Origin of the sequence: Paenibacillus sp. J14 (assembly GCF_000518465.1) — a bacterium.
Classification (GTDB): Bacteria; Bacillota; Bacilli; order Paenibacillales; family Paenibacillaceae; genus Fontibacillus; species Fontibacillus barengoltzii.
In genome coordinates, this window is the sequence record NZ_JADQ01000013.1 from 57,672 (window position 1) to 104,861 (window position 47,190).

44 protein-coding genes (1 of these 44 cut by a window edge) are annotated in these 47,190 nt (G+C 53.8%); 6 read left to right on the forward strand and 38 right to left on the reverse strand.

Annotated features, from left to right (window positions below; all coding sequences use genetic code 11):
- The 4 genes from M891_RS23440 to M891_RS0106815 all read right to left on the reverse strand — a co-directional run.
- On the reverse strand, positions 1-307 hold the start of the coding sequence (locus M891_RS23440) for a hypothetical protein (RefSeq protein ID WP_016311645.1). The gene continues 449 nt to the left of window position 1, outside the view; only the first 307 of its 756 coding nucleotides appear in the window; the start codon lies at positions 305-307; its stop codon lies off the left edge, out of view.
- A gap of 26 nt (positions 308-333) precedes the next feature.
- On the reverse strand, positions 334-2,565 hold the full coding sequence (locus M891_RS0106805; RefSeq protein WP_028538298.1) for a hypothetical protein: 2,232 nt from the start codon (positions 2,563-2,565) through the stop codon (positions 334-336).
- Between the two features lie 923 nt (positions 2,566-3,488).
- Positions 3,489-4,286 carry an arsenite methyltransferase gene (locus M891_RS0106810; protein WP_016311643.1) on the reverse strand — a complete coding sequence of 266 codons (798 nt, stop codon included), beginning with the start codon at positions 4,284-4,286 and terminating at the stop codon, positions 3,489-3,491.
- Between the two features lie 72 nt (positions 4,287-4,358).
- Complete coding sequence (locus M891_RS0106815; RefSeq protein ID WP_028538299.1) at positions 4,359-4,805, reverse strand: MarR family winged helix-turn-helix transcriptional regulator; 447 nt, start codon at positions 4,803-4,805, stop codon at positions 4,359-4,361.
- Between the two features lie 185 nt (positions 4,806-4,990).
- Between M891_RS0106815 and M891_RS0106820 the strand changes: the two genes are divergently transcribed.
- From M891_RS0106820 to arsC, 3 genes are read left to right on the forward strand one after another with little or no spacing between them, the layout of a single operon-like run.
- Positions 4,991-5,314 carry an ArsR/SmtB family transcription factor gene (locus tag M891_RS0106820; RefSeq protein ID WP_016311641.1) on the forward strand — a complete coding sequence of 108 codons (324 nt, stop codon included), beginning with the start codon at positions 4,991-4,993 and terminating at the stop codon, positions 5,312-5,314.
- A gap of 16 nt (positions 5,315-5,330) precedes the next feature.
- Positions 5,331-6,386, forward strand: a complete 1,056-nt coding sequence (gene arsB, locus M891_RS0106825; RefSeq protein ID WP_016311640.1) for an ACR3 family arsenite efflux transporter — start codon at positions 5,331-5,333, stop codon at positions 6,384-6,386.
- 20 nt (positions 6,387-6,406) lie between these two features.
- Positions 6,407-6,835: an arsenate reductase (thioredoxin) gene (arsC, locus tag M891_RS0106830; protein ID WP_016311639.1), complete on the forward strand. Its 429-nt coding sequence runs from the start codon at positions 6,407-6,409 to the stop codon at positions 6,833-6,835.
- Between the two features lie 106 nt (positions 6,836-6,941).
- Here the strand turns inward: arsC and M891_RS0106835 are convergent, their stop codons facing one another.
- From M891_RS0106835 to M891_RS0106900, 14 genes are all read right to left on the reverse strand, one after another.
- Positions 6,942-7,277, reverse strand: a complete 336-nt coding sequence (locus M891_RS0106835; RefSeq protein WP_016311638.1) for a YolD-like family protein — start codon at positions 7,275-7,277, stop codon at positions 6,942-6,944.
- Entirely contained in the window at positions 7,274-8,518 is a 1,245-nt protein-coding gene (locus tag M891_RS0106840; RefSeq protein WP_028538300.1) for a DNA polymerase IV, read from the reverse strand. The genes M891_RS0106835 and M891_RS0106840 overlap by 4 nt, the downstream gene beginning before the upstream one ends.
- Positions 8,515-8,904, reverse strand: a complete 390-nt coding sequence (locus M891_RS0106845) for a hypothetical protein (RefSeq protein ID WP_036699572.1) — start codon at positions 8,902-8,904, stop codon at positions 8,515-8,517. Before M891_RS0106845 ends, M891_RS0106840 begins: the two co-directional genes overlap by 4 nt.
- Entirely contained in the window at positions 8,901-9,248 is a 348-nt protein-coding gene (locus M891_RS0106850; RefSeq protein ID WP_307719198.1) for a hypothetical protein, read from the reverse strand. The genes M891_RS0106845 and M891_RS0106850 overlap by 4 nt, the downstream gene beginning before the upstream one ends.
- Before the next feature lie 244 nt (positions 9,249-9,492).
- On the reverse strand, positions 9,493-10,239 hold the full coding sequence (gene map, locus M891_RS0106855; protein WP_028538302.1) for a type I methionyl aminopeptidase: 747 nt from the start codon (positions 10,237-10,239) through the stop codon (positions 9,493-9,495).
- The gene (locus M891_RS0106860; RefSeq protein ID WP_028538303.1) at positions 10,236-10,919 is read right to left on the reverse strand and encodes a TetR/AcrR family transcriptional regulator; all 684 of its coding nucleotides are present in this window, start codon (positions 10,917-10,919) and stop codon (positions 10,236-10,238) included. Before M891_RS0106860 ends, map begins: the two co-directional genes overlap by 4 nt.
- Before the next feature lie 224 nt (positions 10,920-11,143).
- A complete protein-coding gene (locus tag M891_RS0106865; RefSeq protein ID WP_016311632.1) occupies positions 11,144-11,434 on the reverse strand; it encodes a stage VI sporulation protein F in 291 nt (96 codons plus the stop codon).
- A gap of 104 nt (positions 11,435-11,538) precedes the next feature.
- Positions 11,539-12,393 carry a MurR/RpiR family transcriptional regulator gene (locus tag M891_RS0106870; RefSeq protein WP_028538304.1) on the reverse strand — a complete coding sequence of 285 codons (855 nt, stop codon included), beginning with the start codon at positions 12,391-12,393 and terminating at the stop codon, positions 11,539-11,541.
- Positions 12,394-12,508: 115 nt separating this feature from the next.
- Entirely contained in the window at positions 12,509-13,960 is a 1,452-nt protein-coding gene (locus tag M891_RS0106875) for a PTS transporter subunit EIIC (protein ID WP_028538305.1), read from the reverse strand.
- Between the two features lie 42 nt (positions 13,961-14,002).
- Positions 14,003-14,908 carry an N-acetylmuramic acid 6-phosphate etherase gene (gene murQ, locus M891_RS0106880; RefSeq protein WP_028538306.1) on the reverse strand — a complete coding sequence of 302 codons (906 nt, stop codon included), beginning with the start codon at positions 14,906-14,908 and terminating at the stop codon, positions 14,003-14,005.
- Between the two features lie 300 nt (positions 14,909-15,208).
- Positions 15,209-17,260, reverse strand: a complete 2,052-nt coding sequence (gene recG, locus M891_RS0106885; protein WP_028538307.1) for an ATP-dependent DNA helicase RecG — start codon at positions 17,258-17,260, stop codon at positions 15,209-15,211.
- 324 nt (positions 17,261-17,584) lie between these two features.
- Positions 17,585-18,457, reverse strand: coding sequence for a DegV family protein (locus M891_RS0106890; protein WP_028538308.1), 873 nt, complete (start codon positions 18,455-18,457; stop codon positions 17,585-17,587).
- A gap of 25 nt (positions 18,458-18,482) precedes the next feature.
- A complete protein-coding gene (locus M891_RS0106895; protein ID WP_028538309.1) occupies positions 18,483-20,258 on the reverse strand; it encodes a DAK2 domain-containing protein in 1,776 nt (591 codons plus the stop codon).
- A gap of 15 nt (positions 20,259-20,273) precedes the next feature.
- On the reverse strand, positions 20,274-20,633 hold the full coding sequence (locus M891_RS0106900; RefSeq protein ID WP_016311626.1) for an Asp23/Gls24 family envelope stress response protein: 360 nt from the start codon (positions 20,631-20,633) through the stop codon (positions 20,274-20,276).
- Between the two features lie 211 nt (positions 20,634-20,844).
- Here M891_RS0106900 and rpmB point away from each other — a divergent pair, with 211 nt between their 5' ends.
- Entirely contained in the window at positions 20,845-21,033 is a 189-nt protein-coding gene (gene rpmB, locus M891_RS0106905; protein WP_009225259.1) for a 50S ribosomal protein L28, read from the forward strand.
- A 157-nt stretch (positions 21,034-21,190) separates the two neighbouring features.
- Here rpmB and spoVM read toward each other — a convergent pair whose 3' ends face one another.
- From spoVM to M891_RS0106995, 18 genes are all read right to left on the reverse strand, one after another.
- Positions 21,191-21,271 (reverse strand): stage V sporulation protein SpoVM, encoded by an 81-nt coding sequence (gene spoVM / locus M891_RS23445; RefSeq protein ID WP_036621610.1) that lies wholly within the window; start codon positions 21,269-21,271, stop codon positions 21,191-21,193.
- 138 nt (positions 21,272-21,409) lie between these two features.
- Positions 21,410-22,084, reverse strand: a complete 675-nt coding sequence (gene rpe, locus M891_RS0106915) for a ribulose-phosphate 3-epimerase (RefSeq protein WP_028538310.1) — start codon at positions 22,082-22,084, stop codon at positions 21,410-21,412.
- A gap of 4 nt (positions 22,085-22,088) precedes the next feature.
- Positions 22,089-23,006, reverse strand: a complete 918-nt coding sequence (gene rsgA, locus M891_RS0106920) for a ribosome small subunit-dependent GTPase A (protein ID WP_028538311.1) — start codon at positions 23,004-23,006, stop codon at positions 22,089-22,091.
- A gap of 32 nt (positions 23,007-23,038) precedes the next feature.
- Complete coding sequence (gene pknB / locus M891_RS0106925) at positions 23,039-25,219, reverse strand: Stk1 family PASTA domain-containing Ser/Thr kinase (RefSeq protein ID WP_028538312.1); 2,181 nt, start codon at positions 25,217-25,219, stop codon at positions 23,039-23,041.
- Positions 25,216-25,989, reverse strand: coding sequence for a Stp1/IreP family PP2C-type Ser/Thr phosphatase (locus tag M891_RS0106930; RefSeq protein WP_016311622.1), 774 nt, complete (start codon positions 25,987-25,989; stop codon positions 25,216-25,218). Before M891_RS0106930 ends, pknB begins: the two co-directional genes overlap by 4 nt.
- Positions 25,990-25,995: 6 nt before the next feature.
- Positions 25,996-27,042 (reverse strand): 23S rRNA (adenine(2503)-C(2))-methyltransferase RlmN, encoded by a 1,047-nt coding sequence (gene rlmN, locus M891_RS0106935; RefSeq protein ID WP_028538313.1) that lies wholly within the window; start codon positions 27,040-27,042, stop codon positions 25,996-25,998.
- Between the two features lie 153 nt (positions 27,043-27,195).
- A complete protein-coding gene (gene rsmB, locus M891_RS0106940; RefSeq protein ID WP_028538314.1) occupies positions 27,196-28,716 on the reverse strand; it encodes a 16S rRNA (cytosine(967)-C(5))-methyltransferase RsmB in 1,521 nt (506 codons plus the stop codon).
- Positions 28,713-29,666: a methionyl-tRNA formyltransferase gene (fmt, locus tag M891_RS0106945; protein WP_028538315.1), complete on the reverse strand. Its 954-nt coding sequence runs from the start codon at positions 29,664-29,666 to the stop codon at positions 28,713-28,715. The genes rsmB and fmt overlap by 4 nt, the downstream gene beginning before the upstream one ends.
- Positions 29,667-29,676: 10 nt before the next feature.
- Positions 29,677-30,159 (reverse strand): peptide deformylase, encoded by a 483-nt coding sequence (gene def / locus M891_RS0106950; protein WP_009225251.1) that lies wholly within the window; start codon positions 30,157-30,159, stop codon positions 29,677-29,679.
- Between the two features lie 106 nt (positions 30,160-30,265).
- On the reverse strand, positions 30,266-32,830 hold the full coding sequence (priA, locus tag M891_RS0106955) for a primosomal protein N' (protein ID WP_028538316.1): 2,565 nt from the start codon (positions 32,828-32,830) through the stop codon (positions 30,266-30,268).
- The gene (gene coaBC, locus M891_RS0106960) at positions 32,827-34,047 is read right to left on the reverse strand and encodes a bifunctional phosphopantothenoylcysteine decarboxylase/phosphopantothenate--cysteine ligase CoaBC (RefSeq protein ID WP_028538317.1); all 1,221 of its coding nucleotides are present in this window, start codon (positions 34,045-34,047) and stop codon (positions 32,827-32,829) included. Before coaBC ends, priA begins: the two co-directional genes overlap by 4 nt.
- A 108-nt stretch (positions 34,048-34,155) precedes the next feature.
- Positions 34,156-34,380, reverse strand: a complete 225-nt coding sequence (gene rpoZ, locus M891_RS0106965) for a DNA-directed RNA polymerase subunit omega (protein WP_016311615.1) — start codon at positions 34,378-34,380, stop codon at positions 34,156-34,158.
- A 50-nt stretch (positions 34,381-34,430) separates the two neighbouring features.
- Positions 34,431-35,009, reverse strand: coding sequence for a guanylate kinase (gmk, locus tag M891_RS0106970; RefSeq protein WP_016311614.1), 579 nt, complete (start codon positions 35,007-35,009; stop codon positions 34,431-34,433).
- A gap of 13 nt (positions 35,010-35,022) precedes the next feature.
- Positions 35,023-35,283: an extracellular matrix/biofilm regulator RemA gene (gene remA, locus M891_RS0106975; protein WP_009225246.1), complete on the reverse strand. Its 261-nt coding sequence runs from the start codon at positions 35,281-35,283 to the stop codon at positions 35,023-35,025.
- Between the two features lie 53 nt (positions 35,284-35,336).
- Positions 35,337-36,224, reverse strand: coding sequence for a YicC/YloC family endoribonuclease (locus M891_RS0106980; RefSeq protein WP_016311613.1), 888 nt, complete (start codon positions 36,222-36,224; stop codon positions 35,337-35,339).
- Positions 36,225-36,256: 32 nt separating this feature from the next.
- Positions 36,257-38,182, reverse strand: coding sequence for a bifunctional homocysteine S-methyltransferase/methylenetetrahydrofolate reductase (locus M891_RS0106985; protein WP_028538318.1), 1,926 nt, complete (start codon positions 38,180-38,182; stop codon positions 36,257-36,259).
- A gap of 233 nt (positions 38,183-38,415) precedes the next feature.
- On the reverse strand, positions 38,416-39,252 hold the full coding sequence (dapF, locus tag M891_RS0106990) for a diaminopimelate epimerase (protein ID WP_028538319.1): 837 nt from the start codon (positions 39,250-39,252) through the stop codon (positions 38,416-38,418).
- Between the two features lie 72 nt (positions 39,253-39,324).
- The gene (locus M891_RS0106995) at positions 39,325-42,129 is read right to left on the reverse strand and encodes a calcium-translocating P-type ATPase, SERCA-type (RefSeq protein WP_028538320.1); all 2,805 of its coding nucleotides are present in this window, start codon (positions 42,127-42,129) and stop codon (positions 39,325-39,327) included.
- 199 nt (positions 42,130-42,328) lie between these two features.
- Here M891_RS0106995 and M891_RS0107000 point away from each other — a divergent pair, with 199 nt between their 5' ends.
- Positions 42,329-44,092 (forward strand): Rqc2 family fibronectin-binding protein, encoded by a 1,764-nt coding sequence (locus M891_RS0107000; protein WP_028538321.1) that lies wholly within the window; start codon positions 42,329-42,331, stop codon positions 44,090-44,092.
- Positions 44,093-44,198: 106 nt separating this feature from the next.
- Here M891_RS0107000 and M891_RS0107005 read toward each other — a convergent pair whose 3' ends face one another.
- Both M891_RS0107005 and M891_RS0107010 read right to left on the reverse strand, forming a co-directional pair.
- Complete coding sequence (locus M891_RS0107005) at positions 44,199-45,092, reverse strand: PHP domain-containing protein (RefSeq protein ID WP_036699579.1); 894 nt, start codon at positions 45,090-45,092, stop codon at positions 44,199-44,201.
- 28 nt (positions 45,093-45,120) lie between these two features.
- Positions 45,121-46,026 (reverse strand): selenium metabolism-associated LysR family transcriptional regulator, encoded by a 906-nt coding sequence (locus M891_RS0107010; RefSeq protein ID WP_028538323.1) that lies wholly within the window; start codon positions 46,024-46,026, stop codon positions 45,121-45,123.
- Between the two features lie 403 nt (positions 46,027-46,429).
- Between M891_RS0107010 and M891_RS0107015 the strand changes: the two genes are divergently transcribed.
- On the forward strand, positions 46,430-47,190 hold a 761-nt coding region (locus M891_RS0107015), incomplete at its 3' end, for a transposase (protein ID WP_028538324.1).

Here is a 47,190-nt window from a genome sequence, read left to right on the forward strand (position 1 = left end):
ATAATGCGATCAGCTTCTGCTGCAGATCGCCCTTAAATTGTTCGATCCATTCGGTTACCCGCTGTTGGATCACCCGCCGTTCCAGCTCAGTCAGCTTGCCCGGCGGCAGCGGAAGCTCCTCAGCATCGCCCAAATGAGCCTGAAGGAACATGAAATAGTCTTGGTGCTTCTGCAAGTATTCCTTCGTTTTACGCTGAATGCGCAAATGCCGGATCTTTAAGTAAAACAAGAGCAGTATGCCTATGCCGATCAGCCCCAGGCATACATAAATAAAGGCAATTGCCAGGCCAAGATGCTGACCCGCCATCTTCATTTCCTCCTCTCGGCGCCTGGTTATTCTCCCGTGGTCCTGCGATCTGGCAAGGTGCGGTAGAACGCCTGCAAGGCGTAATAACCGGACTTAAGCCGTTCGGTGTACTGCACGGTTTCCCAAGGCTGCCATACGTATTTGGGGAACGTGTCCAAAGCAACGTTCTCCCCGCTGTCACCGTGATCTGTCCCCGATTCACTTCGCTCCTCAATCCAAGGCACGAAGGTGATGCCGTCGGTCTCGGTCGTCGAGAAGGCGAGGTCCTCCTTCAAAGGCCGGTAGTCGATGACCTGGCGCGAGCTGGGATCAGCGAAGCCCAGCAACATCCAAGGAATGCGCAGTTCTACCTCATTGCCGCTGTACTGCCACGAAGCGAGAGAGTTGAAATCATCGCTTCCCGTGTCGGTTGTGCCGCGAATCAGCTGCCCAACGGTCATGTCCTGAAACGGATGGGCCGATCGGGTATCCGGAGGTTTCATGGTCAAGCTGACCGCCAGCTTCCAAGGTTGAAACTGCACGGTTTGCTCCTCGGTAGGATCGTCCAGCATCCAATAACCGTACCGCCCGTAGAGACGGCGGTGGAAATCGTAGCTTGGCGCCACCCGCACCTCAGTCTCCTCATCGCTTCCGATATTCACGATCGCTTCGAGGCCGTCGTCTAACCGCAGCCTTGGCATCTCCGTCACCGGTTGGTTGCCGCCAGGCTGTGTGTTTGCACCGAGGCGGATGAGCCGCTTCGCAGGGTCGAACGGCTCGCTGAGCCGCAGCCCGACATACACATAAGCTTCGTCATGGGTCACCTGCAGCCGGTCGATGCCAGATGCTGGTTGATCCCAGGCTTGGACCTCTCCCTCCGGCAGGTTGTCCCAATCGTCCAGCTTGCCGTCGATGATGAGATCGTCTTCTTTTCCGGGACCCATGGACAACAGGCCAAATTGTTTTTCGTTCGTAAGCACATTCAGCCAAAAGGCGCGTCGATCCTCCGGGATCTCAAAGCGCATCGTATTCCACGTCTTCTTAAACCATTCATCCTGCCACATGAACAAGATCGCGCCGGCATATCCGGTATCGTAAATATCCTTCGTCAAAGAGACGTTGATTTCACCTTGCTCTTGTTCGTTGTGCCCCCCTTGGTTCCGTCCCCCTCGGCCGAGGTGGGAGACGCCCAGCGAAGACGGGACGCCATATTCGGTAATCATAACCGGAATGTCCTTATAGTAAGCTTTGAGCTCCTGTAAGTAAGCTTTATAGGTGTTGTAATCCCCATTTCCATCCGGAATCGTCTCGAGCGTCTTATCCAGATGGAAAAAGTCGGGATAGTACGGATACGCGTGATAAGCAGCGAAGTATCCTGCTTCCCATTTCACCGGCCGAATATGGGTGGCATCCACACTGGCCAGATCCTCCTCGAACAACGGTTCACCAGGATGCTCCAGCACATCCGTGGTCACCCAATTCGTAAACGTGATCGGATGCTCCCAACCGTAAGCCCGCTCCTTCTGAGCCGTGTCGTCCACCAGCTCCGCGAGCCAGCTCTCAAACGGGGTTGCTTCCTCGGTCGCCGCAAAATACTGTCCTTGATACGGCGTAACATCCGCGTGCTTGCGGTTCGTATTATCCACCATTTCCGGGTCCCATTCGGTGCCGATATGCCAAGCCATGAGATAAGGACCGGCGTTGGCGGTATATTTGCCGCCCGATGTTCCCGGCTGCTTGGGCACCTTCAAATCGCCGTATACAGCTTTGACCGCTTTTTCAATTTCCTTGTGAAAGGCTTCCTTGATCCCCGGAATATAAGCGTCCTGCTGCTCAATGAGTTGCTCTTCCGGCGACCAGATCCCTTGAATGAAATAGAGGGGATCCTTCCCTTTGTCCCGGTTGTATTTGACGAGCGCCTTGTAGAACACCGGGTTGTGCACCGTATAAATACGAATGACGTTTGCGCCCATATCGTCAATTTGTTGGAACCAGCGTAAGTAGTCGTCTTCCGTGATCGGAAATTCCCCAGGAAAATGTCCCGGCACCGTCGCCCCCAGGTTGACGCCTTTGACGAACAGCTCCTCCCAGCGGCTCTCGCCGTCATAGGCGAGAAATTTGTCCCCTTTGGTGCGGAACTTCAGCTCGGTTCCGTCCTCTGCCGCATAGCTGTAATGGGGCGGCGGCCAGTTTAATACGACCAGCACCACGCAGCCTGCGATCAAGAGGCCTGCCAGAACGAGCCCGATCGCTAATCGTTTCTTCGCTAATGTCGTCATCGGATTTACCTCTTAGTTCACCTCGCTGTTCTTCTTCTCGTGCACGTTCCGTTTAAGATCGATGCCCCTGCTGTGTCTGGCCTCCGATGAGCAAGCAAGGGCAGCAACCTTACGTACGGCCGCTTTTCTATGCAGCTATGCAGGTGATGATGCAGTATGGCCGATTCGCACCTCCGCTTCTCAAAATCACTTTTAATCATGAACCAACCGGACCTGTCGTGTAACTAGGCTGTTGGGAGTGTTTTACAGTTGGGCCTGTTTTCCGGGGGGATACGGATTTTCGGCACCCTTGTCCGGTTGGTTCATTTCGTGATAATAGACGTGCGAAATTCATCTAGGTTTCGCTCAATTTTTACACCCTTTTCCATAATGGTTACAAAATTGATACCAAAGTCTTGTCCGAAAATCGCATCATTCTGCGGTTTTTCGCGATTTGCTTCCGTTACAGCCCCTCACAAAAAAAGCTTCCCAGGTCCCAGCTTGGGACTATCGTTTTTTCAGCATCTTGGAATACGTTTTTGCGTCATGCCATCCTGCCTTGATCGGCGACTTCCTTCCTAAAAAATGACGTTTTCCCGCCCACTCCCTCCAGATCCCAGCTCATCCATTTTTCACCTTCCGTTAACAAAAAAAGCTCCCGATCCGCCAGCGGCAGATCAGCAGCTTCATTGGTTTTACTTTAGCTTTGCACAAATTTACTCGTCGTTAATCCGGCGAATCGATGTCGGCTCCAATAATGTCCGCAAACGCAATCCCTTCTGGTCCAGACTCGGTCTGAAGGCACGCCCGTCGTGCCCCGGGATCGACTCTCGGCACAGTTCCTAGGACCTCTCGTCCTTGCCATCCCCCCTAGAGACGTTAGGGGAACCGACCTTCCGGTTCACAGCGAGTGCCCGAGAATGCGCGGTCGGAATCGATGAACCTTAGGGTCTGACCGCTTTGATGACGGCAGAAACAATGTAGTCTTCTACCTTCGAACCAGGGACCCAATCTTTAATAAACGCTCTGGATTCCTCTTTCGGCTCGACTACGATATCCTTAAATCCGCTTTGCTTAAGCATCGCTTTGAGTTCCTCAACCGATGAAGCCCCAGATACGCACCCCGAATACAAAACATCCAAGTCGTTTTTGATTTCCGCCGGAAGCTCTGCCGTCGTAACGACATCGGAAATGGCTAGACGCCCGCCGGAGCGTAAAACACGGAATGCCTCATCAAAGACTTGTTGTTTATCCGGCGAGAGATTGATGACGCAGTTAGATATGATCACATCCACCGTTTGATCCGCAACCGGTAAATGCTCAATCTCCCCTAGCCGAAAATCCGTATTCGTGAACCCGCCTTTGACAGCGTTGCCCCGAGCGCGGCTCACCATTTCAGGCGTCATATCGACCCCTATCACATAACCGGTATCCCCAACCTGCCTTGATGCCAGAAAACAATCGAAACCGCCGCCGCTTCCGAGATCCAATACGACTTCCCCCGGTTTCAGCTCTGCTATTGCCTGCGGATTCCCGCATCCTAGGCCTAGATTCGCGCCAGTTGGAACAGCCGCTAGTTCTTCAGTAGAATAACCCAACTGCGAAGAGACCTCATTGGCCGTACCGCAGCAGCTTGATTCTGACGAGCAGCACGAGCTGGACTCCTCCGCCCCTTGCAAAGCAATTTCTTTGTACCGGCTGCGTACATTTTGGCGAATTTGATCGTTCTTGACTTGATTCATGAATCCTCTCTCCTTTACTTTTTTATATTTATAATTATTTGCATTTTGCAAATATTATTGAAAAGATCGCCCTTAATAAGGGGCTGAACAACATTGGCTGGATTTCGCCATCGCTTCGTTTAATAGTTTGATCGAGCGGATGACGGTCTCTTTTTCAAAATCGTTCATGTGCGAGAAGATTTCGTTGAAATAATCTTTCATTTGCTGGTCAATTGCCCCCGCAACATACTTGCCTTCCGTCGTTAAGGAAAGAAGATGCACCCTGCGGTCTTTTGGATCGGGCGTTTTCTTGACTAAATTCATCTTAATTAACGATTGAACCTGTCTGCTAAATGTCGTGATATCGGTCCCTAATGTCTCTGCTACTTGCTGAATAGAAGGCTTGTGCTGACGATCAATTTCATAAAGGATATGGCTTTGAATGACGGAGATGTCACAGCCACCCGCAGAACAGCAGTTTTTATTCAGAAAGCCAAAGCGACGAGTCATGATTTGAAATAATTCACGTACATTTTCCACATTTTCCACGGTGCCTCACCTCTCATGAAACAGTTATACCGCATTTATTTGCAATTTGCAAGTATTAACTTTACCTTTATCTCAGGAAATGGGTTATGAGGAGGGCGTAAATTTCGGTATTGACTTTTTTTAATACAAATAACAATATGGTTATATGGTTTTAATATGGGGTGATAATCATGACAATGGAATTTGAAAAGATAGCGGATATTCTGAAAGCTCTAGCCGATCCGACAAGGTTGAAAATCCTCTCTTTGCTCCGTATTCGCGATTGCTGCGTGTGTGAACTGGTTCCCATCTTTAACATTTCCCAGCCAGCCATTTCTAAACATGTAAGCCGTCTAAAAACGGCTGAATTGGTCCGCGAAACGCGAAAGGGGCAATGGGTGTTCTATTCGATCAACGAGAAGCGGTTAGAGGAAATTGGTTATGCTCTGTCCCATTTGCCTGATCTGTCCGAGGAGCTGCGGAAATTGGAGCAACGAGGAATGACAGTTACATGCGAGTAAAGGGAGTGTACAGTAATTGAGTAAACAAAAGAAAAAGCGACTCTCATTTCTGGATCGCTATTTGACGTTATGGATTTTTATTGCGATGGCGATAGGAATTGGCTTGGGTTACGTATTTCCTAACTTTGTCGCCGGTTTGAATGAATTTCAAGTTGGAACCACGTCGATACCGATTGCACTTGGCCTTATTTTAATGATGTATCCGCCGCTGGCGAAAGTACGATACGAAGAAATCGGCCGTGTCTTTCGAAATGGCAAAGTGTTATCCATTTCATTGATTCAAAATTGGCTTATCGGCCCGATCTTAATGTTTTTCTTGGCTATAATTTTTCTCCAAGGTTATCCAGAATATATGGTCGGCCTGATCATGATCGGTTTAGCCCGCTGTATTGCAATGGTTATCGTCTGGAATGATTTGTGCAGAGGGGATGCCGAGTACGCGGCGGGACTCGTTGCTTTCAACTCGATCTTTCAAGTTTTGTTTTACTCCGTCTACACCTATATCTTTGTTACGATTTTGCCGGGATGGTTCGGGTTGGAGGGCGTCGTTGTTGATATTACGATGGTCGAAGTCGCCAAGAGCGTGTTTATTTATTTAGGGATACCGTTTGTAGCCGGAATGATTACTCGCTATTCGCTTGTAAAAGCAAAAGGGCGATCCTGGTACGAAACGGTCTTTATTCCAAAAATCAGTCCCATCACACTTATCGCATTGCTGTTTACGATTATCGTCATGTTCTCACTGAAAGGCGAGATGATCATCCAATTGCCTTCGGATGTCGTGAGGATCGCGATTCCGCTATTAATTTATTTTGTCGTTATGTTCCTGATTTCGTTCTTCATGGGCAAAAAAGCCGGAGCTGACTATCCAGTGACTTCTACACTGGCATTTACCGCCTCGGGAAATAATTTTGAGTTGGCAATCGCTGTTGCCGTTGGGGTCTTTGGAATTCATTCCGGCGCTGCATTTGCGGCCGTGATCGGACCTCTTGTAGAAGTCCCTGTGATGATTGCGTTGGTCAACGTCGCGCTCCGATTTCAGCGAAAGTACTTTTCAAAGGAAGCTGCTTAACATAAACAGGAGGTATCATCATGTCAGATAACAAAAAACTCGTTTATTTTCTTTGCACAGGAAACTCTTGCCGCAGCCAAATGGCGGATGGTTGGTTGAAGGCGCTCGGTAATGATCGGTACGAAGTAAAAAGCGCCGGGTTGGAGGCACATGGGCTGAATCCGCGTGCCGTCCAGGTGATGAAGGAAGCTGGCGTCGATATTAGCGGTCATACATCGGATGTTATCGATCCGGAGATTTTGAATCGGGCTGACTATGTGATTACGTTATGCGGCCATGCAGACGAACATTGTCCGGTGATTTCGAATAAAAACGTCGTGAAGTGGCATTGGGGCTTCGATGATCCAGCCAAGGCAACCGGCACCGAGGAAGAAATCATAAGCCAATTTCGAGCAGTTCGGGACGCGATTAAGTCGCGTGTCGAAAAGTTTCTTGCTGAAGACTGCTAATCTGTCAACATTATCCTAACTTTGCATATTTCAATAAAAAGAGCTATCCCGGAAGCCGTCTACGACGACTTTTAAGGATAGCTCTTCAGGCATTCTTTATTTCATATCATTTCCACATACCATCAATAATGTCCGATAGCTTGATCCAACGAAAATCATTTCCATCAGTGATTCTGATGTTTTTTTGTTGCAGATCGATCTTCGTCACGACTCCGGTTATTTCCGCTCGATTCAATTCGCCAAATAATACTAAAGTGATCTCTTTCCTGAGCTGCATGGATTCAGCAATGAGCCTGGAGATCCGTTCCATCTCTTGATCATCTAATTGCGGCCGCGTGTTCTTTCTCAAATTCTGCTGGTGCATGAGATAAGCTTCCTTGTGCTCTGGAAGCATCATTCTTGACGATTCGAACAAGCCGTTTCCTTTCAGTTTTTTGCTCATTTATAATGTCCTCCAATTTTTTGCGCACGATCCCGCGCCTGGCCCGACACTTTTAAAGAAGAGGCCCTCATAATCGCGGTGCTTCCGTATTTCTCCTTAATTCGGTCCGTGGTTCTTTCCAAGGCTAACTTAACTTCGCGGTTATTGAACAAAGTAAGCTGATATTCCTGGTCGCTTACTAACTGACTTAAAGTGACCCCAATTTTCCGAACAGGCAACCCATCCCAATGGCGTTTAAACAGTTTTTTCGCTGCGTCGAACACCTCATCCGTGAGGCTCGTCGGGTCGGGTAATTTCATTTGTCTGTAGAAGCCGGAAGGGTGATCAAAATCCGCCCCTTGGCATCCTACCGAGACCACCCAGCCCATATACCCTTTCGTTCGAGCTCGTTGACACACTAACTCCGACAGCTCTAACAAGGGAACCATGATGTCATCAAACTCCCAGTAATCGTAGGGAAGGGTCATTTGATGGCCGATGGCTTTTTGCAAATCATGTGTACTTGGCGTTACCGGGGAATGATCCTTGCCGTTGGCAATGAGCCACAGAACTTCCCCATTCACTCCCCATTTGGCTCTTAATTTGCTCAGGGGAGTCTGGGCCAGCTGGCCAATGGTATATATCCCCATTCTCATTAAATGCCGGCGCATCCGGGAGCCCACCATAAACATCTGATGAATCGGCAACGGCCAAAGCATTTCTTGCACGTCTTTCACAGGCAAGTAAAAAATCCCTGTGGCATTCCGTTTGGCGAAATTATCGCAGGCCATTTTGGAGAGCACCTTATTTTCACTAATTCCAATGCGTACACGAACTCCCGTCTCCTTCATGACTTTATCCTGAATGCTCCGCGCAATGTTATCAGGACCGCCAAAAAGCTGTAAGCTTCCCGTGACATCCAAATACTGTTCATCGATGCTGTACGGCTCGACCAAGTCCGTGTAGGATTGATAAATTTCTGTAATTTGCAAGGATACCCTGATGTATTCCTCCATACGGGGACGAATGACCACAAGATCCGGGCATTTGGCAAGTGCCTCTCCCAGCCTCTCTGCCGTAGTGATCCCATATTGCTTGGCAAGGGGACACGCGGCGAGGATAATCCCGGAACGACGCGCGGGGTCTCCTGCAACCACAACAGGTTTGTCTGCATACTCGGGGTGGGCCGCTTTTTCAACACTTGCGTAAAAGGATTGACAATCCGCCAGCATGATGACTCGACTTTTGTTATCGCTTTTCATAGGCTGTCGCTCCTTAAGTCGACGTTAAGATACTTACTCAAATATTGATTAAGCTCCGCTTTCACCAAGCTCCAAAGCATGGAAAATCTATGTTGATAGCCCCTGCACAAATAGCGGGCCTCCATGCCCAATTCAGTGCGTTGTTGCTCGAACACCTTGATCCCTCTGTCGCGCATTTGTTTCCGAACCGACGTCAAATCTGCAGTGATCACATCTTGGGCAGTGTGTAAGGCTCTTGCGTATACCACGTCCATCTTTAGCTTTACGGTCCCTAATGCTCTCATATCCCTTTCCAACACATCCAAGAGAAGAGGGAGTAGAATGTAATCTTTGACCAGTTGAAGATCTTCTTCCGTCTCCAAGGGCGCTGGGGGGATACCTTTCATGAGGACATCCCCTCTTTCGTCCCATCGATCCCTAGATAGGCGCAAAGCCGACGGATCAGTTCCGCCTTCACCAATCCCCAGAGCATGGAGAACTCGTACGTATACCCCCGGCATAAATAGCGGGCTTCAATCCCCAGGTTCGTCCGCCGCTCTTCGAATACCTTCAGTCCATGCTCACGCATGCCTTGGCGCACCCGGGCCAAATCCGCGGCTGCGGCGTTCTGCAGCAAGCGGATCAGCCCCTTGTATACCTGAGGCAGCTTCAACGAAGCGGATGCCAATGCGCGCTGGTCTCGTTCCAGCACATCAAGCAACAGAGGAAGCAGCACATATTGCTTGATCATCTCCGCTTCCTCCTGCGTTTGCCAGGGAATAGGGCTCATGCGTCTCCCTTCTTCATGCTGTCTGTCATATGCTCACCCTCTAATCAGAACGTCTGTTCCTATTATATTCATAATACGAACAAATATTCCCTTTCGCAACAGGTTTATGTTGGATAATTTGGCAGAGCGAAAGCATGCCAAAAAAAGCGGAGCCCTTGTCCCTTCGGACTTTGGGCATCCGCCTTCCTTTCCTGCTTGCTGCTGCTTATTGAGCTGTTAAAATCAGCGGTCCGTCCGCCGTCAGCGCGATCGTATGCTCGAATTGGGCCGACAATTTGCCGTCCGCTGTACGCGCCGTCCAGCCGTCATCGTCGATCACGATGCGGAACGTGCCTTCATTGATCATCGGCTCAATCGTAAACACCATGCCTTCCTTAAGCCGAATGCCCTTACCCGCTACGCCGACATGCTCGTAGTTGGGCTCCTCATGCAGGCTGCGTCCGATCCCATGACCCAGCAGATCGCGCACGACGGAATACCCGTTCGCTTCCGCATGCTTCTGAATTGCTGAAGTCACATCGCCCAGCCGGTTGCCCGGGATCGCTTGGGCGATCCCCAGCTCCAGACATTCCTTCGTCACCCGCATCAACTTTTCCGCCTCAGGACTCACCTGACCTACCGCATAACACCAGCACGAATCGCCAAACCAGCCATCCGCCTCCGCCACGATGTCCAGCTTAAGCAGATCGCCGTTCTGCAGCGGCCGGTCGGAAGGGAAACCATGGGCTACCACATCGTTTACTGAAGCGCAGGTTTCGGCCGGAAACCCGTTGTATCCTTTCGTAAACTGCTTGCCGCCCAGTTTCGTAATATGCCGGGCGACGAAATCATTAATTTCCTTGGTCGTCACTCCGGGTTGAATCATTTTGGCGACTTCCCGGTGACAATCCGCAACAATCTGATTCGCCCGTTTCATCTCTTCAATTTCCCGCGGCGATTTCAATATAATCATTCAGCTCTCACTCCTTCGAGGGTCTGTCGGGTTCGCTCCGACAGCCGATACAATAGCAGGCGCGCAATGTCTTCCGCTTCATGGTCCAGCGTGCCTTGGCGCAGCGGAGAGCCGGCGCAACCGGCCAGCGCAGCCAACAACCGTTCTGCCTGCCGGACGCCCTCTCCAACGGCTTCTTGTCCCGCCGATGCTGTGCTCGCAGTCGCAACGATCACACCGGACCCCGGCGGTCCCCCATGCTCCAGCACCGCGGCGAACGGCTGCAACACCTGACGGCGGAACGTCTCCGCCAGCGGCAGCGCCCGCGCTTCTGGAAGCAGCTGGAAGCCATCCGCCGCCAGCTTATACAACAGATAAACGCCGTGATCCTTGGCCCACAGCTTCAGCAGCCGAGTGCCGGCTGCAACAAGGGAATCGGCGGCCGCTTCCGGCTCCGCTGGCTTCAGGTCGATCCATTCCCCGGCCCGGTCCATCGCCGTCCACAGCACGTCATACAGCAGATCCCCTTTATTGCTGTAATAGTGGTAGACCGTACCGTAACCAAGCCCGGCCTCAGTGGCCACGTCCCGAATCTCTAGCGTCAGGCCTTTCTCCAGAAACACATCGGCGGCCGCGACACGAATTTGAGCAAGCCGGCGCAGCCTGATCTCTTCATTTTGTTCCTTCGTACGCGGGGTCATCCGCCACAACCTCCTTTTATTTTTGACCTACTCTCATGTCAATATAAAACAAAACATGGAGATTGGCAAGCAGAAATGACTCCCGGCGCTTTGTGCCCCGCTCATGTATCGTTTAGCTTATCCCGCCTGTCCCCGGATCATCCCTCCGAAAAAATAGCAAAAGGCCGCCGGGGTACCTCCCCAGGGCCTTATCACCCGTCCCGCTGCATCGCTGCGCACTTACTTTAGCGGAACATTCCCCATAACCGCAGCAAGTGAAGCGTATTTCGCGGGTCGATTCGCTGATCGATAACGAATTGGACGATCTGCTCTTCCTGAACGCCGCTTAATCTTTCGCCAAGCACAGAAGCGGCCGTTCTAACGAGCCTGCGCACCTTAACGCGATCCTGCAAATCCGCGCGGGTGAGGCCGTCGACGACCTGTTTCATCCGCTCTTTGATCGCCGGATTTTTCATTTTGAACTTCACCCGTTCGACCAGCTGCGGACTGATTCCATACTGATAATAGCTGGGCATCGTGACTAGCACCTCCTGTCCCGTCATTTCCGGACTTCAACCCTAATATATGACGGTAAGGCTGTCCATAGTGCCTGAAAATCCAAAAGCACGCGGGAAAGCCGCTAGTTCTGTTTGAGGAACGCCGTTGCCTCATGGGTTTGACTCAATCGGAGGATCGTCTCTTCGTATTGCGTCGAGGCGTACGCAAAGAACAAAATATCGATCATGACCAATTGCGTAAGCCGTGAGCTGGACGCCCCGCTGCGCAAGGTCGCTTCCGGCGCCTGCGGCGTGTACAGCATCAAATCGGCCAGCTCGGCTACTTTATGATTGCCGAAACGGGACAAGCCGATGGTGCGCACGCCGTACTTTTGGGCAACCCGGAACAATTGCAGCACTTCCTTGGTGTTCCCGCTGTAAGAGATGCCCATAAACAAGGCCCCCGGCGGAGCGCTGGCCAGCGCGGCCGCAATTAGATGCTCGTCCTGCAGAGCGAACGCTTGCTTCCCCAGGCGCAGCCACTTTTGTGCGGCATCCGCTGCGACGATGGCCGAAGCGCCTACCCCGTACATATGGATGACGGAAGCTTGTCGGAAGCTGTCCACCACCTGCTCGATCAGTTCGGGCTGCAGGTGAAGCATCATATCTTGAATGGCTTGGAGACTGTTGGAGACCGTCTTTTGAATGACGTTTTGAATCGTCTCCCCGCGTTCGATGTCATAATAGCCCGGTCTTTGCGGTTTGGCATTATCGACCGACAAACGCATTTTCAAATCAGGAAATCCGCTCAGCCCCAGCGAACGGCATAGCCGGGTAATCGCCGCCGCACTGGTCCCCGCTTTATCGGCGACCGCATGGATACTTAAGCCGGAGACTTCCGCCGAAGCCGCCAAAATATATTGGGCCGCCTTTCGTTCCGATTCAGGCAGTTGTTCCAGCATGGCCTCCATTTGCGTAAGTATACTTCCCGTCGTCACGGGCATCCCCTCCGTTTTCCCCATCCGTCTGATGCTTATTTCCAATTCCCTAAAACGCAAAAGAAACGCGGCAGCCCGGTAAAAGGCAGCCCAACGTTTCTTCTGCTGACTTGTATTATCTATTATGCTCTATAAGCATCTGCTTTGTAAAACCAAAGAAATACGTGAGCAAGAATCCGGCGATATAAGAGACAACGAGCCCGGCCAAGTAACCGAGAATCGTCATTCCGATTCCCATCGGTCCTTGAATCAGCGGGATCAGGACAAGGCCGGAAGGTCCAATCGCGACCGAACCGATGAAGTTGCCGGTCATTGCGAACAAACCAAGCACAGCCCCGCCAAAACCACCGCCGAGACAAGCGGTGATAAACGGCCGGCCCAGAGGCAAGCTGACCCCGTAAATGAGCGGTTCACCGATGCCAAGAAATCCGACGGGCAACGCCCCTTTGATCATGTTGCGCATCCGGGAGTTCTGCTTCAACTTGATATAAATGGCGATCGCCGAGCCAACTTGACCTGCACCTGCCATGGCCAGGATCGGCAGCAACGCGGTGTATCCAACCTGCGAAATCAATTCAGCATGGATCGGAATGAGCGCCTGGTGTAAACCGAACATAACCAACGGCAGGAACAGCGAAGCGAGTACAAATCCGGACAGCGGTCCGCCATGGGCTAGCAGCCAAGTAGTAGCCTGTCCGATGCCTTGAGAGATAATACCGCTGACCGGCATCAGGAAGAACACGGTAACTAAGCCAGCAAGCAGCAACGCAATTGTAGGAGTGACGATGATATCAATTGCTGCCGGCATCCGTTTTCGGATCCATTTTTCCAACACCGAGATCAACCCTGCCGCCAAAATCGCCCCGATGATACCGCCCTGTCCCGCATTCAGCTTAATTTCCCCAAACAAGGGATAGGTGTAAGAGATATTCGCCACCGCCGGTGCAACGATAATCGCCGCCACAGCACCGCCAAGCGCGGGCGTTCCTCCAAACTCTTTCGCGGCATTCACCCCGGCAAAGATCGTCAAATATCCGAAGAAGGCCGAGCCAATGACGCTGATAATCGGTTGGAGCGTCAGCAGCCAATCCGCCCCATTGCCGGAGGTAATCAGGTTGTTGATCAGACCGGCAATACCGTTAATGATCCCGGCCCCGACCAACGCAGGAATCAGCGGAATAAAGATGTTGCCGATTTTACGCAGAAAATTTTTGAAAGGCGTGTTGTTCTTCTTCTTAAGCTCGGCCTTGATGTCCGAGCCCTCGCGGAGCGCCGCCGTTTGACCGCCAGTTGCAGCTCCTTGACCGCCGTGACCCTGCGCTTTCAGAAGTTTGCCAAATTCCTCCGCTACACTATTGACAACACCCGGACCGAGAATCACTTGATACGTCTCATCATCCACCGCCCCAAGTACGCCCTCGATCTGTTTAAGCCCAGTTTCATCAATTTGGCTGCGATCCCGGACCGACACCCGCAACCGGGTCATGCAGTTTGTATATTGCTCCACATTGTCAGAACCGCCGATGGATTCCAAGATCCGTTTCGCCATCGTTTCATATTTGCTCATTGGGAAGCCTCCTGCCTCTATAGGATGGTCTAACTTTTTTTCTTAACGTATTGCAGTCGCAGACTTCGCAGCTTTACCGATAAACCCTTGGTTCTCCTCTAATTTCTCCAAAGCGACCTCATAAGAACATCCCGTCAAAATCATCAGGATCGCCGGTTTCGGTTTGCCTTCGGTAAGTCGCAAAGTGTTCTCCGCAGTTGATGCATCGCAGCCGGTTGCCTCCATCACGATCCGCTTCGCCCGATCGGCCAGCTTCTCATTGGTGGGCTGAACATCAACCATCAAATTGCCGTAAACCTTACCTAAGCCGATCATCGACGCGGTAGACAGCATATTGCAGACCAGCTTCTGCGAGGTTCCTGCCTTCAGCCGTGTCGAACCGGTCAGCACTTCGGGACCGTTCTCGATCTCGATTGCGATATCGGAAATGGTGCTGATCACCGCATTCTTGTTGCAACTGATACTAATCGTTTTGGCACCCATTTGCTTCGCGTATTCCAATCCGCCGATGACATAAGGTGTACGCCCGCTGGCAGCGATTCCGACGACCGCATCCTTGGCGGTAAGCTCGAGGTTTTGCAGATCGATGCGCCCCAGCTCGGCCCGATCCTCTGCTCCCTCAACGGCCTTGATAAAAGCGTTGCTTCCGCCTGCGATCAGCCCAACCACCTGGTCCGGGGAAGTCCCAAATGTCGGCGGACACTCCACCGCATCCAGCAAGCCGATCCGTCCGCTCGTGCCGGCTCCCATATAAATCAGTCGACCGCCTTTTTTTAGCGACTCCGTAATGGCAGTCACGGCTTGGGCGATTTTGGGGATTTCCTTTTTCACCGCTCCAGCAACTTTCGCGTCCTCCTCGTTCATCACCGTAAGCAGCTCAGTTACATCCATTTCATCCAAACGCATCGTTCGCTCGTTTCTCGCCTCAGTTGTCAAATTTTCCAGCATTTCAGATACACTCCTTTGTTTGCAACAACCCTAGTTGTAAGTGTTTTCGACATGATTATAATTCATTTGATATTTTATTTCAATATATAACTTTTTGGTTGAAATAATATGTCAAACCATGTCACTTCTTGCTAGTTGAAGAGGTTAGAACGTATCCGCTTCAAGGCCTGACATCCCAGATATTCCAGTAAAAAGAGCAACGCTAGACGCAACCTGTCAACTTTAGGATGGATTTTCGGGTAAAAAATAACCGTCCGCGGATCCCGCGAACGGTTGGATACTTGCTTTTTCGTATGAAATTTAATCGATCAGCTCACCTTGAAAAACCTGCTCCCGCCGCAGATAATCCCGCAGCGGTCCGTACTCGGGCGAAGTCCAGAACGCTTCGCCCGCAACCAGCCGGGCGGCGTCGTCCCGCGCCGCCTCCAGCACCGCGTAGTCGCTGACCATGTCCGCGACACGAAAATCCGGCACGCCGCTTTGCTTCGTGCCGAAGAAATCCCCGGGACCCCGCAGCTCCAGGTCCCGCCGAGCCACCTCGAAGCCGTCGTCCGTATCGGTCATGACCTTCATCCGCTCCTGACCCACCTCCGACTTCGGATCGGCGATAAGCACGCAATACGACGCGTGCTCCCCCCGGCCAACGCGCCCGCGCAGCTGGTGGAGCTGGGACAAGCCGAAGCGGTCGGCATCCATCACGATCATCAGCGTGGCGTTGGGCACATCGACGCCGACCTCTACGACGGTCGTCGAGACGAGCAGCTGCACCTCGTTCTCGTAGAACGCGCGCATCACTTCGTCCTTCTCCGCCGCGGTCATCCGCCCGTGCAGCAGCCCGACCTTCATGTTCGGGAACGCCTGCTGCATCGACACGTACAAGTCAATAGCGTTCTGCACATCCAGCTTGTCCGACTCTTCGATCAGCGGGCAGATGACGTAGGCTTGACGGCCTTGCGATACCTCCCGCTCAATAAAGCCAAGCACACGGTCCATCATGCTGTGCTTCACCCAATAGGTCGTGATTGGCTTGCGCCCCTTCGGGCGCTCCGACAAGGTGGATACGTCCATATCGCCAAAGGCGGTAATCGCCAGCGTGCGCGGAATGGGAGTGGCCGTCATCGTCAGCACGTCCGGGTTAAAGCCTTTGCGCCGCAAAATGCTGCGCTGATTTACGCCAAACCGGTGCTGCTCATCCGTGATGACCAAGCTCAGCGACCGAAAGAACACGTCCTCTTGGATCAACGCATGCGTCCCCACCACGATGTCGGTGAGCCCCATTTGCAGCGAGCCGAGCAAATCCTTGCGTTTGCGTCCCGTCACACTGCCGGTCAATAGGCCAACCGTAATACCAAACGGCTCAAACAGCCGGGACAGGGAGCGCATATGCTGCTCGGCCAAAATTTCCGTCGGCACCATAAAAGCCCCCTGGTGCCCCGACTTCACCGCCGCGTACAACGCGATGGCGGCGATGACCGTTTTGCCGGAACCTACGTCGCCTTGCAACAATCGGTTCATGCAATAAGGCGAGCGCATATCCTTTAGAATTTCCAGCTCCACCTTCTTCTGAGCATCGGTCAGCTCAAACGGCAGGCTGCGCACGAATTCCCGAATCGTGGCGTTATCCACCACATGCGCAACCCCGTCCATCCGCTCGTGGTTCATCGCCCGATACGCCTGCAGCTTGAGCTGGAACAGGAACAGCTCCTCGTACACCATACGGCGCCGCGCTTGCTGCCTCTCCTCACTGTCCTGCGGCTGGTGCAGCCGCAAAATCGCCGTCTTGCGGGGCATCAGCCCATATTTGCGAAGCAGTTCGAGCGGCAGAATCTCCGGGATCATCTCCCCATATTGCTGCAGCGCTTGTCCAATCGTCTTCCGCATCCACTGCTGCGTAATTTTACCGCCGACCGAATAGACCGGCTGCAAACTGCCGCTGCGGAGCGTCCCGCGGTCAGGGAACTCCGACTCGGACACCGTCAGCTGGCTGCGACGCATGTCCCATTTGCCGGTCAGGATAATCTCCCGTCCCGTCGTCAGCTGATCCTTGAGGAAATGACGGTTAAACCATGTCGCCGTGAACATCCAGTCATCGGCGATCATTTTGCAGGTCAGGCGAGATTTGCGCCCGTACCGTTGCAGGACCGGAAGCCCCATGATTTTCGCCTGCACCGTTACCTTGTCTCCGTCCTTCACTTCCGTCAAGGAGCGCAGCCGGTAATCCTCATACCGGAACGGATAATATTCAATCAAGTCATTCACCGTAAAGATGCCAAAGGCGTGAAGCTCTTCTTGTTTAAGAGCGCTCACGCCGCTGACTTGCTTTACGGGGATGTGATGTAAATCCAACTTCATCCCCTCACTTTATAGAGGTAGTTCAAAAACGCATCTTCGGATCATGAAGCGCGGGCGCGAGCCCGGTGGGCAGTCTAACGGACACCAGAGGCGTTAATCCACCAGTTCTCGATAACTTCCGTTTCTAACGGACCGAGCAGCCCTTATTTGGATCAAAACCAACCAGATACCGTTCGTATATGCCAAATAAGGTCTCCGGAGTCCGTTAACGCAGGAAATATCCGGGAATTAAAGCTAATAAGGTCTTTACTGTCCGTTAGATTTGCTGTCCAGGCACAAACGACGTGCTTCATCCGGATATCACCAGTTTCGCCCCTAGTCCCATCACTTCGCCGGCCAAATAAACGTCGCCACGGTCCCCGGACCTACGTGCGTGCCAACCACGGCACCGATGCTGTTGCGGACAACCTCATGCAGCGTAAAGTGCTGCCGCAGCAGAGCTAGGATCTCCTCGGAGCCTTCCGGATTCACGCAATCGCAAACGGCCACGTTAATGTCCTTCACCCCGGCAAAATCATTCACAAACAACTCGATGACGCGGGCCATAGCCTTCTTGCGGCCTCGGACTTTATCGACAGCGTAAATCACGCCCTCCTGGTCCACCGACAAGATCGGCTTAATGTTCAGCAGGTTGCCCAGAATGGCTGCGGCTTTACCGATCCGTCCGCCTTTTTGCAAGTATTCCAGCGTATCGACGAGAAAATATAACCGACGCGCCTTCCCGAGCCGCTCAACCTCAGCTCGAATTTCCTCGACCGAAGCCCCTTGCTTCGCCATCCGCGCGGCATGCACAACCTGAAGGCCAAAACCGTACGTCGCACACAGCGAGTCAATGACCGTGACATCGACCGGATGCCCCAGCTCTTCTTCCAGCATCTCCTTCGCCAGCACTGCGGATTGATAAGTTCCGCTCATCCCGGAGGAGATATGGATCGAAATGATCGGTGAACCGGGATAGGCGGCAAGCAAGTTGCGGTATACCTCCACATACTGAGACGGCGAGGTCTGCGAAGTGGTAGGCAGTTCCTTCGATTGGATCAACTTATCGTAGAACTCTTCCGCGGTGATGTCGATGCCTTCAAGATAAGATTGGTCTCCGAAGGCCAGCCGCATCGGTACGATATGAATTCCGTATTCCGAGACGGTCGCCTGCGGGATATCCGCCGTACTGTCGGCAATAATGATAGCCTGATTCATAAGCATCTTCATCCTCTCATGGGGATTAGGATTCTACCGAAAACAGATAATAATAAATCGGTTGCCCGCCGTTATGGACCTCTACCTCGACGTCGGGATACTCCTCATGAATCCAGGCCACCAGCGCATTCGTCATCTCTTCGTCAGCTTCTTCACCGGCCAGCACCGTCACGATTTCATCGCCGCCAGTGAGCATCTTGGCTAATAAGCCCTGACTCGTTTCCAGCAAGCCCTCTTCGGTGGCCACGATTTTAGAATCTGCAATACCGATATAATGACCTGCCGTAATCTCCAAATCATCAAACATCGTGTCGCGGACCGCATACGTCACTTGGCCCGTCTTCACGTGTTGCACCGCGTTCTGCATATTATCCGCGTTGGCTTCCACGCTTTCTTCTTCTTGGAAAGCAAACGCTGCGGCAATCCCCTGAGGAATGCTTTTGCTTGGGATGACTGTCACATTGCGCTCCCCTTCAAGCAAATCACGCGCCTGCTGTGCAGCCAGAATAATATTCGAGTTATTCGGCAGAACGAACACGTGCTGAGCCGAAATCGACCGGATCGCCTTCACGAAATCTTCCGTGCTTGGGTTCATCGTCTGCCCGCCGGACAGGACGACATCCACGCCTAAGCTCTTGAAAATTTCCGAAATCCCGTCTCCAGAAGCAACGGCGATAAAGCCATAAGGCGCCAGCTCATCCGCAGGAATCCCTGCTGGATCCACCGGTTGAGCCGGTTCTGCTGGAATCTCGGCGAACAGCTCCGGCATCGGCGGCGCGGCATCCATCCCCGCGATCAACAGATCCCGGTGCTGCTCACGCATGTTCAAAATATGAATTTGTGTAATTTCACCGTAACGCAGTGCCAGATTCAGCACGTCGCCCGGCGTTTTCGAATGGACATGGACTTTGATAATCTCGTCGTCCGCGATCACGATAATCGAATCCCCATTGACCGAAAGCGCTTTCCGGAACTGATCCTCGTCAAAAACAGCATCCTTGATTTCACCGATTTTTCGATTAATGAAAAATTCCATGTCATAGAGGTATTCGATATCCTCTGTTTCGAGCTTAGCTTGTGCCGAAGTTGGAGCATGCACCGGTGCGGCCGCTGGAGCACGCAGCTCTGGTTTGGCAACGGGTGCGGGGGCTTGTCCCAATGTCGCAGCGGCTTCACTGCTGGCGCCGCCTTGCAGCCATTGTAAAAATCCTTCATAAATATAAACAAGTCCTTGACCGCCCGAATCCACGACGCCAACCTGTTTCAATACCGGCAACAGCTCCGGCGTATTCGCGAGCGCTTCCTTCGCTTTGGCCAGCACCTCGCTCATCAATTCCGTGATATCCGTTGTTCTGCGCGAATAATAGACGGCATGCTTAGCTGCTTCCTTGGCTACCGTCAGAATCGTGCCCTCCACCGGTTTGACGACCGCTTTATAAGCGGTATCTACCCCGCTTTGCAGCGCAGCGGCAAATTGGGCTGCATTCATCTCTTCCAATGATGCAGCAGAACGGCTAAAGCCACGGAACAGTTGGGACAAAATCACGCCGGAATTCCCGCGTGCGCCCATCAACAGGCCCTTGGATAAAGTGGCTGCTCTGCTGCCCAAACCTCCGGTTCCGTGATCTTTCAATTCCGTTACGCCGGCGGTCATCGTCAAATTCATATTCGTTCCAGTATCCCCATCGGGTACCGGGAATACGTTCAAGGAATTGACGTGCTCAGCATGCTCTGTCAGCCGCTTCGCGCCTGCCAATACCATAGCGGTGAAATCTGTTCCAGTTAAAGAACGCTTACTCAATGAAAATTCCCCTTCCTAGCTTGATACGCGTACACCTTGGACTACGATATTCACCTGATCCACTTCGAGTCCAACGATTTCATTTAATACGTATTTCACTTTGAGCTGTATGTTGTGTGCGACCTCGGAAATTTTCGTGCCATAACTGACTATAATATAAAGATAAATAGCTAATCGATGATTATCCAGGTTCACTTCCACACCCCGGGCCAAATTCTCGCGCCCCAGCAATTCGGCAATGCCGTCCTTGAACTGCTTTCGGCTTGCCATTCCAACCAGTCCATAACACTCCATGGCGGCCGATCCGGCGATCACCTTAATGGCTTCCTCCGAAATATCGATTCGTCCATATTCGGTCGTAAGATTTACAGCCACGCCTATCTCACTCCTTCCATAGAAATTATTATGGACTAAACTATATTGTACTATAAGAGCAGAGAGAAATAAATAAAAGAGTCGAACGTCAATAGCTGTTGACGGAGCTTTTTTTACTGTGATATTATATTTAAGTATTGTCAATAACCGTGATATTGAAGTGTTAGTGTTATTTTCAAGACAGGTGTATCTGGAACAGGAGGTGTAATGAATGGCTCGCAAATGTTATGTGACTGGCAAGAAGCCAGGCAGCGGTAACCATGTATCTCACGCAAACAATCGCAATCGGCGCTCTTGGGGCGTAAACGTGCAGAAGGTCCGGATCTTGGTAGACGGCAAACCGAAACGCGTATACGTTAGTACTCGGGCTTTGAAATCCGGTAAAGTGACCCGCGTGTAACAGACGGGACGAATTATAGACAAAAAGCACCTTTTCCTATGGAGGTGCTTTTTTACTGCGCATTTTCCCTTGAAGTCAGCGCCCAAGCAATCCTTGTTGGCGGGAACCGCTAGGCGCGCCCTTCCGCTGCTCGGGGCGGGTATTCAGGCCCCGCCCGTTAGTTCTTGTGAAACGTGTTCAGTACCGCCTTAACGAATCCTCCCAAAAACTTAGGCAGCTTGAATGTGTAAAATTTCATCGTTCACCCTCCCCATCGTGCTCATGCCTTCACCCATATTCTATGTTTGATGTCATTTACCCGTGTATTCCCGCCACAAAAAAAAGGCTACATGAGAACCTTCGCTCATGTAACCAATGTATGCGCATCTTAAGGCGCCTATGCCAATCCGACCAGGCTCTCGCGGATTTCTGCCATCGCCGCACGTCGGTCAGCTTGGCCAAACACCGCATTGCCGGCGACCAGCACATCCGCTCCCGCCTCGACAACCAGCGGCGCCGTCGCCGCAGCAATCCCGCCGTCCACTTCAATCCGCAAGTCTGTTAAGCCCAGCTCATCCTTCCAGGCCTTCAGCTGCCGAATTTTGCGCAGCGTGCCCGGAATAAACGCCTGTCCGCCAAAGCCGGGATTTACCGTCATAACCAGCACGAGATCAACGTCTTCCAGCACCTCGCGAACAGCTGAAGCCGGAGTGGCTGGATTAATTGCTACTCCTGCCTTCACCCCTTGCTCCTTAATGAGGTGGAGCACTCGATGCAGATGGACGCAAGCTTCCGCATGGACGGTGATCAGATGCGCACCTGCTTTGGCAAAGGCTGGGATATACTCCTCGGGCTTCTCAATCATCAGATGGACGTCCAGCGGCAGCTTGGTTTGCGGAGCGATCGCTTGCAGCACCAGCGGACCAAACGTCAGGTTCGGGACGAAATGGCCGTCCATTACGTCCACATGCAGCCAGTCAGCGCCTCCCCGCTCTACGTCAGCGACCTCCTCACCCAGCTTGGCAAAATTCGCCGACAAAATCGACGGCGCGATATAGATGTTGTTGCTCATGACGTCAATACCTCCGCTTCTTGTCCTTCATCTCTTCATAGAACTGTACGTAATGCTCATAACGGCTGGCGGCGATTTCTCCTTGGTCCGCAGCCTCTCTGACCTTGCAGCCGGGCTCATGCAAATGGCTGCAGCCGCGGAATTTACAGCCCTCCGCGTAATCGGTAAATTCCCGGAAGCAGCTGGATAACTCCTCGATCCCTAACTCGAGAAAATCCAGCTGACTAAAGCCGGGGGTATCCGCCACGTAACCGCCGTTCTCCAGCTCAATCAGCTCGACATGCCGCGTCGTATGACGTCCCCGGCCCAGCTTGAGGCTAATTTCACTTGTCTCCAGCGCTAACCCGAGCATCGCGTTAAGCAGCGAGGATTTTCCGACCCCCGATTGGCCCGAGAAGACGCTGATCTCCCCAGCCAAACGGGATTTGACTTCCTCGGTTCCCATTCCGGTCACGGAGCTGGTGACAATGACCTCATAACCGATGGATTCATACATGGCTTTGACCTGGCGAATAATTTCTGGAGTTTCTTCCGCTCCATTCTCCTCCAGCAAATCCTCCTTGGTAAGGCAGATCAGGGCTTGCAAACCCGCGTGCTCGATATGCACCAGAAACTTGTCTAGCAGCTGCAGATTGAGATCCGGCTCCCGCAGGGAGAACAGCAGCACCGCCAGCTTGGCGTTGGCAATCGGCGGACGGATCAGCTCGGTTTCCCTTGGCAGGATTTCATCCACGGTCCCTTCCCCGTTTTCGGTGGGGGAATAAATCACCCTGTCGCCTACCAAGGGTGTAATGCCTTTCTTCTTAAAAATCCCTCGTCCGCGGCACTGGATATACCCCTCCGCTGCCCCGTCCTGCGCCGTCGTCGCCGGCTTCACGTAGTAATATCCGCTTAATGCCTTCACAATCAAGCCTTCAGGCATAGATGCCGGCCTCGCTTTCATATCGGTCTAACTTAATTGTCTTTGCCCTTACCATGTTCTTTGGGTTTACCCGCCTTTCCTTTACCTTGGGCTGCGCCTTGTTCCTTCTGGACCGAAGCCAGCTTACCGGATAAGATCATGCCGGTATCGGGCGGATTATCGCCCGAGTTCATATCCATGGTGTTCTCATCTTCCGTACCGCCGCCTTGGTCCGGGAATTGCGGCACAGGTACGGTTCCTTGCTTCGCATCGATGTACGAGATCGGGTAAGTGTCCAGCAAGACGCCGTCACGCGTCACCGTTACGTAACCGTTCTTGTTCGGCGCCAGAACCAGGTCAACCGACAGGTATTGCGGTTTGCCTACCTTTTGCGAACCCCATTCGCGCCCCTCCCCGCGAGCATCGCCGTACACGATCGTATATTTACTGATTTGGCCTTCCTGTGCAGGTGCAGCCGGTACTTGGAACGTATAGTTAATCGCTTCCTGCGGATAGCCGGTGCTGATAAACAAGGTTACTTTTGAACCCGGTGCCACCAGATCGTCCGGGGCATAAGGCCACTGCTTCGTTACTCTGCCCGCCTCGACCTCGAAGCTCGATTCTTCTTTGATACCATCCTCTGCCAACACCAGCCCTGCGTCTCGGATCGCTTTTTCCGCTTCCGCTTGTGTCTTGTTCACGAGGTCTGGCATTTTCACCTCAGACGGTCCCTTGCTGACCTTCAGCACGATCGTATCCGTCTCTGGGTTAAAATCCTCTCCCGCTTCCGGCGATTGGCTGAGGACATTGCCTGGCTCAATCTCGGCGTTGTTTTCCTCTACTTTCTGCACGCGGGACTCGTCTACTCCAAGATCCTTCAATTGCTGGAGCGCATCATCATAGGTTTTGCCCGTTAATGACGGCATCTTCTCCGGCGGTTTCTCCGTGCTCACCTTCAAGTCGATGACCGAACCTTCCTTGACCATCGTCCCTTCCGGCTTGCTCTGCTCATAGACGATCCCTTCGTCCACGCCTTCTTTGTATTCTCGGGTGATCTCCCCGACGGCAATCCCTTTATCGGTCAAAGTTTGGATTGCCTGTTGCTCTTCTAAGTTAAGCACGTTTGGCACAGCGACTTCAGGAACGGTCACCAAGCTCGTCACGTACCAGGCCACACCGGCCAAGGCAAGCAGGACAACCAGCGTCAGGCTGACCCAAAGCGTTGGCTTGCTCCAAGCCTTTTTCTTAGGAGCATTTTCTCGTTCCTCTGCCATCGTTGATCCGCTGTCGCGGGACAGTTTGGATGGTCCTGCTGCCGCACCTTGAGGTTGATACTGCGGACGAATCGCTGGAATGACTCGCGTGCTGTCTTCGTCATGATCATCTATAAAGGCCAATTTCGATTCCGTTCTTCGTTCCGGCAACAAGCAGGTCTCCAGGTCGCGAAGCATCTCTTTGGCAGACTGATAGCGTTCGTTCGGATTCTTCCGCATCGATTTCAAAATGATGTTCTCCACGCTTTGCGGAATCATCGGATTCACCATGCGCGGCTCATCAAATTGCTCCTGCAAATGCTTTAAGGCTACGCTGATGGGGCTTTCCCCAAGGAACGGCAACCGACCGGTCAGCATCTGGTACAACACGATCCCCAGCGAATACAGGTCAGATTTCTCCCCGGTGGCTACACCTTTCGCATGCTCCGGCGAGAAATAATGCACCGAGCCCACCACGGAGCCGGTTTGCGTAATGGTCGCCGACGTGACGGCACGGGCAATCCCGAAATCGGTCACTTTGACGCGTCCGTTTCGTCCAATCAAAATGTTATGCGGCTTGATATCCCGGTGAATAATTTGGTTCTGATGGGCGTGGTCCAGCGCATCGGCGATTTGCGACGCAATGCGAACGGCTTCCTCGACCTGAAGCGGGGCCCGCTCCTTAATGATTTCGTTGAGGTTCTGCCCTTCAACGTATTCCATCACGATGTAATGAATCTCATCTTCTTGTCCAACGTCATACACGCTGACGATATTCGGGTGCGACAAGGATGCAGCAGACTGCGCTTCCCGGCGGAATCGCCGGATAAATTCCTCGTCGTTCACAAATTGTTGACGCAGCACTTTGATGGCCACGTAGCGGTTCAGCAGCAGGTCCTGCGCTTTGTAGACAAGCGCCATGCCCCCTCCGCCGATCCTCTCGATAATTTGATAACGACCGCCCAATTCGTGTCCGATCATGAATTCCACTCCTTTTTGCCCGACCCGGCATCCTCATGTTGTTCCAGCAGAGCAACGCTAATGTTATCGTCGCCTCCTGCGTTCAGCGCCAGCTGGAGCAATTGGTCGGCCCGGCCCTGTAACCCAAGATCTTCTGATCCCAGCGTCAGAGCCATTTGTTCCGGTGTTACGTAGTTGCTGAGACCGTCGCTGCAAAGCAGCAAAATATCCCCTGGCTCCAACGACACCCGGTTCAAGTCGACCTCAACTTGCTCATCGGTTCCCAGCGCGCGGGTTACGACATTCCGATGCGGATGCACCGTCGCCTCCTCCGCGCTGATCTGGTTGTTCTTGAGCAGCTCATTGACCAGCGAGTGGTCATCCGTCAGTTGGACGAGCTGGCCCTGCCGGAAATGGTAGGCCCGGCTGTCACCGATATGGGCGATCACGCCGTCGCGGCCTGCGAAGATCCCCGCAACAACTGTGGTGCCCATACTATGGTACTCCACATGCTCTGACGCTTTGCGGAATACGGCTTCGTTCGCGTGAAGAATTGCCTTCTTCAATTCTTCCCCGCAAGCCTCCGCCGACAACCCTGCCGGCAGCGATACCAAATCCTCGGTAATGGTATCTACCGCCATGCGGCTGGCAATGTCTCCAGCCTGATGGCCGCCCATTCCGTCCGCAACAATCGCCAGCGTGTATCCGGATTCCAGCTGGTCCACCCAGGTACAATCTTCATTGACGGAACGGACTCGTCCCACATCACTTACAAACACACAATTCATCACATTCGCTCACCTCGCACCAGACTCCATGTGCTTCGCCCGCAATTGTCCGCAGGCAGCGGCAATATCATGGCCTTGCTCCCGGCGGATGGTCACATTGATGCCTTTATCCGCCAATACGCGCTGAAACTTAAAAATATCGTTACGCGACGTTCTCACATACTTACGCTCCGGCACATAGTTGACTGGAATCAAATTGACGTGGCAAAGCATATCCTTGATCACGTCGGCCAGTTCCTCCGCATGCTCCGGCTGGTCATTCACCCCGCCGATCAGCGCGTACTCGAACGTAATGCGGCGACCGGTTTTGGCAATGTAATAACGGAGCGCCTCCATCACGTCGTCAAACGGAAAGCGCCGGTTGACCGGCATCAACTTCGAGCGGAGCGCATCATTTGGCGCATGGATCGAAATCGCCAAGTTAATTTGCGTGTTCTCGTCCGCAAACCGATAAATGTTCGGGACAATCCCGCTCGTTGATACAGTAATATGCCGTTGTCCGATGTTCAAGCCCTTTTCATGGATCATAATCCGCAAAAATTTCATCGTGGCATCATAATTTTCAAAGGGCTCGCCGGTTCCCATAATCACGATACTGCTGACGCGTTCGCCTTTGGCGTCCAAAATTTTTTGCGCCTGCACGACCTGGGCGACAATTTCTCCCGCCGTCAAATTCCGCTTCAGCCCCCCTAATGTCGAGGCACAAAACGTACAGCCGACCTTACAGCCGACCTGGGTGGTCACGCAGATGCTGTTGCCATAGTTATGCTTCATGATGACCGTTTCAATAGCATGATCATCATGCAGCCCGAACAGGAACTTCACCGTTCCGTCCTTAGATTCCAGCTTCGTAATCTCCTGCAGCGTAACGAACGCAAATTCGTCATTTAGCTTCTGCCGAAGCGCCTTGGACAGGTTGGTCATCTCATCGAAGGAGCTGACGCGCTTGACGTACAGCCAATCAAAGATCTGCCCGCCGCGAAACGCGGGTTCTCCCTGCGATACGGCCCATTCCTGTAATTCTTCCAACGTATAATCATATATAAAAGGTTTCATCTTCACACACCTGTCCATCTCGATTTTGAAAAGTTACCCACTCATTCTTCCCATTTTATCATAAATTGGCTTCCGACTAAAGTCGAGCTTCCGACAGCAGCGGCGCAAAAAGGCCAAGCCCGCCGTTTCAAACGGCTGCTTGACCTTGGCATGTCAATTCTTCTCTATCAACTTCCTGCGAAGTCGGACAATATAAAACCCATCTGAGTGAGCGTCCTGCGGCAAAATCTGCAGGCCAGCCTCGACTCGCCCAGCGGCAGCTGCCAAAGCACCACGTTCCTCCCAGCTGATCAGCTCATCCGCCAGCTCGAATTCCGGATGGCGGCTCAGGAAGGAGGCGACCATCTCGGCATTTTCGCGCGGCTCAATCGTGCAAGTGCTGTAGACCAGCAAGCCGCCCGGCTTGAGCAGCCCGCTCACCGAATCGAGCAGTGCATTCTGGATGCCGGTAATCTCCGTGATGTCCTCCGGCGTCTTCGCCCACTTCAAATCCGGCTTGCGGCGAATCACGCCAAGTCCGGAACAAGGAGCGTCCAGCAATATTCGGTCGAAGGAAGCGGCCTCCAGCCGCTCCGCGAGCTTCAGAGCGTCGCCTGACAACGTATCGACGTTGTCCAGCCCCAGCCGCTTGGCATGGTCCTCGATCAGCTTCGCCTTGTGCGGATGGATGTCGTTCGCCAGCACCCGGCCGCGGCCTTTCATGATCTCAGCGATATGGCATGTCTTGCCGCCAGGCGCAGCGCAGCAGTCCAGTACATTCATCCCTGGCTGCGGATCCAACGCTTCGGCAACCAGCATGGAGCTTTCGTCTTGAACGGAAATCAAGCCTTCCCGGTACCAGAAGGTCAGCGCCATATTGCCGCCGCTGTGAACAACGATGCCGTCCGGGGAGATCGGCGAGGCCGAGGCTCGCAACCCTTGCTCCTCCATGAGGCGCAACACCTCGTCCCGACTCGCTCTCGTGCGATTAACCCGAACGCTGACCGAAGGCGGCTCATTGTTGGCACGGCAGATCGCCTCTGCGGCAGATTCGCCGTATTGCCGGATCCAGAGCGCCACCATCCATTCCGGGTGCGAATGCTCCAGGGCAATGCGCTGCACAGGGGCCAGTCCCTCCGGTAAATGCAACTCCTCTTTGCGGCGCAGCACGTTGCGAAGCACGCCGTTCACCATGCCGGATATCCCCTGATGCCCCTTGCGTTTCGCCAGGTTCACCGCTTCGTTCACAGCGGCATGCGGAGGGATCCTGTCCAGATATTGCAGCTGATAGAAGCTAAGTCGAAGCAGATTACGCACCCAAGGCGCTAATTTTGCGAGCCCCTTCGTCACAAACTGTTCGAGAAAATAATCGATCGTGTTCAACCGCTGTATGGTGCCGTAGACGAGCTCGGTAGCCAGGCCTGCGTCCGGCCCGGTTAATCCGGACCTTTGCAGCGCTCCATTCAGCAGTAAATTGCTGTAGGCTCCTTCCTGCTCAACGGCGGTCAGCACCTCAAGCGCTACGCTGCGGGCCGATGCAGCCGTCTGATTTCGGCCGCCCCCGCGGGATGAAGGCGTGCCAGACGGCTTATTTACTCCCCCGCTGCGGCTGGCTTGTCCAGCTGTTTTCGCGCCGGTTCCAGGTCCTTTGCCACCGCCCGAGCCTGAACCCGGCCGCTTTTCGGTGCCGCTCATGACAAGACCGTCCCAACTTGCATTACGCCGCCGCGAATGAAATCGCCGGCCTCCATCGCCTTCTTACCAGCGGGCTGCACCCGGGTCAGCCATACCGCGCCGTCCCCGGTTTTCACTTTGATGCCCTGCGCCGATAGCTCCAGCACCGTCCCCGGCGCGGGTTCAGATGCCTTACCATTCGCAGAGGCACCTGTCTCCGCAGGTTTGGCCACCGCCCAAACCTTAAAGACCTCGCCGTTCCAGGTCGTAAACCCGCCGGCAAAAGGCACCAGTCCCCGCACGCGATCATAAATTTGCCGCGAGGTCGCGCTCCAATCGATGCGCTCATCCTCCCGCGTCAAATTTGGTGCATAGGTCGCTTCCGCATCGTTCTGCGGAATCCGGTCTGCCTTGCCGTCAAGGATCAACGGCAGCTGCTCCAGCAGCAGTCGTGCCCCGGCTTCGCTCAGCTTCTCGAACAACGTCCCCGACGTATCCTCATCGTCGATCGGCACCACCGTCTTGGCGATCATATCGCCGGTATCAAGCCCCTCAGCCATGTACATCAGGGTGATGCCCGTTTCTTTCTCGCCGTTAATAATCGCCCGCTGGATCGGCGCCCCGCCGCGGTATTTCGGCAGCAGCGAGCCGTGCACGTTCAGGCAGCCGTACTTCGGCAGATCGAGCACGCCCTTCGGCAAAATTTGACCGTACGCTGCAGTGACGATCAAGTCAGGCTGCAAAGCGGCGACCTCCGCCACCGCCTCCGGCGCACGCATCCGCGTCGGCTGCAGCACCGGAAGCCCATGACGCAAAGCGGCTTCCTTGACCGGCGTTGGCGTCAGCACTTTTTTGCGCCCCTGCGGCCGATCCGGCTGCGTGACCACGCCTACGACGTTGTATCCTTCGCGCAGCAGTCCTTCCAGCGAAGGCACCGCAAACGCCGGCGTCCCCATAAATACGATATTCATCGGGCGCTGTTCACTCCTTCTCTTCACCCTCAGGGGTAATTTCGTACACTCTTTCCGCAATGTCCGTATACAATACACCATTGAGATGGTCGATTTCATGCTGGAACGCGCGCGCTAGCAGCTCGGAGCCCGTATAAGTCACTTCATTGCCGTTGCGGTCCAGTCCCTTCACGGTAACGGTCATAGCACGGCGAACATCCCCGCGATATCCCGGAATACTGAGGCAGCCTTCCGGCCCGAATTGCTCACCTTCCTTGGACACGATCTCGGGATTGATCAACTCAATCAGTCCGTGCTCATCGCCGACATCAACCACGATCACCCGCTTGAGGATGCCGATTTGCGGCGCAGCCAGACCTACGCCCTCCGCGTCATACATCGTATCCGCCATATCCGTCAACAGTTTTTGAATATTCGGCGTAATCTTCTTCACTTCTTTAGCTACCTGATGTAGCACTTCATCCGGTTCCTTCACAATAATCCGAATCGCCATGATGGCACTCCCTTTCCCGTCATCACTTTCATAGTTTCTCTTGCTCTTTCCCTATTTTATCCCAAATATATGCTAGCGGATGAAAAATGGATCATTTCTTCCGTGCTTACATCAGCATTTGCGGATCGACATCGATACTGATCTGAAGCATTGCATCGCGCCATTGGTCCAGCGTTGCCGCGGCCGTCTCCCGGACCAGGCCTACCGCATCAAGATCACCGCGGTATTTCACCATGCATTGGATCCGATAACGGTTCTTAATTCGCGGGATCGGCGAAGCGACCGGGCCAAGTATATCCAACGCCGCCGGCACGAACCGATCTAGGCTGCCGAACCATCCCTGGCGTTGAGCTTTTGCCCGCAGATCGCCGGCAAAATTTTCAGCCATGCGCAGCAGCAGCGGCAGCTTCTCATGCGACAGCGTAACCAGGATCAACCGGCTGTACGGCGGATAATGCATCGTCTTGCGCGTCTTCAGCTCCTCGCGGACAAACGATAAATAATCGTGGCCGCTGGCATGAACAATCGAATAATGCTCTGGCATATAAGACTGGATAAATACCTCACCGGGCAGTTGGTGCCGCCCTGCACGCCCGGCAACCTGCGTGAGCAGCTGGAACGTCTTCTCCGCCGACCGGAAATCCGGGAAATTCAGCGCCGTATCCGCCGCGATGACGCCGACCAGCGTCACATCAGGAAAATCCAGCCCCTTCGCAACCATCTGCGTGCCTAGCAGGACATCGCCCTTTTTCTCGCGGAACGCCTGCAGCAGCTTCTCATGGGCGCCTTTTTCGCTAGTGGTATCGACGTCCATGCGAATGACGCGGATGCCGGGAAACAGCTTGGCCAGCTCACCTTCCACCCGCTGGGTTCCGGTACCGAAGTAACGGATATGCTCGCTGCCGCATTCCGGGCACACAGAGGGCGCGACTTCCGCATAACCGCAATAATGACAACGCAGGTTGTTTGACTTCTGATGATACGTGAGCGAGATGTCGCAATTCGGACAACTTGCCACATACCCGCAGGTCCGGCACATGACAAACGTCGAATATCCCCGCCGGTTCAGCAGCAGCACGGTTTGCTCCCCGCGCTCCAGCCGGGCGGCGATGCCTTGATGCAGCGCGCGGCTGAACATCGAGCGATTGCCTTCCTTCAGCTCTTCACGCATATCGACGATTTGCACGCCGGGCAGCCGGCTGCCAGCCGGACGCTGCTTCATCTCCAGCAGAATCGGGGCAAACTCCCCGTACTCGCCGCCTCCGGAACGCGCCGCGTGGTAGCTTTCCAGCGACGGCGTGGCCGAACCTAGAATCACGGCAGCCCCATGCTGGCGGGCCCGTCTCACCGCTACGTCGCGGGCATGGTATTTTGGCGTTTCCTCTTGCTTATAGGAGGTTTCATGCTCTTCGTCCATTACGATCAGCCCAAGCTTGCTGAACGGGGCGAAGATCGCCGAGCGTGCGCCAATCGCCACTTCGACGCGGCCTTCGCGGATTTTACGCCATTCGTCGTACCGTTCGCCGGTGGACAAGCGGCTGTGCAGTACCGCCACCTTCGCGCCGAAGCGCCCCTTAAATCGTTCGACCATTTGCGGGGTCAGCGAAATTTCCGGCACGAGGACGATCGCCTGGCGACCCGAAGCAATGCAGCGTTCGATCGTCTGCAAGTACACTTCGGTTTTGCCGCTGCCCGTCACACCGTGCAGCAAGAACACTTCATGCCGCTGAGCGTCCAGCGTTTCCGCAAGACGTTGGTAGACCAACTCCTGCTCCGGCGTGCGCGGCAGCGGCTCACTGCGCTGGAAGCGCCGGCCTTGGTACGGATCGCGGAACACCTCGACATCCTCGATGACGGCAAATCCCTTCTCCGCCAGCTTCTTCACAGTACCGGCGGTTACCTGCAGCGCCTGCAGAACGTCTTGAAGCGACTGCGGCAACCCCACCTCCAGCAGGTATTGCAATACTTCCTTTTGCCGACGCGCCTGCGGGCCAAACGACGCGAGCGCCTCCTGCGCCGCCTCGCCGCTGACTGCGGCAGCAACGGTTTTGACCGTCTTCTTGCGCACCTTGTCCTTGATCGCCTGGCTTTCCGTCAGCACGCCCCGGGCTAACATATCTTTAATGAGGCCGGCAGCCTCCGGATATTTAGCACCTAGCTGATTCATCGTGACAGTGTCGGAAGCTCGGACGAAACGTAAAATTTCCTCTTCCGCCGGCGTGAGTAAATGCGATAAGGTGAAGTCATTGGTTTCGCCTTCTGCCCGTCCAACCGCCCCGGTCAACGCCCCTTCTTCAGCGGCGTCATCCGCCACGCGAATATACCGCTCCGCCTTGCCCTTCAGCGCCGCCGGAATCATCGCTTGCAGCGCGGCAATGAGACTGCAGGCATATTTGCGGCTCATCCATTCCGCTAATTCCACCAGGTCCGGCGGCAGCGGCGGCATCATGTCAAGCAGCTCCTGAATCGGCTTCATCCGCGCCGGGTCCATCTCCGGCTGCTCATGTAAGGACACGACAAAGCCCTGAACCGTACGGCGCCCAAACGGAACACCCACCCGGCTGCCCACCTCGATCCAGCCAGCCATCGATTCAGGGATTAAATAGTCAAAAGGCCGGTCGGTTTCCCGGCTCGGCACATCAACAATCACTTTGGCCATACGGTAGGTCATTGGTCAATTCCCGCCAACCGTTCGGCAGCCAGCTCCATAATCTGCAGCGCCACTTCATCCTTGGTCATCTGCGGCACAGATCGAACTAAGCCGGATGCGTCGTAGATATTCACGATGTTCGTTTCAGTACCAAATCCCGCTCCCTGCACGGTCACATCGTTCGCAACCAGAAGATCGCAGTTTTTGCGTTTCAGCTTATCCATGGCATACTGCTCCACATTTTCTGTTTCAGCGGCAAAGCCGATCAGGAACTGCGTTGTTTTTTGTTTGCCTAGGGTCTCCAGGATATCGATGTTTTTTACGAGCTCCAGCACAAGCGAATCCCCGGTTTTTTTGATTTTCTGTTCAGCGGCTTCCTTCGGCCGGTAATCCGCTACGGCGGCGGCCTTAACAAGGATGTCGGTATCCGCCCATACGGCTTGTACCGCCTCGAACATATCCCGAGCAGACTGCACGCGGGTAACCGAAATGCCAACTGGAGGCTCTACCTGCGTATGCCCGGCGATCAACACGACCTCCGCACCGAGGCGCTGTGCTGCTTTGGCGATGGCGAAGCCCATTTTTCCCGAGGAATCGTTGGTAATATAGCGAACCGGGTCAATTCGTTCCACGGTCCCTCCCGCAGTGACGACAACTTTTTTGCCGGCCAAAGGTTTCTGCTCGATACGGGCTTCCCGTGCAAAATAATCCTTTACCACCCGGACGATCGACTCCGGCTCCTCCATCCGTCCTTTCCCGACATAACCGCACGCCAGGAGGCCTTCGCCGGGCTCGATCATCATGACGCCGCGCGCCGTCAGCTCTGCCATATTCCGGACAACCGCCGGGTGCTCGTACATGTGCACGTTCATCGCCGGTGCCAGCATAATTGGCGCCTGGGTCGCCAGCAGCGTCGTCGAGAGCATCTCATCTGCGATCCCTGCTGCCATTTTGCCGATGATGTTCGCGGTGGCCGGAGCGACCAGCACCAGATCAGCCCAATCCGCCAAATTAATATGTGCGATGGAATCGGCGTGTTTTTCGTCAAAGGTATCGGTGTATACGAAATTTTTCGATAACGCCTGCATCGTCAGCTCTGTGATAAATTTGGTCGCAGATTGGGTCATAATGACGCGAACCTCCGCGCCTTCCTTCACCAGCTTGCTGCACAAGGATGCCGCTTTGAACGCGGCGATACCGCCGGTCACGCCTAACAAAACCTTCTTACCGGTTAACATCGCTATCCCTCGCTTTCCCCAAACGAAAAAAATAACAACCTCGCGGTTGTCGTAAAAAGAAGCCCGGAGGCCTTTCGTATATGCTTTGTTCTCTGAATGAGTCTGGTGTTAGTCTTTGTTGATCTCTTCCGTCACTACGTCATCTTGTTTCAGCTTAATGTAGTCCCCGTAAATCTCTTCGAGGGCAATGCCCACTTGCTTGTGCGACTTCGGTTGCTTCAGTTCGCTCTTCTCCCCTTCACGCAGCTGTCTCGCGCGCCGGGAAGCCGCAACAACCAAAGAGTATTTGCTGCCGACTTTTCCAAGCATTTTGTCAATCGATGGATACAGCATGTTCAAAAACACCTCTTCTTATTTGGACTCATCGCCATATGAAGCGTTAGCTAGCACGACTTGCGAATTCTGCAATGCTCCGCGATGATAATGGATTGTATTCTCTGACAAGCTAAATCGATCTCGTCATTCACGACGGCGTAATCATAATTCTCCATCAGTCCGATCTCATGGGCTGCCACGCTCATGCGGTGATCGATCGTCGCCTGGTTCTCCGTCCCCCGACCTTGAATCCGGCCTTTCAGTTCATCAAGCGATGGAGGAAGCAGGAACACGAACACGCCCTCAGGGAATTTCTCTTTCACTTTGAGCGCTCCCTGAACCTCGATTTCCAAAATGATATCCTTCCCGCCAGCCAGCGTCTCCTCCACGAAATCGCGGGGAGTCCCGTAAAAATTGCCGACGTACTCCGCATACTCCAGAAGCTGATCATTCTCGATCATTTCCTGGAATTGCTCACGGGTTTTGAAGAAATAATTGACGCCGTTCTCTTCCCCAGCTCGGGGTTGCCGTGTGGTGGCCGAGACGGAATAAACCAGCTCCGGCATCCGCTTGCGCAGCTCAGTGCATACTGTTCCTTTGCCAACGCCAGACGGTCCGGATAATACGATAAGTAACCCTTTAGACATAGCTCTCTCCATTTTATTCGTCGTTGTCTTCTTCCTTGGTGGACAGACGATGAGCGACGGTCTCTGGCTGGACCGCCGATAATATCACATGATCGCTGTCCGTGATGATCACCGCGCGTGTACGCCGCCCGTATGTAGCATCGATCAGCATGTGGCGATCTCTCGCTTCTTGAATGATCCGCTTGATCGGCGCAGACTCGGGGCTGACGATCGATATGATCCGGTTGGCCGATACGATATTACCAAAGCCGATGTTAATAAGTTTAATTGCCATGTTCAGGTAGTTCCCCCTAATTTGCTTCACTCACCCGGCGCCGGGTAGATGGCTTACTCGAGATTCGCCGCCTGCTCGCGGATCTTCTCTAACTCAGCCTTCATCTCGACAACCAGGTTGACTAGAGCCAAATGATTGGCTTTAGATCCAATCGTATTGGTTTCCCGGTTCATTTCCTGTATGAGAAAATCCAGCTTGCGCCCTACCGGTTCATAAGCTTGAAGCAGACTGCGGCACTGTTCGAAGTGACTCTTCAGCCGAATCAGTTCCTCGTCGATGTTCGACCGGTCCGCAAACACGGCCACTTCCATCGCAAATCGCTGCTCATCGTAGTTCCCGTCCAGCAGTTCAGTTAGCCGATTCTTCAGACGGGTTCGGTACTCTTTCACAACTTCCGGAGCCAACCGAACCAGTTCGCCATGGATCGCTTCCAGCCGCTGTAGTCGCGCACCCAAATCGGCGGCTAAATGCTTCCCTTCCCGTTCCCGCATGCCTAAAAGCCCAATCAGCGCTTCCTCCAAGCCTTCGGTCAGCACCTGTTCCCATCCGGGATCAGCACTGCCGGCCGGAGCTGCTTCCTCGGGCGTCGTCAAGACATCCGGCAGAGATAGCAAATCTTTGGCGCTTAGCTTCGCGTCAACACCGTAGTGCTTGGCGAGCTCACCCGCTGCCTTCAGGTATGCTTCGACGACCGGACGGTTTAATACGTAAGGAAGGGTGCCGGATTCATCGCGTTCTTTACTGATGTATACATCAATGCGTCCCCGTTTGATATGGCGCTGAACCAGACGCCTTAGTCCGTCTTCGTAGCACGTCCATTCCCGCGGCATCCGAAGAACAACCTCAGCATACCGATGGTTGACGGACTTGATTTCAAATTGGACGACGTAACCGCCATATGATCTGACGGCCCCACCGTACCCAGTCATACTGTGCGACATAGGCATCACATCCGTTACCCTATTGTAATTGATTATGACAACCGAGACAAGTGGGCCGAGTCCCGTTTGGACTTCTCGCGAATATAATTCGTTAATGCGACATTCATTTCGTAGAACATAAACGGCGTCATGAGATAAATTCCGTTAAAATGCTCCATCGCCGTATCGAGCAGCTCTTTGGCGATCTCAACGCCCATCGCCCGTCCCTCTTCACCTTGCAGGCCCTCCATCCGCTTGCGAACTTCATCCGACAGCTGGATTCCAGGCACCTCATTATGCAAGTATTCAGCGTTCTTGCCACTGGCCAGCGGCATAATGCCGATGAAGATCGGCACGTCCAAATGCGCCGTTGCCTGCTTGATCGCCACGATCAGCTCCGGATCGTATACCGGCTGAGTCATGATGTAATCCGCGCCGGAGGCGATCTTCTTCTCCAGCCGCTCCACCGCTTTGTGCAAATGCTTTACATTCGGATTAAACGCGGCGCCTACGACGAATTTGGCTTTTTGCTTTAACGGCTTCCCGGAAAAAGAAATCCCTTCATTCAACTGCTTGATCATCCGAATGATCTCAAATGACGTCAAGTCGTACACTGAGCTCGCTCCCGGCAAATCGCCAAAGCGGGCAGGGTCGCCCGTCACCGCGAGCACGTGGTCGATGCCCAGCGCATCGAATCCCATCATATGCGACTGCGTACCGATGAGATTGCGGTCCCGGCAGGCGATGTGCACCAGCGGTCTTACGCCAAGCTGAGACTGGACGAGATGTCCAAGCGCCATGTTGCTCATCCGCGTCACCGCCAGCGAGTTATCCGCCAGCGTAAGCGCATCGATGCCCGCTTCTTTCAGTGCAGCTGCGCCCTCCATAAATTTCCCGATATCCAGGTCGCGCGGCGGATCCAACTCAACGATAACGGTATGCCGTTCTTTCACGAGCTCGGTCAAGCTCGGAAGCTTGTGGTTCTCCCCACCGCCGGGTACAGTCCCCTTGTCGCTGGAGGCGACAGATACGGCATTCGACTGCTCGTTGATTGATAGGCTAGCAGACAGATGCGGCTTAGGCAGCTTCTGTTCCTTCGCCAGCGGCTGAGCAGCGTACCCTTCCAAGGCTTTGGCCATCGCGGCAATATGCTCCGGTGTCGTACCGCAGCAGCCTCCAATCAATCTCGCCCCTAAATCGGCGAAAGCACGGGCACACTTTCCAAAATAATCCGGAGTCGCTCCATATACATATTCTCCATCGATATAGTCCGCCAAACCTGCATTGGGGAAAACGGACATCGGCACGTTGAGCGGCCCCTCCACGTCATCCATCACACCCATGATTCCTTTTGGACCGGAATGGCAGTTGAAGCCAACCACGTCCGCCCCTTCCTCAACCACCGCTCCAAACGCATCTGGAATCGTAAATCCGTCCAGCGTGCGTCCGATTTGATCGACGGCGAACTGGCAAATCACCGGAACATCCGTCAGCTTGCGAGCTTGTCCCAAAGCGATTCGCATTTCTCCAAGGTCGTAAAACGTCTCGAACAGCAGCGCATCCACCCCTTCGCTCAGCAAAGCAGCAATTTGCTGCTCAAAATATTTGCCAAGCTCTTGGTCGGTGACGTTCGCCCGCTTGCCGCCGCGGATGGAACCAACCGCTCCTGCAACATACGCACGTTCGCCCGCGGCTTGCTTCGCGATCCGTACTGCAGCCCGGTTGATATCCTCCACCTTGGCCTCCAGTCCGAATTTAGACAATTTATAGTAATTTGCCGAAAACGTATTGGTTTCCAACAGCCTTGCCCCAGCATCGAGATAGCGGCGATGGATGTCGCCGATCACGTCGGGGCGCAGCAAATTAAATTCTTCATAAGAAATGCCGACCGGAAAACCCAATTGGTACAAATACGTCCCCATGGCCCCGTCGCCGACAATAACTTCGCGCTCCAAAGTCGCACGCAAATCCGGTTTCATGCTTCTGCCCCCTGACTGCCGTGAAGTTAACTCGCATTATGAATCAATCCCGGCGCAAACTATTATCATATTAATTTATCATAAATCGTTCTGATTGATAAGGTATCGCCGGTGAAGATCGCTGGTAGTTACCGTAAAAAAAGCCGGACTCCCGATCAGGGAACCCGGCGATTGTTCATCATCCTCTCGGATGAACGTTATGCTTCGATTATTTCGACCACGTAAACTCCGACTTAAACTTCGACGTTACCTTTGTATACCGCTTCGGCTGGCCCCGTCATATAGACATGATTGTCGCGTTCATCCCATTCGATGAACAAGTCTCCGCCCTTGAGTCCTATCCAGGCGGCGCGATCCGTCAATCCGTTTAGGACGGAGGACACCAGCGTAGCGCAAGCGCCCGTACCGCAAGCCAGCGTTGGGCCTGCCCCGCGTTCCCATACGCGCATCTCCACCCGCTCACGATTCGTCACCGTGGCGAATTCTACGTTGATCTTGCGCGGGAAGTATGGATGTACCTCCAGCTTCGGTCCCCACGTGGTCACTTCGAAATTCGGCGCATCATCCACATAGATGACGCAATGTGGATTGCCCATCGAGACGGCCGTAAACTTAAATTCTTGACCGTCCGTCTCAATCGGCTGGCTTACTATCGGATTTTGATTCAGCGTCGTTGGAATTGTCAGGCCGTCCAGGATCGGTTCGCCCATGTCGACCCGCACCGTCTTGACCACACCGTCTTCGACCTGCAAGGTCACTTGCTGAACGCCTGCTCCCAACGTTTCAATCGTTACGCTGTCTTTATCCACCAGACGGTTGTCATAGACGTATTTGGCTACGCAGCGAATCGCGTTGCCGCATTGTTCTGCTTCCGTACCGTCCGAGTTAATAATCCGCATTTTAAAATCCGCTTTGTCCGACGGGAGAATAAATACCAATCCGTCCCCGCCAACGCCAAAATATCGGTCACACCACCGGATCGCCAGTTCGGATACGTTATCCGGCAGCTGTTGTTCACCATAAAATACGAGAAAATCGTTACCTAGTCCATGCATTTTTGTAAATTCCATGCTAACCCCACTCCTGCATCGTTGGATGATAGGGTTAGTCTACGCCTTTGCCCGGTAGAAAAGCTATTGATTTTATGCACGAATGTTTGTACTTTTCGCGGTAACAAAGGGACGCGGTCCACTGCTGCGCCGTTTCCGATTGCCTGACCAGACGCTGCCCGCGCCCATTAGGAAGGTCGGAATGCCTGCGGCCACCAGCGTGATTGCCCACTCCCGCGTGCCAAGCGGTACCGTTTTGAAGATCGGCTGAAGCGGTTCAATGTACATGACGCCAAGCAGCAGCACAATCGACGACAGGACGGCGGCCACTAAATATTTATTTTGCAAAATGTTACGATGGAAAATCGACCGCGAGCTGCGGCAATCAAACACATGGATCAGCTGCGCCATAACCAGCGTCGCGAAGGCGACGGATTGCGCTTTGACCAGTTGGGCCGGATCCGACGGCGCATGGCGCAGCGTCAGCCAGAACGCCCCCAGCGTACATACGCCGATCAGCACGCCGCGGCTGATGATCTTCCACCCTAACCGACGGGCAAAAATATTTTCGTTCTTGCCGCGCGGCTTGTGTTCCATCAAGTCTTTTTCCGGTTGATCGACACCGAGTGCCATCGCTGGCAAACCGTCGGTCACCAGGTTCACCCACAAAATCTGGATCGGCAGCAGCGGCAGCGGCAAGCCTGCCAGCATGGCGAAGAACATTGTCAGAATTTCGCCGACATTGGAGGCCAGCAAATAACGAATAAACTTGCGAATGTTCTCGTAAATGCTGCGTCCTTCCTCAATTGCAGCGACAATCGACGTGAAATTGTCATCACTGAGGATGAGCGAGGACGCTTCTTTGGAGACGTCGGTGCCGGTCATGCCCATGGCGATGCCGATATCAGCGGCTTTGATGGCCGGCGCATCGTTTACGCCATCGCCGGTCATCGCCACCACATGCCCGTTCCGCTGCAGCGCCTTCACGATCCGCAGCTTATGCTCCGGCGACACCCGGGAGTAGACGTAGGTGTGCTCTACCTGCTTCTCCAGCTCCTCGTCGCTCAGCATCTCCAGCTGCTGGCCTGACATCGAGGTGCCGCCCCGCGGCAAAATACCCAGATCGGCGGCGATCGCTTCGGCGGTCAGCCCATGGTCGCCGGTGATCATCACCGTCTTGATACCTGCCCGGCGGCAGACGGTAATCGCGTCCCGCACTTCGCGGCGCGGCGGATCGATCATGCCGGTGAGGCCTACGAAGATCAGTTGGGATTCCACTTGATCTTCATGCTCCGCCCCCTCGGTTGGCTTCAAATCGCGGTAGGCCAGCCCAAGCACCCGAAGGGCACTGCGGGCCATTTGTTCGTTGGCTGCTTGCACTTTTTGCCGGAACGTGCCGGTGAAAGGCACCACTTTGCCATCCCACAGGATATAAGAGCAGCGTTCAAGCAACATATCCGGTGCCCCTTTGACAAGCGCCATTTTGCCGCCTTGATGGGAGACGATGACGGACATCCGTTTCCGCTTGGAATCAAAAGGAAACTCCTGATCGCGGACATACATTCCGCTCAAGGTTCCCGGCGTCATTCCCATTTTGGACGCCAGCGTTACCAACGCTCCCTCGGTTGGATCGCCCTTCAGCTTCCAGACCGAACCACCTGCAGCGGCTTCCTCCTTCGTCTTGCGGCGGCCGCGCTTCTCCGGATCGTCCTCATAGATCACCGCATTGCTGCACAGCGCGCTGATCTGCAACAAGCGGCGCAAGCTTTGATCATTGCGCATATCGACAGGCTTGCCTTGGTCCAGAATATTGCCAACCGGCTCATAGCCTTCGCCCGTCACTTCCAGCGACCGGCCTTCCAGCCACACCCGGGTTACGGTCATTGTGTTTTGAGTCAGCGTGCCGGTCTTGTCCGAACAGATGACCGTAGCGCAGCCCAGTGTTTCCACCGACGGCAGCTTGCGAACGATCGCCTTGCGTTTGATCATACGCTGCACGCCTAGTGCCAACGCGATCGTCACGATGGCTGGCAGACCTTCCGGGATCGCAGCCACGGCGAGACTCACTCCGGCGAAGAACATGCTGGCTGCCGGCTGTCCCTGCAGAATCCCCAGCAGCACCACAACGACGGTCAAACCGAGCGCCACATAAATCAAAATTTTGCCGAGCTGCTCCAGACGCCGTTGCAGCGGGGTTTCTTGGACTTCGGTATTTTGGATTAAATCGGCGATTTTCCCCATCTCGGTGTCCATGCCCGTGCGGATCACGATCCCCCGGCCCGTCCCGCGGGTAATCATCGTGCCCATGAAGCCGATGTTCTTCTGATCGCCCAGCGGGACGTCGCTTTCACTAAGCACCCCCGCATGTTTGCCCACCGGATGCGATTCGCCAGTCAATGCAGATTCTTCCACGTCCAAGCTGTTCGTAGATAACCACCGGATATCAGCCGGAATCCGGTCCCCGCTTTCCAGCAGGACAATATCCCCTGGAACAAGCTCTCTGGCAGGAATATGCTTGACGACGCCTTGGCGCAGCACATTGGCATGGGGCGCGGACAGTTCTTTTAATGCCCGCAGGGAACGCTCCGCACGGAATTCTTGGATAAATCCAAGCACCCCGTTCAGAATGATGATGGCGATGATGGTGACGGCATCCAGATACTCGCCGAGAAAACCGGATATCAGCGTGGCACCCATCAGTACCAGCATCATAAAATCCTTGAACTGGTTCAGGAACAGCAGAATCGGAGAGATGCGCTCTCCTTCCTTCAGTTCGTTCCAGCCAAATTCCTCGCGTCTCTTCTGCGCTTCTTCATCGGTCAGGCCCTGTTCACGCGTGACGCCGAAGTGTTGCAAAAGCGCATCACTGCTCCACTGGTGCCAGTTTTTTTGTTCCATCCTCCTTAATTCCCCTTCCGTTTATTATGCAGTATCGGCGTGAAGGCTTTTCCACCTAGGGTAAATGTATTCCAGCCAGTCCCAAATTATCACAGGGGAGCCCTTAAGTTTTTGCCCGAAGTATGGCATCATAGAAGGGGGCTTTCTCGTGAAGCCGCCGTTTTTATACCACAGTTTCAGAACAGGAGATTATCATAAAATGGCACTCGACGGCATCGTAACCCGAGCGATCGTACACGAATTGCAAGCCTGCATCGGCGGTCGCATCAATAAAATACACCAGCCCGCAGAAAGCGACCTCGTCTTTCACTTGCGCACGCATGCGGGCAATAAGCGGCTCCTGCTGTCGGCGAATCCGACATACCCGCGGATTCATTTCACGGAAAGTTCATTTCCGAATCCGTTGGAGGCACCGATGTTCTGCATGCTGCTGCGCAAGCACTGCGAAGGCGGGACCATCGAAGCGGTGACGCAGGTCGGCATGGAGCGGATCATCCATATCGACGTCCGTACTCGCGATGAGCTTGGAGATTTATCCATCAAGCGGATCATCATCGAATTGATGGGACGGCACAGCAACATCATCTTGGTTGACCCCGCCACCGGCACCCAGTTGGACGGGATACATCACGTGACGCCGGCCATTTCCGGCTATCGGGTCGTCATGCCCGGCTTCGCCTATACCGCGCCGCCAGAGCAGCACAAGCTTCATCCGCTCGAAGCGGATCGGGCGGCGTTTATGGGCGCCTGGCAAGCGGCAACAGCCGAAGGCAAAGGCAGCAACTGGCTGGTCGATGCCTTCGCCGGGCTCAGCCCGCTGATCGCCGGCGAAATCTACGCCCGCGCCGGAGTCAGCGGCATTGCAGCCGAGATCGGGCTTAACCCGGAGGAGGCGGAGCGGTTATGGGGGGCTTTTAACGGATTGATGGAGGAGGTTCGCAGCCAGAACTATTCCCCCATGACCGGCGAAAACGCCAAAGGAAAAAGCATCTTCTCCGCCGTCCGTCTCACAAGCGCCCACGGGGAGATTCGCACCTATTCTTCGATCAGTGAATGCATGGAAGATTACTACGGGGATAAAGCGCTGCGGGATACGGTCAAACAGAAGACGAGCGACCTGCTGCGCTTCCTGCAAAACGAGCGAAACAAAAACATCAAGAAGCTGACCAACCTGGAGAAGGATCTAAGCGAAGCCGAGGATGCCGAACGTTACCGCATCTGGGGTGAGTTGCTGCTGCCTTCGTTGCATGCGATTCGCAAAGGGGACACCAGCGTGGAGCTGATCAACTACTACGATGAAGAGCAGAAAATGGAGACGATTCCACTGGATCCGCTGCTAACCCCATCGGAGAACGCCCAGCGGTATTTTAAGAAGTACAACAAATTTAAGAACAGTCTCGCCGTCATCGAAGAACAGATGAAGCTGGCGAAAGAGGAAATTGCTTACCTCGACGGCTTGCTGCAGCAGTTAAACGATGCGACGTTAAGCGATATCGACGAAATCCGCGAGGAGTTGACTCAGCAGGGATATTTGCGAGACCGGGCCAAGCGGGGCAAGAAGAAGAAAAAGAACGACCGTCCGACGCTGCACGTCTATACTTCGTCGGAGGGCATCGAAATTTACGTCGGCAAAAACAACCTGCAAAACGAATACGTCACCAACCGGCTCGGCAAACCCAACGATACTTGGCTCCATACGAAGGATATCCCGGGTTCCCACGTCCTGATCCGCAGCGAGTCATACGGAGACGCAACGCTGAATGAGGCCGCGCAACTTGCCGCTTATTTCAGCCAGGCGAAGCAATCCAGCAGCGTTCCGGTAGACTGCACGCTCATCCGCTACGTCCGCAAGCCAAACGGCGCCAAGCCCGGCTTCGTCATTTATGACCATCAACGGACGTTGTATGTCACGCCGGATGAGCAGCTTATTAAATCGTTGCCAAACACGGTGAAGAACGGCTGATTGGATGACAGATGACTGTTGGCGATACTCAAATGTCATAAAAAACGGTGCTCCAAAAGGGTTTATCAATGCGTAGACCCTTTGGACCACCGTTTTTTCGTTTTTATCAGTTTTCTAAGTTTTTCCCAGCCCGTCTGACCGCCTCTGCCGCCTGTTTCAACCGTTCCACTGTACCCGGCGGTGCCGTGCGTCCACCTAAATCACCGTGAAAAACAACCCCCTGCCGCACACCGTGATAATCAGATCCCCCGGTAACGATTAGCCCGTACTGCTCGGCCATGGCGGTATAACGGCTCTCCTCTTCTGGGCCGTGGTCAGAATGGTACACTTCAATCCCATCCGGCTTCCTGTGCTCCAGGATTGAGCGCACCAACTCGTCGTCCCCGTATAAGCCCGGATGCGCTAACACTGCCGCGCCGCCTCCCTCATGAATCCACATGATGGCCTCTTCCGGTGCTATGCGCGGCAGAGAAGCATAGCCGGGTTTGCCTTCGGCTAAATATCGATCAAAAGCCTCGCGCATATCCGATACATATCCCTTGCGAACAAGGGCATCTGCGATATGAGGCCGGCCTAGGCTTTCCCCCGGACGCAGCGGCCGGTCCAGCCCAGCTTGCACTTCCTCCATCGTAATCTCAACGCCTAACTGCTGCAGCTTCGCGATAATTAGATGATTTCGCTCCTCCCGAACCGAGCGAAGCCGGGCCAAGCGCTCCTGAAGCTGCTCATCCTCGTAATCCAGGAAGTATCCCAACACATGGATGTCTTTGCCCCCGGCCCTTGTGCTGATTTCAATGCCGGGGACAACGTCCACGCCAAGCTCCTTCCCGGCCAGCAATGCTTCCTCAATCCCCACAACGGTATCGTGATCTGTGATAGCCAAGCCAGTGAGCCCTTTTTCCTTGGCCAGCCTTACGTTTTCCGCCGGCTTATTCATCCCGTCCGAAGCTTGGGTATGTGAATGAAGGTCGTAACATTCGTCTTCCATATGTGGTTCCATGTGATCCCATCCTTCATTTCGCAAGTTTTTACGTAGTTTGCGGGTATTCCCGCAGGAAAGTCAAAAACGTCACTGCGGTGACCGGCAACAGCGTCGACTTCAAATGAATCGAATAAAACATCCGCTTAAAAGACAACCCTTCAATATCCAGCACCTCCAGCAGTCCCAGCGCCTGCTCATGCTTAACGGAAGAAGGCGAAATAATTGTGATGCCGATCCCGGCCTCGACGGCCGATTTTACCGCCCCCGTGCTGCCAAGTTCCATCACAGTACGAAGTTGGTTGATGTCAACGCCGCATCTCCGCAATTCATCCTCCATCACCTGACGAGTACCAGAGCCTTTTTCCCGCAGTACAAAGGGGTAATGAATCGCTTCCTCCACCGTGACGGACCTTCTCCCTGACAGCGGGTGACCGGCGGGAACAATCAGCTTAAGCTCATCCTCCATGACAGGTTCAGATACCAAGTCCGGATGTTGAACCGGTGCCTCAACTAACCCAAAATTCAGTTGGTGATTCAGAATCTCCTCAATGATTTGCGTCGTATTGATTACCTTCATCACAATTGAAATATGAGGATATCGCTGCCCAAACGGACCTAGGAGCCGAGGAAGGACATATTCCCCGATCGTCAAGCTGGAGCCGAGCTGAAGCCGCCCTTCCAGCATCGACGTATGCCGCGACATGGCCTGCTCCGTTTCACGAATTAACTCAACGCTCTGGCGAGCAAACGGCATTAAAGTTTGTCCGGCTTCCGTTAATTCGATTCTTTTGGTAGAACGGATCAGTAGCTTGGTGCCGAAGTAATCTTCCAGCGATTGGATTTGCATCGTAACCGCAGGCTGAGTCATGTGCAGGGCCTGGGCTGCAGCCGAGAAGCTGCCACGCTGCGCCACCGTATAGAAAATATGAAGCTGGTGATAGTTTAACGCCATCGTCCGGCACTCCCCTTTCTCTCCATTGCAAAGCTCTCCATTAACAATAGCATGCTCGCCCCAACTCCATAAAGTGCCCGTACCATGAATTTGATGCAGGATCAAAAAAACGCGCTTGTATATAGTCTTGTGTAGTCTTGTGCGCCTCTTTTGCACCATTATCCCTTTTGCTCAGAAGAGGGAGATTCAGGAGGATCATCTTCTTACCGCCCTTTTTGCACCATTATCCCCTTTGTTCAGAAAAGAGGGTCCGATAAGCCCGATGGTAAGGAGGTTACCCGGAAATCCGATCAACCTCTGAATATCGGATGGTCAATGTGTATTTTTTTCTTGATGATAGAACGTACGTTTGGTATAATTTAGAAAAGAGAACGTATGTACGCATTTAATGGAGGAAGCGGACATGAAATTAGGCATGAATACGGAGCATCAAGCTATCAGCCGTCGTTTTCAAAAAGAAGCCGACTGCATCGAGGCGATCATCGCGATGAAGTGGCCAAATGGCTTTGTCTGCCCGCGCTGCGCTTATACCGAGAGCAACCGTCTATCCACCCGCCGGCTTCCTTTGTTTGAATGCGGAAGATGCAGTTATCAAGCCTCGCCTTTGGTCGGCACCATTTTTGAAAGAACTCATCTGCCTTTGGTGAAGTGGTTCCAAGCACTGGAGCTGTTTCTGCTCCCGGATGGCATCTCGGCGCTGCGGTTGAGTCAGGTAATCCAAGTGACCTACAAGACCGCTTGGCTCATGCTGCACAAAATCCGTCATACCCTCGGCGAATGTGAGGCGAAGGTTTTGCTCTCTGGAGAAGTCAAAGTGTGCCGCGATCAATATGGGACGGATACCAGACGCTTTCATCCTGCTGATCAACCTTATGCCACTGCGGTTGTTACCGGCTGCACGGTCACGGAGACTGGCGAACCCGAGCGAGTGAAGATTCAACTGATTCCACACAAAAGAGGAGGGGGCGAGCAACAGGCTGACCGGAGCGATCTTGAGGCATTCATCAACAAGTATGTCGATGGACAACACACCTCAACCAAGCGGTGGTTTCCTTTCGCTTATCGGATGTATCTGCCCTTGCGGAGAGTCGTGAGACAAGCAAGAGACTCGATCCGACGCACGTATGTCTCGCTAGGAATAACGCATTTGCAGGCGTATTTGAA

Excerpts from the sequence above, each read along its gene's own strand:
- M891_RS0106835 (WP_016311638.1), bottom strand. The coding sequence starts at position 7,277 with ATGAGCAAAAAACTGAAAGGAAACGGCTTGTTCGAATCGTCAAGAATG.
- M891_RS0106820 (WP_016311641.1), top strand. The coding sequence starts at position 4,991 with ATGGAATTTGAAAAGATAGCGGATATTCTGAAAGCTCTAGCCGATCCG.
- gmk (WP_016311614.1), bottom strand. The coding sequence starts at position 35,009 with ATGTCTAAAGGGTTACTTATCGTATTATCCGGACCGTCTGGCGTTGGC.
- fmt (WP_028538315.1), bottom strand. The coding sequence starts at position 29,666 with ATGAATATCGTATTTATGGGGACGCCGGCGTTTGCGGTGCCTTCGCTG.
- rpoZ (WP_016311615.1), bottom strand. The coding sequence starts at position 34,380 with ATGCTGTATCCATCGATTGACAAAATGCTTGGAAAAGTCGGCAGCAAA.
- def (WP_009225251.1), bottom strand. The coding sequence starts at position 30,159 with ATGGCGATTCGGATTATTGTGAAGGAACCGGATGAAGTGCTACATCAG.
- M891_RS0106845 (WP_036699572.1), bottom strand. The coding sequence starts at position 8,904 with ATGAAAGGTATCCCCCCAGCGCCCTTGGAGACGGAAGAAGATCTTCAA.
- dapF (WP_028538319.1), bottom strand. The coding sequence starts at position 39,252 with ATGGAATTTACAAAAATGCATGGACTAGGTAACGATTTTCTCGTATTT.
- rlmN (WP_028538313.1), bottom strand. The coding sequence starts at position 27,042 with ATGAAACCTTTTATATATGATTATACGTTGGAAGAATTACAGGAATGG.
- murQ (WP_028538306.1), bottom strand. The coding sequence starts at position 14,908 with ATGCTGGAAAATTTGACAACTGAGGCGAGAAACGAGCGAACGATGCGT.
- remA (WP_009225246.1), bottom strand. The coding sequence starts at position 35,283 with ATGGCAATTAAACTTATTAACATCGGCTTTGGTAATATCGTATCGGCC.
- M891_RS0106995 (WP_028538320.1), bottom strand. The coding sequence starts at position 42,129 with ATGGAACAAAAAAACTGGCACCAGTGGAGCAGTGATGCGCTTTTGCAA.
- M891_RS0106840 (WP_028538300.1), bottom strand. The coding sequence starts at position 8,518 with ATGAAAAGCGATAACAAAAGTCGAGTCATCATGCTGGCGGATTGTCAA.
- priA (WP_028538316.1), bottom strand. The coding sequence starts at position 32,830 with ATGACCTACCGTATGGCCAAAGTGATTGTTGATGTGCCGAGCCGGGAA.
- recG (WP_028538307.1), bottom strand. The coding sequence starts at position 17,260 with ATGAAGTTGGATTTACATCACATCCCCGTAAAGCAAGTCAGCGGCGTG.
- M891_RS0106890 (WP_028538308.1), bottom strand. The coding sequence starts at position 18,457 with ATGAATCAGGCTATCATTATTGCCGACAGTACGGCGGATATCCCGCAG.
- M891_RS0107000 (WP_028538321.1), top strand. The coding sequence starts at position 42,329 with ATGGCACTCGACGGCATCGTAACCCGAGCGATCGTACACGAATTGCAA.
- M891_RS0106860 (WP_028538303.1), bottom strand. The coding sequence starts at position 10,919 with ATGACCCCGCGTACGAAGGAACAAAATGAAGAGATCAGGCTGCGCCGG.
- spoVM (WP_036621610.1), bottom strand. The coding sequence starts at position 21,271 with ATGAAATTTTACACATTCAAGCTGCCTAAGTTTTTGGGAGGATTCGTT.
- M891_RS0106980 (WP_016311613.1), bottom strand. The coding sequence starts at position 36,224 with ATGTCGCACAGTATGACTGGGTACGGTGGGGCCGTCAGATCATATGGC.
- rsgA (WP_028538311.1), bottom strand. The coding sequence starts at position 23,006 with ATGCCTGAAGGCTTGATTGTGAAGGCATTAAGCGGATATTACTACGTG.
- M891_RS0106850 (WP_307719198.1), bottom strand. The coding sequence starts at position 9,248 with ATGATCAAGCAATATGTGCTGCTTCCTCTGTTGCTTGATGTGCTGGAA.
- M891_RS0106805 (WP_028538298.1), bottom strand. The coding sequence starts at position 2,565 with ATGACGACATTAGCGAAGAAACGATTAGCGATCGGGCTCGTTCTGGCA.
- pknB (WP_028538312.1), bottom strand. The coding sequence starts at position 25,219 with ATGATCGGACACGAATTGGGCGGTCGTTATCAAATTATCGAGAGGATC.
- arsC (WP_016311639.1), top strand. The coding sequence starts at position 6,407 with ATGTCAGATAACAAAAAACTCGTTTATTTTCTTTGCACAGGAAACTCT.
- M891_RS0106875 (WP_028538305.1), bottom strand. The coding sequence starts at position 13,960 with ATGAGCAAATATGAAACGATGGCGAAACGGATCTTGGAATCCATCGGC.
- rpe (WP_028538310.1), bottom strand. The coding sequence starts at position 22,084 with ATGAGCAACAACATCTATATCGCGCCGTCGATTTTGTCGGCGAATTTT.
- rpmB (WP_009225259.1), top strand. The coding sequence starts at position 20,845 with ATGGCTCGCAAATGTTATGTGACTGGCAAGAAGCCAGGCAGCGGTAAC.
- coaBC (WP_028538317.1), bottom strand. The coding sequence starts at position 34,047 with ATGTTAACCGGTAAGAAGGTTTTGTTAGGCGTGACCGGCGGTATCGCC.
- M891_RS0106865 (WP_016311632.1), bottom strand. The coding sequence starts at position 11,434 with ATGCCCAGCTATTATCAGTATGGAATCAGTCCGCAGCTGGTCGAACGG.
- M891_RS0106810 (WP_016311643.1), bottom strand. The coding sequence starts at position 4,286 with ATGAATCAAGTCAAGAACGATCAAATTCGCCAAAATGTACGCAGCCGG.
- M891_RS0106985 (WP_028538318.1), bottom strand. The coding sequence starts at position 38,182 with ATGAAACCGGATTTGCGTGCGACTTTGGAGCGCGAAGTTATTGTCGGC.
- map (WP_028538302.1), bottom strand. The coding sequence starts at position 10,239 with ATGATTATATTGAAATCGCCGCGGGAAATTGAAGAGATGAAACGGGCG.
- M891_RS0107010 (WP_028538323.1), bottom strand. The coding sequence starts at position 46,026 with ATGGCGTTAAACTATCACCAGCTTCATATTTTCTATACGGTGGCGCAG.
- M891_RS0107005 (WP_036699579.1), bottom strand. The coding sequence starts at position 45,092 with ATGGAACCACATATGGAAGACGAATGTTACGACCTTCATTCACATACC.
- rsmB (WP_028538314.1), bottom strand. The coding sequence starts at position 28,716 with ATGAGCGGCACCGAAAAGCGGCCGGGTTCAGGCTCGGGCGGTGGCAAA.